This window comes from Archangium violaceum, assembly GCF_016887565.1.
Classification (GTDB): domain Bacteria; phylum Myxococcota; class Myxococcia; order Myxococcales; family Myxococcaceae; genus Archangium; species Archangium violaceum_B.
Window position 1 is genome coordinate 10,970,190 of sequence record NZ_CP069396.1, and the last position, 57,671, is coordinate 11,027,860.

A 57,671-nucleotide genomic window follows, 5' to 3' on the forward strand; every position below is an offset into this window, starting at 1 on the left:
CAGCGCCGTCGTCGGAGAACGGGAATGCGCGCCAGCTCCGGCTCGCCGTCAACCCGCGGGCCACGCACGTCAGCGTGCGCTACCGCGTGCTCGAGAGGGGCGTTCCAGGCCACGCCCGGGAGGCGTCGCTCACGGACACCGGTACCCGCGACCCGGAGGGTTGTCGGATCTGGCTCCTTCCCAACTCCGCGCTCCCGAGTGGAGCGCCCGTGGTCTTCGACCTGGCCTACCAGCTGAACGGCCACACCTACGTCGACGACAACAGCGGCAAGCACTTCCATCAGGAGTAACCCGGAAGGAGTCACCGCGGATTCCGTGCCGCCGTGCCCGCCTCCACGGGCACGGCGGCACACCGCCCCGGTATTGTCATGCATTCGAGCAACCAGAGACTCATTGAGATGCATCTGCAGCACGGCGAATGCCTGGTCGCCAGATCCCATGGTGGAGCGTCGGCCAGGTGCGAGCCCCATCCCTACCTGCCGCACGTCTACACCGTCGATGCGGGCAAGCTGACCCCCGGCGAGCCATTCCGGTACGTGGTGCGCCGCGCCGACGGCACCGAGAGAACGGAGCGGTTCTTCGCCCACTCGCTCGATCAGGACGGGCCCGTGGACGTGTGGGAGGGAATCCGCGCCATCGACAACGCCTTCTATGCGAACGAGGTCAAGGAGCACTTCGAGCGCCGCGGGTTCGCCGTGGTTCGACGCGTCCTGTCCGCGGAGCTGGTGAGCACGTTGCGCGCTGTCGTGAATCCTCACATGGCCGACGTATGGGGAGCGGACAGGGCTGCGTACCGGGACAAGATCAACCTGGAGAAGGTGCTGCTCCATGTCCCCTACCTCCTCCAGGCGCTGGCCGAGAAGCTGGGGCCGCTCCTCGGGCGCATCCTGGGAAGCGAGGTGTTCCTCGAGTATGAGCAGGTCATGGTGGTGCGCGCGGGGTCTTCGTACGCCACCCGGCGCCACCGGGATGTCGACGGCGGCAAGGCCGGCTTCTCCGAGGCCTCGAGGCGCCACAAGGGCTCCGTGCACCTCTGGATCCCACTCGTCGACATCGACGAGACACGGGCGTGCATGTACGTCGATCCGTTCGACGCGCCCGAACAGTCCCTCGACATGACGATGCGGGCCGGCGACGCGCTGTTTCTCCACAACTACGTATGGCACGGGAGCCGCGCCAACTCATCCGGGGTTGATCGCATCTCCTGGCTGATGAACCTCGCGCCCGCGCCGAGCCACGATGAGACCAACCCGAGCGCCGATCTCAACCTCCAGCTCTTGCGTGGCGGGGTGCCCATGGACCTGGGCCCTGACGTATGCAGCCGGCTGGCCCGGGAGAAGCACTCGTACCTGAATCTCTTCGACGCATTCTTCACGTACGATCCATCCCTCCTGCGGATGGTCCACCCGGACAACCGCCGGAGGGAGTAGCGCGGATTCCGCGCCGCCGTGCCCGCTTCCACGAGCACGGCGGCAGGACTCCCTACTTTGCGGTCTTCATGACCATGCCGCCATCGGTATCCGTCCAGTAGACGCTCGTCGCGTCCACCATGATGCCGAGTGGGGTGCCCCGGCTGGAGAGGGTGGTGATCGTCGTGGGCGTGCCGCCGTTGAGCCCCACCTTCATCACCGTGCCGCCGCCGTGCCCGTTCGTCCAGTAGACGCTCGTCGCGTCCACCGCGATCCACATCGGAGACGTCTGCCCGGAGGCGAGCGGGGTGGGCGTACCGCCGTTGAGCCCCACCTTCATGACCGTGCCGTCGCCGCTGTTCGTCCAGTAGACGCTCGCCGCGTCCGCCACGATGCCGTTCGGTTGGTTCTGCCCGGAGGCGAGCGGGGTGGGCGTGCCGCCGTTGAGTCCCACCTTCATGACCGTGCCGTCGCCGCTGTTCGTCCAGTAGACGCTCGTCGCGTCCACCGCGATGCCGGTCGGTTGGTTCTGCCCGGAGGCGAGCGGGGTGGGCGTGCCGCCGTTGAGCCCCACCTTCATGACCGTGCCGTCGCCGCTGTTCGTCCAATAGACGCTCGTCGCGTCCGCCACGAGGCCGGTCGGTTGGTTCTGCCCGGAGGCGAGCTGCATGGGATTGTGGCCAAAAGGATTCGCCTTCATCACCGTGCCGTCGCCGCGATTCGTCCAGTAGATGCTGCTCGTCGCGTCCACCGCGATACCGGTCGGTTGAGCCAGTCCGGAGATGAGCGAGACGACCATGCCTGTATCAGAATACGACTTCATCACCGTACCGCCGGTGGTGTTCGTCCAGTAGACGCCCGTCGCGTCCACCGCGAAATGGGCCGGCCCCTGCTGGCCGGAGGCGAGCAGAGTGAATCCCTTCATCAGCTTCATCACCGTGCCGGCTTTGCGGTTCGTCCAGTAGACGCTCGTCGCGTCCACCGCGACGCAGCCCGGCGTGTCCTGCCCGAAGGCAATCGGGGTGACAGTGCCACCGTCGAGCCCGGCCTTCATCACCTGGCCGCCGTTGACATTGTCCGTCCAGTAGATGCCCGTCGCGTCCACCGCGATCCCCCACGGCTCTGTCGGCTGGGGCTGGACCTGGATGGGGGAGATGCGGCCGGCCACCTGCCCGTACAGCCCGTCAGGGTCGCCCGTCAAGTAGAGGCCCGTCGCGGCCATCGTGAGCGAGTGACAGTCCATTTCATATCCGCTGGTGAGGTTGGTGGGGGTGCCGCCACTGAAATCCGACTTCATCACCATGCCGTTCATGTCCGTCCAGTAGACGCTCGTCGCGTCCACCGCGATGTCCAGGCGGGCATCGATACCGAGCGGGGCGGCGTTGCTGCCGTCGAGCCCCATCTTCCACAGTCCCGAGCTGCCAGCGAAGTTCGTCCAGTAGACGCTCGTCGCGTCCACCGCGAGGCCCTGCGGAGTGCCCTGTCCGGAGGCGAGCGGGATGGGAGTGCTGCCGTCGAGCCCCATCTTCATGACCGTGCCGCCCTCGGTGTTCGTCCAGTAGACGCTCGTCGCGTCCACCGTGATCCCGTACGGATCCTGCTGCCCGGAAGCAAGCGTCACCGCCACGCCGTCCGTCCACGTCTGGGTCGCCTGGCTCGCATCGGCGACGATGATCATGGGCGTCGAGCCCATGGCGCCGACGGTCTGGGACAACTGCGGGCCGGAGTCCGTGATGAGACCGATGGGCGAGAGCTGGTCGAAGTAGAGGACGGAGACCCCTTGCATGAGCGGATGGTCATTGGGCACGAGATTCGCGAGCCCCGTGAATGGCTCGAGCCCTTCTTTCAAGACAATGTCGAAGTGATTCAGGAAGGTGTTCCAGGCCGAGCTCTCGCCAGACCTCCCTCCTCCGGCGATGTAGACGCAGCCTCCTGCATTGACGTAGTCGATGAGCGCGTCGTTATCCACCTGGGTTTGGGACAAGAAGACGCCGTCGTACTCCGCCAGGAAGCCCGGCAGATCTTCGGGAGGGGACGACACCCTCTCGAGCGTGCCGCCATTGCGTGTGACCGTGTCCCCGAAGGCCTCCGGCAGGAGCGCGTCAACCTCATCGATGTTGACGAACCTGCCCCCCCGCCCTCCCTTGAACCAGGTCACGATATTGGTCACGAAGGTGTCTGTGTCGGCGCCCACCTGCGCATAGGCCATCACGCTCGTGGTCTGAGCGTCACTGATGAGGATGACCTTGCCCCCCTCCTGCTGTGCCTGCGTCTGTATCATTTCGGTCCCCGTACATGGATTGTGTATCGAGCGCGCTCATACGAACCGCGATGAGCCGCCGACGAGTCGTCGCCAAGCAACAACCATGCCTGCCCCAATCGCCATTCGTCATTGGGACAAGCCCATGGCCGACATGTCAGTGCTCCGAACTGACATGTCGGCGGACATGTCAACCCCTGCCCTCTCCCATTCGCATCCATCCCGGTGAAGGCTTCTCAAAATGAGCCTGGCATCCTTGAAGAGTTCCGCGGCGGCTCCCATGCGCTCCCCACAGCGGCGGCGCCGGGCGAGGACGAAGCAGCAGCAAACCGCGGGAGAGCCACGGAATCGGAGCAAGCTCAGGCGAAGTACGGAGAGCCCGTGAAGCCCTGAGAGTCCGCTGCGGAGTCTTGGCGCCCGGCGAGCGCTCCTTTTTCCCCCGCGCTACGCCGCCGTCCGGAAGAGGGCCTCTCTCCTTGCTTTTCCGCGACCCGGGCGGAGGTTTTCATCTCTTCTTTCCGCGTCGGGCACCCATACGCGCGGACCCTTCTCACGAGTGCGCTGTCCCAGGCTTCCGTACCTGCGGCAGGCAGGGGGCCGCCTGTACCAGCAGGCGGCGTGCACGCGCGTTGCCCGGAACAGGTGCTCAACGTCACGAATCCCGCGAGCCCACTCCATTCCTCTTGGGACATTGCATGGAGGAATCCATGAGGAAGGAACGGAGTGTTGGGCCCGGGAGGGAACCGGAGTTCCGCACAAGTCTCTCCACCGAAGGACGAGCCGGGTTGCCCGGGCACGCGGATGAAGTGTCTGACACCCCTGTCTTGGTGAAGGAGCGAAAACATGGCTGACGCCAACACCCGACCGCAGTTCGCTTTGCCTGCTCTGGCAGGTACGAGAGTCGTAATCAAGACGTACGTGGGCCACAAGCCCGACGACAAAAAGATGGACATGTACTTCGATGGGTGGCCCAACAGCAGTGCGGTACTGGCTTCGGCTCCTGGCATTGTGCATGAGAGCTTCTGGCCCGGCGGCATCGAGATCAGGCACTTCATTCCCGGCACCAGGACGCTCGGCAACTGGTTCACGACCTACATGCACATGGATCAGGTGGCACGGATCGGTACCGTCTGCGAGCAGGGTACCTGGATTGGTCGGGCCGGCACTGTGGGGACGGGGGTCAAGCATCTGCACCATGAGCAGCTCAGAACCTCCAGTGGCAACGCCGACACATCTGACATGCAGTACCCGCTGTTCATCGAGCAGGGCGCTGGGGCCAGCCCCCTACATCTGGTGCCGGGTGGGCCTGGGCTCAGTTTCGTTTCACAGAACGGTCGCCAGGGTACGGGCACCATCTCGCCCAAGACACCGAACGCGCCGCTGGGATGGGTTCTGCCTCGGGGTCACTACTACGGTCTGATTTCAGGCCCGAATGAGTCTCACGGTGGGTTCTACGCCAGTGAGCGTCCGTACATCAAAGCAATCCAGGAGCGCCTGCAAGCTCTTGGGTTCGCGCCAAAAACCGCGGGGTGGGCTGACGGCATCTTCGAGCAACCCACGAAGGACGCGGTTGCTAGCTGGCAGCGCAAGCTGTATTCCCGCTTCACTACTCGCTACGGCGAGGTCTGGTCTGACGACTGGCGACGACTGTTTGGATGAACGACACGGCCCCTATCACGACCACCGTCGAGCTCGTGATGGAGCCCCTCGAGGCGGTTTGAAGCCCGCGTCCCCGCCGGTCAAGGGTCACGGTGTCCACGCCGCCGGAGATCAAGGGAGCACTGATGGGCCTCGGCGTCCCCTCACTTCGCCGAGGCGCAACCGCTGGCCGCGTAGCTCCCGGTGAAGGCGCCGAGCACGGGCTTCTTGTGCGAGAGGTCCCACAGCACCTTGCCGAAGTCCGTCAGCGTGGTGGGCTGGGTCCAGTTGTCGATGGAGTAGAACTGGCCGCTCGAGTCCGCCTTGGTCAGGGCGAACGTGTCACCCCAGTTCGGGTTGCCGTGCCACGCGATGATGCCCACGCCGTAGGCCGGCGCGTTGGTGAAGGCGATCATGCTTCCAGCCTTCAGCCGGGGCACGTCACTGTCGTTCGAGTTCCAGCCCGTCTCTCCCACGATCAGCGCCAGGTTCTTGCTCTGCACCGAATTCAGGTACGCGATGAACTGGCTCGTGTGGGGGCTGCTCCCGCCCGCCTCGGCCCAGGCGTTGTACACGTGGATGGAGAAGAGGATGTTGCACTGGTTCTGCGACAGCTGCGGCCCGTACGTCGGGATGAGATTCCCCGGGATGCCCCAGCCCGGCCACTCCTGACCGGCGACACCGCCGTCCATGACGATGATGTTCTCCGCGCCGGTGGAGCGGATGGCGTCGCGCAGGTCCGTGTGCACGCTCAAATACTCGCTCACCGGCTGGCTCCAGACGGGCTCGTTGAGCAGGTTGAACCAGACGAAGGTGTTCGTCTTGTACTTGTTGGCCAGGGCGATCCAGGCGCTCCGGGTCTGGGCCAGCCGGGTCGCGTCGACGCCGCCGTTCGCCCACACACCGTCGTGGAACTCGATGAGGACCACGATCTTCCGCGATGTGTAGGCCTGGACGATGCGGTCGATCTTGTCGAAGTTGGGCTTCGACAGGTCACCCGACACGAGCCCGTACGTCTTCCAATCCGGATGCGCCAGCTGGGCCCCGTTGATGCGGATGATGTTCCAACCCCAGTTGGCGGCCGCCGCGGCGCGGTTCTCCGTGTCCCGCTGGAAGAAATCCCAGCCGTCCAGGTTGGCCCCCACGGGATAGAACTTGTTCCCGCTCGGGTCCACGATGTCCTTGCCCACGATGTAGAAGCGCCCGGTGGGGTTGGCCACCGTGGGGCTCTCCGAGCCACCATCGCGCGCGTCGGCCGCGGGCTCCTCCTGAACCACCTGGACCTCCGGCTCGGACCCTCCGCAGGCACAGAGGATCCACGGCAGGAGGCTCATCATCTTCAGGTGCTTGAACATACGGAGTCAGCCTTTCCCTTCGATGTCTGGCTTGGACGCAGCCCGGAGTTGAACGCTAGTCGGTTTTTACCCGTATATATATCGTTCAAGGGAAAGACAATCCGCTGGAGGGCTTTTCCCTCCATGCCAATACCCACCTGCATGAGAACGACCGGGAAGGCTTGGGTGCGCTATGCATAATGCCCCTCTTCTCGGAGACGGCTCTGGGAATGACTACGCCCGCCTGGCCCGTACCCTCGGGACCTGGCATCAGTCAGGCGCTTGATTGTCTGGCTATCCAGCTTGAACCACCAGCAGCGCCCCATCCCACCGCCCTCGACACCCTTGAGCCAGCCCTCTTTTATCCAGTAGTACACTATCCACCTGGTGACGTTGAAGTACTCAGCCACCCCGCGCACGGAGTAGAGGCCATCAGCTCGGCGAGTGGGTTGCGGCCCCGCCTGCGGTGGCACGGGCAAGTGATGGAGACCGTGGCGCCAGCGGACCCAACTCACTGCCTTCGCATCCCAAGGGCGTTTGCCACCGGAGCGCAAGCCGCGCCGATTGAGTTCGACCGCTATCTCGTCATCGCTCCTCTTTTCTTCGAACAGCGTGCGAATGCACTCGACAGCTTCGGCGGAGGTCTTCCTTGCCTCGAATCGAGTACGACGTGGGATGCTGAGGTCACTGCTCGCCCCCGTCTGCCAGACCACCTGAATACGCGTCATCCGCTCGGGCACTTCGAGCGGCCTCAGCGTTACCTCTCGCACAAGGATACGGAGGAGATTTTTGCGCTCTGCATGGGTCGTGCTCTTCGCATTCCAGACGCGAGACAGGTCTTTTGAGAGAGCAAGGATTCTTGCCCGGTCCTTGTCCGTCAGTTCGAGCTTCTCGCGCTTGAGGACCTCCTGGTACTCGTGCTCAGCCTCTTCGAGTTCGCGAAGACGGTCGTCCCACTCGCGCTCAAGAGTCCGGGCCACGACACGGTTATCTGGGTCAATGGCCTTATAGCGGCGCTCCGCCAGTTGAGCCTCATAGCGGACACGCTCCAAGCGCAACTTCCATTGATGCTGGACCTCGCCCACCTGGCGTTCCACCTCTCGGGCCACGGCGAGCCCGAGTTCGATTTCTGGGGGCTGAGTTACCTCGAGAAAGAGCCTGGCAACGGCCTCATCAATCGCTGCTGCCGCGACCATCCAGCACATGCTCTTGTCGCCACCTTCTGGTGTGGGACTACGGCACTCGTAGTACGCATGGCGTCGTAGGCCGTGATAGCGCGTCTGCATGCGGTGGCCACACCGCCCACACAGCACGAGGCCTTGCAGCAGCGCATTCCCTTCGCGAGCAGCACCACGTTGGTCCGGCAACCTGGAGTTGGAGCGGTTTTCATGGAGCTTCTTCTGGTTGGCCAGGTATTCCTCCCAGGAAATATATGCCGGGTGGTGGTCTCGCAGACATACCTTCCATTCTTCCTGTGGCATTTTGATGATGCGCCGTCGCTTCAACTGACCATTCACCAGCGCCAGATGCTCCTCGCGGCGGCCGAAGACGTAGGCACCCGCGTATGCGGGATTGTGAAGTATCTGGAGGATGGTTCCGTGACGTGCGGGACCCCAGCGCACCTGGTGCATGCTTTGAGAGCGAACAGGCATCTTCAGCCCATTCCTTTCGAAGTAGCGCATGACCGCGAAGGCACTGCCCTCCATACGAAAGCGCTCGAAGACCAGGCGCACCATGCGTTGGACCTGCTCGTCAGGGTCGAGGCGCAAGCGCTGAGCCGCTTCATCCCATTCGTAGCCGACCGGTGGCGGGAGAAAGAGCTCGCCCCGCCTGGCCTTGGAGAGTCTGCCCCCTTGCAGGCGCAGGCGCATCCAGTACTGCTCGGCCTCACTCATGGTGCCTTTGAGACCGAGCAACAACCGGTCATTGTAATCCCGAGGGCTGAAGACGGAGTCCTCGTCTGCGATGAGGACATCGGCCAGGGCACACAGTTCGAGCAGGCGGTGCCAGTCCGCTGAAGAGCGGGCCAGGCGCGAAACTTCCAGGGAGAAGATGGCTCCTACTCGTCCGCGTGCAACGTCCTCGGCCAGCCGTTGGAAGCCTGCACGCCAGCTCGCGCTTGCACCGCTCTGGCCCATGTCCTCATCCAAGGTCTCTATCCGCTCGGTCGGCCAACCCAGCTCCAAGGCCCGCTGTTGCAGGGCATACTGGCGAGCGGTGGATTCATGGTGTTCGTGGACCTGCTTGAGTGTGGACTGTCGCAGGTAGACAATCGCGCGCCGCTCCAGATGGGTTGCTCGAATCTTCTCGTTCATCGCTTTCCTCCGCGCTTGCGGCCTCGGCGCGAAGCATTTTGTGCAGGAGGGTCGTCCACGCTCTGAGGAGGTCTTGTCGGATTGCGGCGGGCAGTGTTGACCAGGGCAGTGCGGGTTGAGGGACTGGAGGAGGCAACATGGATAAAGCTATGCGCAGCCGCTGAGTCATAATCAGGCGGCGGGGCAGGCTCTTGGCGAAGTGCCACCTCAACAGCATCAGCGAGCTTGAGCAGGTCGGAAATGCCGAGGCGAGCCTCACGACCGCCGATGCTGGGTGGAAGCTGAGGCGGGGAGCGGTCTGTCCACTCGATGGGAAGCCTCATGCACCAGCCAGGTGGGTGCTCCACATCGATGTACCGCCTGCCGTCCTGGCTGCGGACGGTGCGGATGAACGGCAACTGCACGCCTTGGAGCGGATGAGTCGGCAGGGTGATGGTCACGCAGCCCGAAACCGGCCCTGCATGTATCGTAGTCTGCGAATGGGATGTGGAGCGACTGTGCCGGTCGCAGTTGGTGGACTGATGACCCATGGAGCAGTCATCGCACGTGAGTATGGGTTGCCAGCAGTTGTCGGAGTGGAAAATGCCACCAAGCTGATAGCTGGGGGCCCCCAAACCCTCCAGGACTCCTGGGGCCCGAAGGCCTGATTCGCTGGAAGAGCCCAGCACTCCCGAGGAGATTGCTGGGCTCTTCATGGCCGGGAGCCGTTATTTGACCTCGCCGACGTTCACCAGGCTGCCGCCCAGCGCGCTCAGGTTGCGGTTGCGGTCGGAGCGATCCTGGCTGACCTCGCCGATGGCTCGCACGGTGATCGCCTTGCCGCGCACCGAGGCCGTCCGCTTCTTGTAGATGATGATGTTGAACGCGTCGGTGTCGTGGGCCACCACGTAGATGCCGTCCGTCTTCGGGGCGTTCTTCACCGCGTTCGCCGCCGCCGCGCGCACGAGCGGGTCGGTCACCGCGCCGCCCCTGCCCAGGATGGAACCGACGAACGAGCCCACGCTGTCCAGCGCGCCGCCGTCCTCAGCACCCCAGCAGATGAGGAGCAACACGCACTGATAGCTCGCCTGACCGGTGATCTCCGGTCCCCAGTCGAAGCCCACCTCCTGCGGACGGTTCCACACGGAGGCGGGCTCCGCGCGGTTGGCGAGACCCGAGTCCATGTATGCCCGGCTACCGGTGGCACAGCCCGTGGTGATCGCAACGATGAATGCCGCAAGCACGCCCATTCGGAACATGATTCACTCCTAGTCTAGGTGGGGAATTGCGGACGCGCTCCTAGTGCGTTCCGGACTCGGAGTGGAGAGAAAAATGAGCGCGTCGGGGAGGACCGAGGACCACCTCCCATCCCGGCTCGGGCGCACCGGGCTCCGGGAGCCCCGCCCTCCCAAGCCGGACATGAGCCAGGGGCACGGAAGTGGATTTTCCACACCTGACCGATGCGAACGGCGTCTTGCACGTCGTCGCCGTGCACAAGGTCGACAAAACGATCCGTTACGCGACGTGTAGCGCCAACTGCCACGTGGACGCCAATTGGATTCGCGAGACCATCGATGACACCACCGCCGTGGGTGATCAGGTCGCGCATCCCCAGGTCGCGGTCGATGCCGATGGCCATGTCTTCGTCGCCTTGCAACACATTCCCGCCGGACAGGGGGTGGTCGCGCAGCGGGTGAAAGTCACGGCCAGGTGTGCCACCGATGGCTGGGACAATGACGGGGGCGATCCGATCGACGACACCCAGGGGCGCGAGCAGATTGGCGGTCACCTGGTATCCAAGGCCCTGCCCGCCTTCGTTCTGGACGACACCAACAACCAGCGCTCCACCGTCTACGTCCAGGCCGTGGGCGCAGCGGATCGCATCGGCCGTTGGGCTCAGGAGGATGCCACCGTCGCGTTCAACGACATCTGCGCCGGCCAGTGAGCCGGCTCCCCCCTACAAGTCGGGACAGGGAAGACAGGTTCAAAAATCCGTCCGCCCTCGTAAACGATTGAAAAGCGCAAAGAGAGTGTGTTACCCACCGGCCTGCTGAACGAACGTTCGTTCAGCAGGCCGATCATGCGCTCCCTTCCTCGATCACATCTGCAGGTTCAGAAGGCGACCCTTCCGGCAACGGTGCCCAACGGCACACGGCGGCGGATACTGGAGACGGCCCTGCGGCTCTTCGCGAGCGAGGGGTTTCATGGCACGTCGATCCGGGATGTCGCGAAGGAGCTGGAGCTCCAACCGAGCGCGCTCTACTCGCACTTCCCCTCCAAGGAGCACATCCTCGCGGAGCTCGTCCAGATTGGCCACGAGGCGCACCACGAAGCACTCCGTGGGGCGCTGCTGAACGCGGGCACCGAACCGGCGGAGCAGGTGCGAGCGCTCGTCCGGGCCCACACCCTCCTGCATGCGGCCCACCCGCAGTTGGCGGTCGTGGTGAATGAGGAGATCCACACCCTGCCACCCGAGCTCTCCGCACCGGCGATGGCACTGCGAAACCAATCCGCCGCCTTCTTGCGCGAGGTCATCGAGCGCGGCGTGGCGATGGGGCGGTTCTCTCCTCCCCACGCGGTTGCCACCGCGGCGGCGATCTCCGCGATGGGCGTGCGTCTCCCGTATTGGTACGAGCCGGCGGGCACGCTCGATATCGAGACCCTCGCTGATATTCACACCGAGCTGGCGCTCCGCATGTTGGGAAGGCGCTGAGTGCGCATCGGGGCGTTGCTGCTCTTGCCGCCGCTGGCGGACGTCTAACAGTACACGCGCTGAAACGGGTCCTCGAGACCTCGCGGCCCTGGAAAGCGCATGGGCCGCAACCGCCATCCATGAACGACCACGCCATCCAACGCAAAGTCCTCGCTTTCTTGCTGCTGCTCCCTCTTGGCTTGATGCCCTACTCCGCGCTGCAGTGGTTCCGGGTGATGGAGAGCGAGCAGGACCTGGTGAGGCTGCCACTGCGGCTGGCGCAGCTGCGCAACCCGCCCGATACCGGCGAGAGCGGCCGTGCGGCGGAGATGAAGCGGATGAGGACGGAGTCGCGTGCCAGCCAGCTCGAGGAGAAGCTGCGCTTTCTCGAGGCTCAGCCGGGCAGCTTGATGCTGCGCCGCGTATTGTCGACCGCCGCGCTGCTCGGTGAGTTCGGCGCCTTCGTGATGGGCCTGGTCCTCGTGCTGAAGATCCGCGTCGACAGCCGCCGCGCGCATCGCTCGTTCGATTACCTGCTGGGTCATCTGGGAGCGAGCTTCGATGCGGTGTCGCGGATGCTGCTGTGGCACATCGGTCTGATGTTGACGGCGCTGGCCGCCACCGCGCTGTACGAGGCGGTATGGTCATACACCCACTGGTCCACCCACGGTTTCGTGGCGGTGGTGTTCACCTTACCGTGGTGGGGCGCGAGCTGGGCCACCGCCTGGCTGTTCTTCCGCGCCCGCCGCGAGCTGGCGCCCCTGGAATCCTTGGGCGTGGACGTGCTCGGCCGGGTGCAGGCGCGCGACGACGCGCCGGGGCTGTGGAAGTGGGTCGACGGCATCGCCAGCAAGCTCGACGTGCCGCGGCCGGACCATATCGTGGTCGGCCTGGTCAATGGCTTCTTCGTCACCAGCACGCCGGTGCGGGTCGATCCGCAGCAGCTCATGCTGAGTGGCCGCACGCTGTATATCCCACTGACCTTCGCCAGTGTGCTGAGCCAGGCCGAGACGGCCGCGATCATCGGCCACGAGCTCGGGCATTTCTCGCACAAAGACACCGACCATGGCGCACAGCTGTCGCCGCTGTACCGGCGCATGCGGCAGAAGATCGCCGTGCTGCTGCAGCAGGACGAGGACCATCCGAGCTGGTTCAACCGTCCGGCCATCTGGGCCTCGGTGTATTACCTCGACCAGTTCGACCGCGCCTATCACCACTGGAGCCGCCAGCAGGAACTGGCCGCGGATCAGGTCGGCGCGCGCGTCGGGGGCCCCGCCGTATGTGCCTCGGCGCTGATCCGGGTGACCGCGGTGTCCGAGGTGATTGATCAACTGTTGGCCGATCCGCGGCTGCGGGGGAGCAACCTGATCCAGGCCCTGCTGGAACGGCTTCGGCGGACCGAGCTGACGCTGACCCAGGAGACGCTGGAACACACCATCGCCCACCCGGTCGATACCCATCCCCCAACCCGTACGCGGCTCGAGGCCCTCGTCGTATCGCTCGACCCGGACCTGCTGCGGCAAGCCACTCGCAAGCTCGGTGAGGCGGAGACCTCATGGTTCACGCGAATGCTGGCCAGCCGCCCACAGGCCGCCTGAAACCCTCTCATTTTTCCCCAAGGAAGCTTCCCATGTCCAAATCCCGATCCCCCGACGCCATTCAGAACCTGGCGCAGTCGCTCAGCGAAGACTTCGCCCACCGCAGCAAGGCCGAGCAGGCCGAGGCGATCCGTGAGCTCAAGCAGATCATCGCCAACGCGCCCGAGCGCAGCGAGTTCCGCGATACCAAGAAGTTCTTCTACCGCGGCCCGGTGTTCTGCGTGGCGCCGCTGGCGCTGGCGATCTACATGATGAAGACGCAGGCGTCGCCGAGTTGGGGCATGATCGCCTTCCTGCTGGCGCTGGCGCTGTTCGGTGTGGTGCTCGCCTACCAGCATCGCAATGACGGCGCCACGCCACACATGGTGCTGACCCGCACCGAGCTGCAGGTGACCAATCTGTCCGCGCCGCTGCCGCTGGTCGAGGTCAACGACCTGGAGATCGCCGAGCTGTCGCAGACCTGGATCAACTTCCATGTCGGCGAGAACACTTCCCTGCCCACCGCGACCCGATTGCGCGGCATGCTGGTGTCGCAGGCGGTGGTGTTCCCCAAGGGCAAGAAGCGCCGCATCGCGGTGAGCATGGCCGGCATCAAGGTCAACGGCGAGAAGCTCGACTGGGATGAGACCCTGGAGCTGATCGAGCGTCATCTGCAGGCCGCCCACGCGACCGCTGAGCTTCAGGCGCTCCAGGCTCGCTGAGCCCGTCGCGCTCCCTCAGGGCAGTTCGCGCCGCGGATCCGCGCTGCGGCTCCCGGCCCGGAGTGTAAGCCGGAGGGGTGCGAGCGATTTTGGAGCGAGAACAACGGCTCGAGCCCTGACACCATCCGCGGTGCGGTACGCACGAGCCTGCTCGCCGCCCGCGTCAGCGTCGCCTCGCCGGACGGACTGGTCCACGGTCAGCCCCGCCGGAGACAAGAAGGGCGCGGAGCCGTTCAACAATCCGTTCCGCAATCTCAAACACTGAGACCGCTGCGCGCGGAGCTTTGCTCCTGCACTGTCCAGGGCGGGTCGCGCGGCCCTCCTGGCCTACCACCTACCCCGGCCCTCTCCCGCAACAGAGCCCCCATCCCGCCTATACGCCACGGCAGGGGGCGTGGGCCTGTGGGCACCTGCTGCTTGGGGTTCAACACCAGCCGATGCGGACCCACAAAGATCGCTTGAGTCCAACCCCGAAGACCGGGAAGGAGGCGGCACGCAAAGGAGCGTCTCAATGAACGTTCGTCACCTGCCCGTCGTCGTTCGCCGCACCGGACTGGCCGTATTCTTCGCCGCCGTCGTTGCCTGTGCAGTGGAGCCGGAGAGCGACCCCGAACTCCAACCGCAAACCGCCGCGCTTACCGCGGGCACCCGGCTCATCGGCGTGCAGTCCGGCCGCTGCCTCGACGTGGCCCAGAACAGCCAGACGCCGGGGACCGGGCTCAACATTTATGACTGCCACGGAGAGGGGAACCAGCGGTTCCTGTTCACGCCCGAGGGCGAGCTGCGCGTGTTCGACGGCGCCCAGTGCGTCCAGCCCGCGACCGCCAGCGCCGGGGCAAGGGCGGTCATCGGCGCCTGCACCGGGGCGGCGAATCAGCGGTGGGTCCGCAACGCCAACGGCACGGTGGTCCATACGCCGTCCTCGCTGTGCCTCGACGTGTCCGGCGGGGCCACCACCAACAGCTCGCCGGTGATCCTCTGGAATTGCAACGGCCAGACGAACCAGCAGTGGTCGCTGCCGCCCGACTCCCAGCCCCCCACCGTGCCCACCGGGCTCACCCTGTCCAACGTGACGTGCAACTCGGCCACGCTCTCGTGGTCCCCGTCCACGGACAACCAGGGGGTCGCCTTCTACGACGTCTACCACGACGGCCAGCTCATGAAGACCGTCTCCGGCGCCACGGTGTCGACCGTTCTGACCGTGGTCCCCGGCGCGACCTGGGGCCTGTACGTGAACGCGCGGGATGCGGCGGGCAACGTCTCTCAAGGCAGCGCCACGCTCTCCATCACCCCGCCGCCGTGCCAGGTGGACACCCAGCCCCCCAGCGTCCCGACCGGTGTCTCCGCCACCGCCTCGGGCACCAGCGTGACCGTGAGCTGGAGCGCGTCGACCGACAACCAGGGCGTGAGGGCGTACGACGTGTTCCGAGGGGGCGTGAAGATCGGGACGGTGTCCGGCTCGCCGCCCGGGACGTCTTTCGTCGACAGCGGCCTCTCCCCGAACACGGCCTATGCCTACGCCGTGCTCGCCCGCGACGCCCAGGACAATGCGTCGGCCCAGAGTTCGGCCGTGACGGTCACCACCGGCCAGGCCTGCGCGAACGCCGTCTGCTCCGTCACCCAGGTCGCCACCGACACGGACATCCCCTGGGGCCTGGTGAACCTGCCGGACGGCTCGGTGCTCTACGGCCGCAGAGACGCGCAGAACATCGTTCGCCTGGACCCGGCGACGGGCCAGAAGACGTCGGTGGGAACCGTCCCCAACGTGCAGAGCACCGACGGCGAGGGCGGGCTGATGGGGCTGGCCCTCTCCCCCACCTTCTCCAGCGACCGCTGGCTGTACGTGATGCACACCTCCCCGACCGACAACCGCATCGTGCGCCTGCGGTACGAGAACGGCGCCCTCAACACCGCCTCGCTCCAGGTGCTGGTCCAGGGCATCGGCCGCAACAAGTTCCACAACGGCGGGCGCCTGCGCTTTGGACCGGACGGGAAGCTCTACGCGTCGACCGGGGATGCCCAGAACGGCGCCTACGCGCAGGACATCAACAACCTGGCCGGCAAGGTGTTGCGGCTCAATGCCGACGGCAGCGTCCCGTCCGACAACCCCTTCGGCAATTACGTGTGGAGCTACGGCCACCGCAACCCGCAGGGACTGGCCTTCGATTCTCAGGGCCGCCTTTGGGAACAGGAGTTCGGCAACTCCGTGATGGACGAGACCAACCTCATCCAGAAGGGCGGGAACTACGGCTGGCCGAACTGTGAAGGGACGGTGTCCCAGGGCGGTTCGGGCTGCGCGACGGCCGGGTACATCGCCCCGAAGCAGACCTACCCCACGTCGGAAGGCTCCTGCTCCGGCATCGCGGTGGTCCGCGACGTCCTCTACGTGGCCTGCGCCCGCGGCTCACGCCTCTACCGCGAGGTCATCAGCGGCTCCGGCGTGACCAACGTGCAGCAGTTCTTCGTCGGCACCTACGGCCGGCTGCGCACCGTCGAGCCGACCCCCGACGGCAACCTGTGGCTGACCACCACCAACGAGGGCGACAAGGACAGCATCGCCGACAACAGCAACGAGAAGATTTTCCGCGTCCTTCTCGGGCAGTAGGCAGCTGTGGAGGCTGACACCTGCTGGTCCCCACGGCGGCGGCGCCGGGCGAGGACGAAGCAGCAGCTCCCGCCTCCCGCTACTTCGAGTTGACCGCGACGGCCCTTCACCGGTCCGTCGCGTCGTCGCTCTTCAATGGAGCTCGGAACCGGTGATGGGGGTTACTTGCCGCAGGCGCACCAGGGCGAAGCGGTCGTCCGGGCGGCATGCTCGGCCCAGTACGCCGCGCTGTAGCGTGCGACGGAGTAACCGCTCAGCAGGGTGGTGCGGTCCTGTTCATCCAGCGTCTTGTCCGCCAGCGTCTCCATCTCGAAGGACTTCGTGGTCTCGATCAGCGTGTCCGTGTCGAGGGGCGCGACGGCGGTGAAGTAGCGGATGAGCCGCTGGCTCACGGCCGCCGTCATCTTTCCGCTCTTCACGCGATTCTGGAGGGCAACGCCGATGTCCTCATCAGCGGCCGAAGCGACGAAGTCGAGCGAGTCGTGCCAGGCCGCCTCGAACTCGGGCATCTTCAGGAGCTCCGGCGGGGCGTTCAGCGCCTTGCTGGCGTACTCCCAGATGGGGCCCTGGGTCCGATCGCGCGGGAACGGGAAGGGAAAGGGGTTGGGAATGCAGCCTCCCGGCCCAATGATGGACACGGTGTCGTCCAGTGCCGCGTTGTGGTGCTTGCCGATATGGTCGAACGGGTTGAGGGGATTGGACGGATCGCCCGACGCCCGGCGGCCCGCGCTCACTCCCTGGGTGGTGGTCTCCCTGGTGGCGGCCTCGGAGGAGGCCCCGACTCCAGTGGTGAACGCGCCCGAGACGGCTCCGGTGACCCGGCCAACTCCGCCGGATTCACCATTCTGAGCGCCCAGGTACGCCCCTGTGACGGCACCCAAGACGTCCGAGCCGATGACCCGGAGCCACCTCGGCCAGCGCAGGGGCTGGGCGAGGGTTCCCTCGGGCGTGGGCATGGGCTCGGACTCCTGGACGGGGCCACAGCCCGAGGCGAGCACGCAGGCGAGAAGCAGGGAGGAACGAAGCAGGGGGCGAATCATGGGGGTCATCTTCTTCGAGGTGGGGGGACCGCGAGCCGATGCGTCACGGTAGCTCGGCCGGTTCGCCGAGCGTGCCCTGGCCTGGAGCAGGAAACGGGCCAGGGCGTGCCTCCTCCTCTGAAGAAGGTGAAGATTGTTCTTCCCGTGTTGCTTTGAGCGCCACGGATTCCAGGCGCGCTGTTGCCTTCCGATGCACGACCCGGCTTCCGTCCTGGGAACCCAGTCACTCGCCCGCCACATCCGGAGCCCTCACCGGGCCGCGTGTTGCCTCGGAGGCACGGCACCTCGACAGCATCCTGTTGGCTGTGGTGGCTGCCATGGGCTATAGCAAAGAGCGAATGGCGGTGGTTGTGGACAAGGCGGCTCCATTGCCCAGCTGGCCATCGGAGTTATAACCCCAGGCCCACACGGTGCCGTCGGAGCGCACCGCCAGCGAATGGTGAGAGCCCGCGGCCACGGCCACCACCCCGCTCAATCCCTGCACCTGCACCGGCACCGAGCGGTTGCTCGTGGTGCCATCCCCCAACTGGCCGTGGGAGTTGTCGCCCCAAGCCCATACGGTGCTGTCGGAGCGCACCTCGAACGAATGGGAGGAGCCCGCGGCCACGGCCACCACTCCACTCAACCCCTGCACCTGAACGGGCGCCGAGTGGTTGCTCGTGGTGCCATCCCCCAGTTGGCCCAAGCCGTTGGCGCCGACGGCCCAGACGGTGCCATCCGGGCGCAGTGACAGAGAATGTGATCCTCCTGCCGCGAGGCGTACTCGCGACTGTGCGGCCCACAGAGGCGCCCCCATCAACGCCTGCTCTCCGGACTCGTCCGTGGGCTGACCACAACCCACCACCATCAGCACTCCAATCCAGACTCCCAGCAGTCCGGTCATCCATCGTCCTGTATTGCTTTTCATTGCGTTGCTCCTGGTCAGAAGGGAGCGTTACAACTTTCGCGGGCGGCATCTGCCTTCCTCTGGCACTGCGTTTCGCAAGAGCGTGTGGTCCCTGAAGAGTCACTCACGCAATCCTGACGATTCTGCGTTCCACATTATTCAAGCCGACAATCGCCGCAGGTGCTCGCACAGGCGGTCTTGCATTCATCGCCGTGACCCATCTCCGCCGCCGTGCACGCAATTGATTCAGTGGAACAGCCCCCGAGGTCAGGTCGGGTCACCCGGCTTCTGGCTGACCAGAAGAGGAGTTCGGCCAGCGAGTAGCGATCCGTCTCGGTCGAGGGCGCGGCCTCACCCCGCACCACTTCCGGCGCCATGAACCTCGGGGTGCCGAGCACCCCCCCCAGCCCGCCCCGGTGACCTCGACATCGAGAAGCGCTGCAAGCGAGGTTGCCTCACAGCGGAGGGACGCACCCTCTCGAGCAGCCCGAGGCGACCGCTCGCCCGCGCAGGGCAGAGGTGCGCCTGGAGCGCGACGTGATCGGCGCTGAAGTCCCGCCTGCTCCTGCGCACGCGCATCGTCACCTGCGCATCACCGGCATATCTCGCGCGCCATGGGGTGCCACGCCATCCGAGCGACCTCGAGAAGCACCCGCTACCAGGTCTTCGCCGCGGCAAGCGCCTCGTCGAAATCCAGGCCGTTGACCGGCATCACCGCGAGCCAGTTGATGGGCCCCACGACGTCGAAGACGAGGCCCTTGCCTCCGGTGGCTTCGACGATGCCGGCTCCCGCCGTGTTGCCCGCGCCGACGCCGTAGACGATGCCCGCGCCCGCGAGCTCCACGCTCGAGAGGCCCGCGCCGAAGGTGTTGTCTCCCACGGACGCCGCCACGTGGTACCGGCCATCGGGAACCTGGAGCCGGAACTTTCCTCCGGTCGTCAGCACGAAGCTGGCGAGGCGCGGATCCTTGGTGCCGTTGCGGTCGCCCCGGGTCAGAAGACCGGCCGCGCCCTGCCAGCCCCAACCACGGGCCGCGTCGAAGGCGGAGTCGTCGGCCACCGCCCAGCCCTCCACCGCCGGCGGTCCCGGAGGCTGGAAGTTCAGGGCGAAGAGCTCCCGGGTCGCGCTCGAAGTGACCTCGAGGGCTGCCTGGGCGTCGACCTGCCCGACCTTCGCGTGGAGCGTCGTGCTTCCCTCCGAGAGTCCCTGCACCGTGCCGCTGGTCACCGTGGCAATGGACGGATTGTCGGAGCTCCAGGTGGCATCGCAGGTGACGTCGCGGGTGAAGACGTCGGCGCCGCGGTGGAAGGAGCCGACGGCCGTGTAGCGTGACGGCATTCCGCGGAGTGCCTTGAGCGCCGATGCTGGCTGAATCTTCAGCGCGTCGAGTACGACATCACCGGCCATCGGCACCACTTCGAGCTCCAGGGCTCCGACCAGCCCGCGCCGGGTGAGCGGGTCGGTGTAGCTCGCCTGCAGCCGGGCCCGGCCCGGCTGGATGGCCCGGAAGGTGCCACCCTCGTCCACGGTCGCCACCTCCGGGTCGAGCGAGCTGAACGTGACCCCCGACGTGGCGACGAACGAGCTTCCGTCCTGGAACACCGCCGTCACCTGCAGCTTGCCGGTCGTGTTCGTCTCGACCGAGGCCTTGGGCGCCTTCACGTCGATGCGACGCAACAGGCGTGGGGGTCTCGAATCGAGCCGGTAGACGAAGACATTCGTGTCGACGGTATTGACCACCACGAAGACGTTCAGGCCTGGCACGTAGCGGAACCGCCCGAAGGTCCCGTTCATGTTGGCCGGTCCGGGCACCACCGTGCCCAGTGCCGGATGCTTCGTCCAGACGCGGGTGTCGATGTCCAGCGTGTAGACGTCCCCGCCTCCCTTCCACGCCACGATGCGATCGCTCACCGGGTCGTAGTCGACGCCGGGATTGCCACCGGCTTCAATCTCCCTGTCGCCCGTCGTCGCGAGCCGCACGTGCTTCGGAACGAACTTCCCCAGCGCGTCGATGGCCCAGGTCTCGGTGAAGCCCTGACCCACCGCGACGTACAGCTTGCGCCGGGGGTCGACGACCGCGTTCCGATAATAGCCAAGGTCATCCGTCTCACCGCGGATGGTCCACTTGCCGGTGGCCGGGTCCCAGAACGACATCGCCCCTCCACCGGCGTGGTACCAGAGGACGCGGGTGCCGGGGTCGTAGGCACAGTTGGCGCCGGTGCGCATTCCGAGCTGGGGAAGGTCGGGGTGACTCTCCCAGCGGTTCGTGTCGAGGTTGAGCGCCGTCTGCGGCCAGCCATCCCAGCCGATCGCGAGAAACCGGTCGAAGGGCGGAGGCAGGTACTCGAGCCCATCGTAGGTGTGGACGGCGCAGTTGACCCCCAACGACCGGGAGGGACACTCATCTCCCTGTTTGACGGGGTCCGGGTCGGTCAGGCGCAGCCACGCGCCCTTGCGCAGATCAAAACCGTAGATTTCGTTGCCGAAGTAGCCGTTGTGGCCGCCGCCGGTGATGTAGAGCCGGTCGCGCTGGGTGTCCAAGGCACCGCTCGACCAGTCGTTCATGATTCCGCTGATGCCCTCGCCCCAGGCGAGCCACTGATAGTTATCGGGCGTCGGCATCAGGGCCGCGGCCCGCAGGTTCGAAGCCGGGAACTCGTACCAGCGTCCCGCCGCCAGCCCGGAGAGCGCATCCGGCTGGGGATTCGGGATGGTCACCGTCACCGGGTTCGACGGGACACTCTCTCCCCCGTCGTCGGTGAGCGCGGTGACGGTGTATGTGTACGTCTCGCCCGGGACGGCCGGGCGGTGGGTGAAGGACGGCCGATTGACCTGTCCGACCTGCGCCGCGCCCAGCAGCACGCGGTAGCGCTTGACCGAGGCATCTGGCGACGGCTCCCACGCCAGTGAGACTTCGAAGGAGGAGACGCTTGCCGCGGCGAGCTTCGTCGGCGAGGCGGGGCGCTCCGGCCTCGGACCGCACGCGCTGACACCGGCGTCGACCCCCGCATCAGCCCCTGCGTCAGCTCGCCCGACAACTCCGCCGTCACCTGTTGCATTGTCAGAGCCGGTGCAGCCGGCTGAGGCCAGAACCAACACACTGACGACAAGGGTTCGAACGAGAGGTCGAAGGAGCATGCGCGTGATCGGTATCAGGGGATCCGCGCCCGGGGCAACGTCGTTGCCTTCGTCACCCGGGTGCGCGAGGCAGGCACTGTGGGGCGCGCGGTCCACAGAGTGTGGGGGAGGCCCCCCATCACTTCAGGGCTCAGGACCCGTGCCATGGACCCCTGCTCCCAGGAGAGCCCGCGCGAGCGCCCCATGGCATGTGACTTGCCTGGGGGCCGCTCATGCCCCCCTGTCTTTCAACTTCTTCCGGCTCCAACCGAAAGCTCCCCCCTCCATGGCTGGCCGCCGCGCGATGCGCGCACTCCCTGCTATGGGTCCTTCCACTGCTGTTCTGGCTGGGATGCTCCACCGGCAGCACGACGGCCCCCATTGACAATCCCGGTGGCGAGGACGCCGGCTGCGTCGAGCCCCCGCCCCAGGGCGGCTCCAACGCGGGTGTGCCGGCCGACGTGCTCGTCCCCAGCCGCCTGTTGCGGCGCGCCTCGCTGGCGCTGAGGGGAAATCCTCCGACGGACGAGGAGTACGCCGCGCTGGAGTCCGCCGGGGACGAGGCCGCGCAGCGCGCCTACGTCTCGGCCTTCGTGGACAAGACGCTCCAGCAGCCCGCCTTCTACCGGACGCTGTTCGAGACGGCGCGCGACTGGTTCAACATCCCGCCCGTGGGGCCGTCGGCGGATCCGCCGGAGTATGGCTTGCAGCAGCAGCGCTCCATCGTCCGGTGCGCGGCCGGCACCCCGAAGGCCGGGGCCTGGAAGTACTTCCGCGGCGACGACAAGGCCTGTCAGGGCCAGAAGCCGGATGGAACCCCCGCGGAGGAGCGCTCCATCGAGCCCTGGTGGGCGCCGGGCACGACGGCGGTGCTGGTCGGTTACGCGGCGAGCGTGGCGGCCACTGGGCAGGACCGCGACGCGAGCGGCTTCCCTGTGACGGTGACCTGCGCCACCGCGGGCCCGGTCGCGAACTGTGGCTGCGGGCCCGCTGCCGTGCGCTGCCACGCCGACACGGGAAGCTATGCGGGCTGGGAGGACTACGGGCTCCACAACCCGCAGGGGCAGCGGCGGCTCGTCGCCGAGGAACCCGCCCGGCTGTTCGCGCACCTCGGCTGGCACGACCGGCCGATGACGGACCTCATCCTCGGCAACTACTCCGTGGGGCCCACGCGCCTGCAGGCCGCCTACGTGATGCAGGGGCTCGCCGGCGAGTTGACGTACCTGCTCGACGACGACTCCTGGTGGAGGCCGTCGCGCTTCGCCAGCGCGCCGGTCGACCCCGAGCACTCCCAGGGAGATCCGACCGCCTGGCGCGAGTACTCCGTCCCGGCCCGCAACCCCTTCTTCCTGGAGGAGCGAGACTACCGGTACGACCCGCGCACGCAGTCCACGGCCATGAAGGGCATCCCCGCCGCGGGCATGCTCACCAGCCTCGGCTTCCTCAGCGCCTTCACCCGCGAGCGCGTGCGCGGCGCGCGGGCGCTGGAGATGCTGGCGTGCGAGGAGCTCTCCCCGCCGCAGGGACAGGAGTTCAACGAGTACCGGAGGGACCCGGGGACGGAGGGGCCCTGCCAGCACTGCCACCGCCGGGTGGATCCGGCGGCCATCCACTTCAAGCGCTACGCGAAGACAGGGCACGGGTTCGAGGGCCATGGCGCGACCTACCCGATGCCGGGCGTGGGCAAGGTGTGGCACTGGCCCGCGCGGTGGCGCACCGGCGAGTACCCCTATCACTCCGACCCGTTCAGCCATTGGAACCGCTGGTACATGCCCGACACGCTCCTGACGCCCGTCACGCAGGCCCAGGCCGAGGCGAACCCGGAGGCCGTCTTCATCGACTTCCTCCCGCCGGAGCAGAACCTGCTGGGCCAGGTGAGTGACGGGACGGTGGGGCCGCTGGGCTTCGCCAAGCTCATCGTCGCCTCGGGCTCGTTCGACCGGTGTGTCGTGCGCCACCTGCACGCGCAGGTGATGGGGCGGGACATCGACCCGGCGAAGGAGGCGGGCTACCTGGAGGACCAGGTGGCGCGCTTCATCTCCGGGGGCCGCAAGGTCCGTCCGTACGTCAAGGCACTCACGCAGTCGGACCTCTTCAAGAGGGGGCGCTGACATGAACCGCTACGCTTTGCTCCTCGTGCTCCCCTGGATTGTCGCCTGTAGCTCGGAGGTGACTCCGGCCACCATCCTCGACCAGTGCGGCACGCCGGCGACCTCGGAAACCCTGCGCGTCATGGAGGGCCTCAAGCCGCACTGCGAGGGATGTCACGCGCAGGGCACGCGCGGCTACTTCGCCTCGGTGGCGGCCTTCCAGAACCTGCTCGTCTCGGACTCCCGGCTGGTGAAGGCGGGCAGCCCCAATGACAGCGAGCTGGTGAGGCTCCTGGAGGGCCGGGGCACCGGCGCCTTCAAGCAGATGCCCATCGGCCAGAAATCCTACGCGCAGCTCGTCTCGGAGGGCACCGCGACGCTCCCCGTGGAGGCGGTGCGCGCATGGATTCAGGGGCTCGGCGCGCAGCAGCGCGATTCCCGGCCGAACCCCGACGCCCCGCGCATCACCCGCATGAGCGCCGACCAGGTTCAGCGCGCGCTCTACCAGCAGCTCGGGCTGGGGTACGACGACTTCTTCGTCAATGCCAAGGAGTTCGGCTTCGACATGGCGGAGTCCCGGGGCGAGGACCACCTCCCGCTCCAGTCGCCCGACGCCATCCCCTCACCCCGGCAGTACATCTCCGGCGAGCGCTACCACGGGCTGGGCGGCGGCTCGGTGATGAACCAGGTCTCCGCGGACCGGACCCCCGCGCCCACCTTCGCCCTGACGCTGACGCAGGTCTCCCAGCGCTGGTGCCGGCGGGCCCTCGCCAAGCCGGACAACACGGCGCTGTTCCCGAAGGGCGCAACGCGCACGGCGAACCCGGCCGACGTCAAGGCCACGCTGAAGCGCTGGTCCCTCCACTTCCTGGGGGAGCGCTTCACCGACACGCAGGTGGACGAGCTGTACACGGACGTCTTCGTGCCGCTCGTGACTCCGACCGACACCGAGCCCGCCTACGTAGGGGTCTGCTCGTACTTCATCCGCCACCCGCACTGGATCTTCTACTGAGGCCCCCATGAAACTCTCTCGTCGCAATCTCTTTCAAGCGGCCTTCGGGGCCGCGCAGGTCGGGCTGCTGGCGCGGTATGGACTGCCGACGGCGATGGCGCAGTCGGCGTCGGGCCGGCCCACGAAGATGCTGGCCATCTGGCTGGTGGGCGGACTGCATTGGGAGTCCTTCTTCGCGCCGATGACTCGCGCGGGCATCCAGAAGTTCATTCCTCCCGCGCAGGGAGGCAACTACGCCTACGGGTACAACCCCGAGCAGGTGCAGCACCTGGACCGCTCTCCGGTGGACCTGCTGGCCCCCGGGCCCGTGCGCAAGCTGCGCGTGCCCGTCTACTGGAACTGGGCCAACCCGGCGGACAGGAACGGGAGCAATCCCGTCGTCGGCAACGCCCAGATCTACCGCCCGGAGGGGTACGTGTGGGCCGACCCGAAGTACAAGCTCTACGAGAAGGCGGTGCTGTTGGTGGGGGCGGACCAGGGGACGGCCGCGCACGCCAGCGGCCTCATCGCGAGCATGTCCGGTGTCGCCGGCTCCACCTTCCGGGCCCCGGCGGTGCAGGCCGTCGTCGCCAACGCCATGGCGTCACGCTTCCCGGACCGGGCCCTGCCCAATGTCGCCCTGGGTGGGCCACTGCCGATGGCGCTCGGGCTGCCCGCGCTGGCGAACCCGACGCTGCTCTCCTCCAGCGCGACGGTGGAGCCCACGCTCTCCGACCGGCGTGACGGCACGTGGAACGGCCTGCGAGCGCGGAAGGATGAGCCGAATCTCGCCTTCGATGGCACGCCGATGTCCGGCACGGTGCCCGCGACGGCGGTGGACTCGGCCCTGCTCAAGGCGGTGCGCCGCGAGCGTGGCACCTCCTCCACCGGCACGGATGCGTACCTGGAGCAGCTCTATGACACGTACAAGGGCGCCAGCCGCACGATTCGCCGGGACATGCTGTCGGTGCTCGAGAAGACGCCCGCCTGGGAGAAGCTCAAGGCCGACCCCGCCTATCCCGAGGACTGGATGGCCTGCACCGGCTATGCGGATGCCTGCGGCACGATGCAGTCGATGGGGGACTATGCGTTCGCGCTCCAGTTGCTGAAGTCCGACCTGGTGTCGACCGTCACCTTGCGGGGGACGAGCATCGAAGGCTTCACCTTCGACTCCCACTTCGTCAACGGGCAGATCGTGCATGCCCAGTACCTGCGCATCGCGTTCGAGATGGTGGGGCGCATGTGCCTGGAGATGAGCCTCACTCCCAGCCGCTCGGACCCGTCCCGTTCGCTGCTGGATGAGACGCTCGTCTACGTCTACAGCGACTTCGGGCGGACGTTCCCCAAGGTGGGCAGCGACCACCACCCCGCGACGTGTGCCCTCCTGGTGGGGGGCGGCATCCAGGGGAACCAGATGATCGGCGGCTACGACGAGACGATGGAGGGCTCGCCCATGGGCATTCCGGTGAGGCTCGTCGAGGAGTCCGGGGACATCGTGACGCGGTCGCCGAGCTCGCAGGACATCGCGGCGACGGTGCTCCGCGCCTACGGGTTGCTGCCCGGGAAGGACTTCTTCATCCCGGGGGGCTACGGCGTCTTCGACGGCGTCGTGAGGACCTGACCTGCCCCTCATGCCCCGCCTCCGGTCTCCCCGGAGGCGGGCGCCGTTCGAAGCCGCGAGGAAACGTCATGCTGAAGATGGCCACTGTCGCCTGCGCCGCCGCGCTCGTCACCCTCCCCGTCCTGGCCGCGGAGCCAACACCCGCGCCCGCCGCGTCTCCGCCGCTTGCCGCCACGGGCGCCTTCAACGCGCTCTACGTCGCCGATGCGCCCAGGCTCGCGGACTGGTACGTCAAGACCCTGGGGTTCACGGTGGTGAAACAGGGCACGATTTCCGCGCCCAGGGTCTCCGCCTTCGCGCTCCTGCGGAAGGAAGACACGATCCTCGAAATCCTGCAGGTCCGCACCCCGCCCACGCCGGGTCCTCATGACCAGCTGAAGCTGCAGGACTTCCAGCTCGGCGTCGCCAAGATAGGTTTCTACGTGGCCGACGTCGCAGGGTGGGAGAAGACGCTCGCCGACCGCGGCGCCGTCTTCAACCACAAACTCGTCACCTCTCCGGACCTCGGCCTGAAGACCTTCGCGGTCCGCGATCCGGAGGGCAACACGATCCAGTTCTTCGGGAAATAGGCATCAGTCGGCGACAAGAGCCAACGCTACCGCGCGGGCATACCCTGGCGCATGAGCCGTGTAGAGTGACAGCAGACCGCTCCCAGGACAGCGATGCGTGCCATGCCGGGTATCCTGCCCTACCCGGCCGCCTCCCGGGAGGGGGTCAAGTCTTGACCCGGGATGCGCACCTCGCGTACTGCGCGACACATGAAAACGCTGCCCCCTGCCAATGAGAACGCGGAAGCCAAGGCGTTGGTGGATCGCCTCATCTCCAACCTTGAGCCAGCTGCCGAGGCGTTCTGCTACCTCGAGAAGTACCTCGTGCTCCCGACGTTCGTGTACGAGCCGGGCGAGCGACCGGACTTCGGGCGTGAGGGCGTGCACCTGGTGATGGGCGATCTCGAAGTCCCCGAGGCGGTGCTCAATGATCTCGAGAATCATCAGTTCATCTTCGTGGCGGGAAACCTGCGCTGCCGCGAGCTGTGGACCTCGGGCTGGATCTTCGTCTCGGGAGCACTCCGTGCCAACCGCGTCGTCGGCCAGTCGGGCTGCAACAACATGCTGGTCTGCGACACCCTGGAAGTCAGGGAACTGGTCGAGCGAGGCCACTCGATGGCCGTCATCGGCAAGCTGAAGGCGGAGGTCTTCTACAGCTCGCACGGCATGGTGACGTCCCAGAACGAGAAGACGCAACACCCGGAAACCAGAGACAGCGACGTCTTCCTTCAGGAGTTGCTCGACGAGGAGGGCCAGGTCGATTGGGATAAGTGGTACGAATTCGCCAACAACGAGCGCCGCTGGCATCGGTAGCAGCGCTCCCAGCCACGCCGGGCTGACCTCGAGACCCTGAGCATTCACATTGTTCATGCTCATGAAACACCGCCAGCGAGAGTGCGTGTCCCCGGCTCAACGTTGAGACATGAAATTTCCGGGAGGAGCTCCTGCCGGAGACCTGTCCAGCGCATACGCCCCGCTGCCAATCAGCGCCTGCGTCACCAGCGCGAGGATGAGGAAGGCGACGTACTCCCAGCCGCCCCCGGCGTTGGTGAACATCCACCCGTTGGCAAGGTGCGGCTTGAGCGCGCCAAGCATCACCGGCACCAGCCCCAGCGCCACCAGGCGCGTCCTGAACCCGGCCACCAGCGCCAGCCCACCAAGCAACTCCGCCAGGAACACGGGCCACGCGCTCCACCCAGGGAAGCCGTGCGCCTCGAAGAACTGCTCCGTGCCCGCGAAGGTGAAGATGAACGCCTTGGCCCCCGCGTGCGCGAGGAACACCGCGCCCAGGGCGACGCGAAGCACGGTGGCTCCCAACTCTCGAGAAGCGAAATCATCGAAGCGGCTCATGACAGCGACTCCAGGAAGCGCGAGGGGAACGATTGCCCCTCGGACACCCCAAGGAATGCCGGCCTCACCTCCCGTCCGGAAGGTGCCGCTCCCGAACGAATCGTTCTCCCAGGAGAACAATCACTCCCACTTCGAGGAACGGAACTCCGCCGCCAGCACATCGAGCAGGGCCCGCAGCCGTGGAGCAGGAGTGCGCCCGGACGCATGAACCGCATAGATGCCCAGCGGCCTGGGAGCGAAGTCATCCAGCACGGTGACGAGCCGCCCCGAGCGCAGGTCCGCATCCACCATGAAGCGCGGCAGCATGGCCAGGCCAATGCCCTGCGCCGCGGCCTCACGGAGCATGGTCCCATTCCCCGTGGCCAGCGACCCGGACACCGGCACGCGGATGCGGCCCTCCGGGCCATAGAAGCGCCACTCGTCCTCGGTGCGCAGGTGCGTGTAGCGCAGGCAGTCGTGATGAATCAGGTCCTCCGGCCGCTCGGGAGTCCCCCGCCGCGCCAGGTACGCGGGCGCCGCGCACACATGCAGCGACGTGGTGGCCAGCTTGCGAGCAATGAGGCTGGAGTCCCGCAGCCGCGTAATCCGCAGCGCCACGTCCACCCGCTCCTCCACCAGGTCCACCAGCCTGTCACTCAGCACCACCTCCACCGTGGTGTCCGGATGCAACGCCAGGAACCGGGCCAGCGGAGCGGCGAGGTACAACTGCGCGAAGCTGACGGGCACGTTGAGGCGCAGCGTCCCGCGGCCCGCGTCGGAAGCCCCGCGAGTCGCCGCGCCCGCCTCCTGGAGCATCCGCGCGCAGTGGCCATATACCCCCATGCCCGCATCCGTCACGGTGAGCTTGCGCGTGGTGCGGATGAGCAACCGCTCGCCCACACGGGACTCCAGCCGGGCCACGCGCCCGCTGACCACGGACTTGGACACGCCCAGCGCCGTCGCGGCCTGGGTGAACGAGCGGAGCTCCACCACGCGCGCGAAGCACGCGAGGCCGAGCAGGTCATCGAACAGGGGTTCACTCACGCGGTGCAGACTGCCACGGAGGCGCGAAGCCGATGAAGGCCGACGCTCGGTCGGTGCGACCCGGAGAGGAACCCTCCTCGGTAAGCGCTCCCGCGAGTCGCTCCGCGTCTTCAGAGGATCTGGTACTGCACGACGATGTTGCCGAGACCGACATCGGCGATCTTTCGGGTCCCCCCGCTTCGATGCGAGGACCGCGGACACGACCTGGCTCACCCGTCGTGCCGCCGGAGGCGTTCCAACCCGGCCTGAGACTCCGCGAGGCGTCGCTCCAACTCATGGCGCAGCCGCTCCGCTTCCTCCAGCTGCCGGGCATCCTCGTCCACGCGCCGCTGCAGCCCCGCCACCAACGTCTCCATCCGGTCGATGAGCTCCTCGTACTCCAGCAGCATCGCGTGCCCCGCCCAGAAACGGAGCCGCCCCTCCTCCACCTGCAACTCCAGTCCCAGCACCTCCGAGGTGTACCGCCCCTGCGCGGTCGGGCATCGCCATCTCGTCCCCCGTCACCTCCCCGGGCAGTGCCTCCACCACCCGGGCCCGCTCCTCCTGACTCATCCTCGCCCACTCTTCCCCAGAGGGTGCCCGGGGGAAGGGTGGACCATGAGACACAGGCGCGCCGCTCCGAGTGAGCGAGCCGCGGCCTCCACATCCTCCACGGCCAGATTCACGTGCGTCACGCGCTCGAGCATCCCAAACGCGTACCACAGCCCGATACAACATCGACCCGGTGCATTTATCCCTCCCCAGGGCCCCAGAAGGTGTCAGAAGATTCGGACAACTCTTCCAGGCGGGCACCTCCGGATGAGAACCCAACGTCGCTGGCAAATCGCGCTGCTGTGCACGGTCCTCCTGTCGCTGGGACTGGGGCTGGTGACTGCCCGGGGCCTCAACGGCTTTCTGGGCATTTCCTTCATACCCAAGCAACTGCCCGCGCTGGACCGGGCCGCTCCCGAGCGGCCCCTGCCGGCCCTGGACTGGCGCCTGACGGACATGGGCGCGGTGGGCATCCTGCCGGATCCGGAGCACTGGGGCCGGGGTGACTACAAGCACCACGAGCGGCGCTTCGAGGACGTCTTCCTGGAACACCCGCCGTACGTGGCGCCGGAGCCCTTCGCGCGCGTGGAGCGTGAGTTCCGTGCCTTCGTGGACCGGATGGCCGGCTACGGCTTCAATGCCATCGCCGTCCCGGGCTTCCTGGAGTTCACCAACTTCGACAAGGTGGAGGGCGGCCGCGTCATCTACCCGGACGGCAGCGTGCACCGCGAGCGCCACAAGGCCTTCCGCGAGGGGTTCCGTCGGCTGTTGGCCTATGCGAAGTCGCGCGGCATGCGGGTGGTGCTGCGCACGGACATGGTGGCGCTCACCACACCCCTGGAGAAGTACCTGACGGCACGCTTCGGCGAAGACTTCGACACGGAGGCTCCAGAGCCCTGGAAGGTGTACGCCCTGGGCTTCGAGGAGCTGCTGGAGGAGATGCCGGAGGTGGACGCGCTGCTGCTCCGCATTGGCGAGGCGGGCGCCGTCTACAACCAGCCGGGCTTCGACTACCGCAGCGAGCTGCGCGTGCGCACCGACGGTGCCGTCCGGCAAATGCTCCGCTCCTTCCTGGGCGTGGCCGAGCGGCGCGGCAAGACCGTCTTCTTCCGCACCTGGTCCGTAGGCGTGGGACAGGTGGGGGACATGCACACCAACCCGGCCACCTACGAGCGGGTGCTGGGCTCCATCGACTCGCCCAACCTCATCGTCTCCACGAAGTACAGCAAGGGCGACTTCGATAGCTGGCTGCCACTCAACCCCACGCTGATGCAGGGCCGGCACGCGCGCATCATCGAGTTCCAGGCCCGGCGTGAGTTCGAGTCCTTCAACGCCTATCCCAACTACCTGGGGCCCCTCTACCGCAGCGCGCTGCTCACCTTCCTGGAGAAGAATCCCCACGTGCGGGGCGTGTGGGCGTGGACGCAGGATGGCGGGCCGCTGCGCTCCGGGCCGCTCATGCTCTACCCCTTCCACGGGCACTGGCTGTACGTGGACGCCAACGTGCACGCGATCTCACGGCTGGCGCAGGACCCCCGGCAGGAGGCGCGCGCCATGGCCGAGGACTGGGCGGCCCGCACCTTCGGCGACTCCCCCCAGGTCCGCGAGCTGTGGGCGGACGTGCTGCTCGCCTCACACCCGGCAGTGATGAATGGCCTGTACATCAGCGACTTCGCGCGCTGGGAAGTGCGGGCGCTGGGACTGGAGCCGCCCCCGCTGCTCTACATCTTCAAGTGGGACATCGTCGGAGGCGCCACCTCCGTCATGAGCAACATCTACCAGGTCTCCCGCGAGCGGGCGGAGGCGTCCACCGAGGAGGCCTTCGCGGCGGTGCGCACGGTGAGCGAGCTGCGCGAGAAGGCCGCGCGGGCCTTCGCCCTGAGCACCGAGGGAAGGGAGCTGGAGGCGCGCACGCTCGGCTCGCTGGACTACATGGAGGATCTCTTCCACACCCTGGCCTGGTATCGCCGCTTCCTCTTCCAGTTCTACCGCTGGCAGGACGAAGGAGGAGACAGCGCCTCGTGGCAGGCGTCGTTGGGCACGGTGCGCGAGCGCATGGCCGCGCACGAGGGCCGCTACCGCAGCAACCTGGATTTTCCCGCATACAACTTCCGAGAGGCCCGGACCGGACTGGTGCTGGCGGAGCGCAGCGAAGCCACGCGGACGGCGGCGCGCGTGACGCTGGGACTGCTGGTGCTGGCGCTGGGGGTGACCGTGGCCCGGGGCGGGGCGGGACGGTTGCCGCGCCCCTGGGAGGAGGGCCCGGTGGGTGGAGGGGTGGCTCTGCTGGTGCTGGGGGCCGGGGGGCTGGTGTGGACGACGGCGGTGCTGACGTCCTGGGCGGCGCCCCTGTTCCTGGGGTGCGTGACGGTGGCGGTGGCGGTGTACGTGGTGGCCGTGGCATTGCTGGCCGGCGAGGGCTCGGTGGCCGTGCGCGCCGCGCGGGTGGGGCGCACGTTCGGCCCGGCGCTGGCGGTGTGCCTGGGGCTGCTGGGGGTGGCGGCGGTGCGGGGAGCGGTGTACCTGCCATTCGCTTTCTGGACGGATGAGACGTTCCGTACGGGCTTCGCGCTGGCCGCCTCGGGCTTCGTCCTCCTGGGCTCGCTGGGCGTGGTGGCCATCGGCCGGGCGGGAGGGCTGTCGCCGCCGGCCGCGTTCGGTACCCTCTTCGTGGTGCAGGGCGTGCTGCTGCTGCTGGTGGGCGCGGGGTTGGCCGCGGTGGGGCTGGAGCACTCCCTCACCCTGCTCAACGACGAGCTGCTCGTGCTGCCCACGGGCCTGTCCCGCATCCTGGGCATCACCACCCATCTGGACATCCCGCTGGCGCTGCCACGCTGGGTCATGTGGACGGGCGGGGCGCTGCTGCTGGTGGGCCTGCCGCTGCGCACCCCGCGGCGGCGAGCTTAGACGGCCAACCCTGAATTCTCGTTTCGGAACGCAGTGCTGCTACTCCTCGTCTCCGTCGTAGTACGCCGCCTGGGACTCCGCATATTGGTCGACGGAGAAGCCATCGAGCTCCCCGGACACCTCATTCGTGAGGAGACGCCTCAACGCGGCTTCCGCCTCGTCGGAACCGAGCTCCCGTAAATACCTTTTCGTCCTCTCCAATCCCGCACCACACAGGAGTTGGAGGTCGATCGAGGCGTCCGCATCCATGCTGGAGGTCTTCGCCCGCCAGATTCTCGGCACGTCCTCGAGCAGCCCGGCCCGAAACAGCAGAAAGCAGCACAGCCGCATGACTTGCGTGTCTCCACTGCCCTGCCCCTGGCGCTCCCGCTGCGTCTCGGCATCCAGGACAGCGCGAACATCCTCGAGCTGTTCGGGAGCGGGACTCGAGCCGAACCGGCGGAGACATTCCTCTTCTGTCAGGCGCATTCTTCTCCCTCTACCTCACCGCCTGGAGCTCCGCACCCCCTGTGTCCCGGGGCCGTTACGGGCGGACCATGCGTGGGAGGGCTGTCGCGGAAGCCTGGAGGGTGGGCGCATCCGAAGGCATGCGGATGGGCTCCGGAGCGGACGGCGGCACCGCCGTGGAGCTCTTCACTGCGCCCACTGGCTCCGCGGGCTGCTGGGGTGGGGCCGGCGCGCGCTGCTCGCATCGGCGTCTGCGCTCGGTATTGGTGGTGTTGAGCCCATGTGCCGCGGCACGCACATCGTCCTCCTGGGGGAGGAGCAGCTTCCGCCGCGCGCCCGCCTCCAAGACATCATGGACCGAGGGCCCAGAGACCAACGCACCAATGAGACCGGCCACGCCCAGGGCGAGGCCACCCACACCAAGAACCGCGGCAGCCGTCCGGTCCTGTTTCTGGATCGCGGCGGCGCCGCCGATTCCCCCGAACATCCCCACCAGACCTCCCGCGCTCCAAAGCAAGACACGGGTGTTCGCTTCATCCACCGGCGCGATGCGCGCTTCATGCCGGCGTTGAAGTTCGTTGTCGCGCAAGATGGGCCATACGTCGGACAGGGACTCGGGATCATCGTCGCCCGCCTTGAAGACGCCGAACCCTATGTACTCCTTGTAGTAGGTGTACGTGATGGTCCCCCCGCCCTGCGACGCCGTTGAGAGGACCCGTGCCGGCGCGAGCTCGTACCACTCCTCGCGCTCGCATTCGGTGCGGGGCACGCCGCTCGGCAGCGTCACGGGAGCACCGATACGGCCGTATCTCGATGGGCCACAGCCCACGGATCCAACACACAAGAAGCAGCAGACCACTCCAGCAATGCGTCTCACGTCCACAGGTGCTCCTGGGTAGGATGAACGGGAGGGGCTGCCTCCGTGGAACCGAGCGCCTCGCCCTTCAATCAACTGAGCCCACGAGGCGGAAAATGATGCACGAAATCCGACCTCCGTCTCAGTTGCCCCCGGAGGTTCAGCGGGGCCGCCGCCCAGGTCCTCGAGACCGCTATGACATGCGTGTCCCCAGGGGCGGCGCGTGCGCGTGCCAATCCAGGCACGTTCCCCTCCGCGCCCGAGGGCCTTCCCGGAGGTCCCCGCGCGCAACCCTCTGGAATCAGGGCACTCGCTCCCTATTGGAGTTCCTGGCACCGCGCTTGCCTTGGGGTGTTCCCGTCCGCAACGGCGAGAGCCGATGCGTGGCAACCCTCACACCCCATGCTGTCTCCAGAGGAGCCATGAACAACCTCGACGCTACTGCTTTGTCCAACGATGTCTCGAACACGCTCCAGCCCGTCCGCCCCATGGGCGCTTCCCGTGCTTCCCTGGGAGTGCTCCTGCTGGGCGCCGCGCTCTCGACGGGCTGCGGTGAGCCCGGCACCTCGCTCCAGACCCGTCCCGCGGACGCAAAGGAGCAGGGGCTCTCCTCGCTCCCGGCCACTTGCCAGGAGATTCGCACCGCCGACCCCACCGCCATCGATGGCGAGTACACGCTCTACATCGGGGGCGATGCGAAGAAGCCCTGGACGGCCTGGTGCTACGACATGGCCGACACGCCCCGGGAGTACCTCTCGGTTCCGAGCGGGACCAACTACTCGCAATACACCGTGGGCGGCTACACCTCGGGCTCGAGCGTGCGCACGTACTACGCGAAGGTGCGCATCGATCCCGTCACCCTGCGGGTCTCCGTCGCCGACCAGACCTTCGCCCAGTCCACCGGCTCGCTGAATCACGGCGGAACGCTCGTCACCTCCATGCCCTACGGCGTGGCCATGTCCTGCGACAGCACGGCCTCGGGCGTGGCCAGCATCGACCTGACTGGCACGCCCTTCGCGGTCGTACCCGATGATTTCTCGCTCGGAGGCAACAGCCCGGACGGCACCACCACCTACGGCGCCGACGGGCGCATGGTGAACCTGACGGGCGGCGGCTACTGCGGCTGGAACAGTTGGGCTCCCGCCTACAACCCCTTCAACCAGACGGGGGGAGACCCGCTCCACCTCGAGTACCGCGACGCTCCCGTCTGCAAGGGCCAGACGGCCCCGGGCGCCTACTGGCAGCAGTACACCTTCGATAGCCTCTCCCTCGACGTGGACACGTCGAGCTGCGGTTTCTCGGAGGCCCCGCTGTATTTCGCGTCCATCGGTGGCACCGGCTACCACTGGCAGACCACCGGTGCGACCTCCATCATCTCGCCGACGGCCACGGGATTCCGCGTCATCGTCCGCTCCCCGAGCAGCGTGACGCCCGCGTTCGCGAGCCAGTACGGCTGGCACCTCAACTGGCAGGCCACGCCGAACAACGTCCGGCAGCCCTCGCTCTGCACCGGGCAGACGGCGCCGGGGGCCACCAACTGGCAGCCGTACGGCTCGGAAGGCCTCTACCTCGACGTGGACACGACGGCCTGTGACTTCTCCACCGCGCCCCTGTACTTCACGTCCCTGGGCGGGTTGGACGGGCACTGGAAGACCACGGGCGCGACCTCCATCTACGAGCCGACCGCGACCGGCTTCCGCGTCTACGTCTGGTACAGGGGCAACTCCATCACCCCCGCGGCCGCGAACCAGCTCGGCTGGCACCTCAACTGGCGGGCCCAGCCGGACGGCCTCCGGCAGTCCTGGAACTGCACCGGGCGGACCACGCAGGGGTCCACCAGCTGGCAGCAGTACACCTCGGATAGTCTCTACGTCGACGTGAGCACCTCGGGCTGTGCGGCCTCGGGGGAGCCGGTCACCTCCATCGGGGGCACGAGCGAGCAATGGGGGCTGACCGGCGCGACCTCCATCTACTCGCCGACGCCGACGGGCTTCCGCATCTACGTCCGCTACCCGGGCAGCACCCTCACGCCTTCCCTGGCGAACCAGCGCGGCTGGCACCTCAACTGGAACCGGCGGTAACTCGCTAGATCTCCGGCCGCTCTCTCAAGCACTACGAGGTGTTTGACACCTTCCCGGTTCGCGAGCGGAGCCTCGGAGGCAGGCCTCCGCTTCGCGGAGCCCGTGGAGGGCCGTGGCGACATTCTCGGCTCCATCCACCAGGCCGAGCGCCTCGTTGAAGGTCCGGCCCGCACGCGTCTGACCCACGAGGCCCTCGAGGAAGCGGGGAACGCCGACCACCACCTGGAACGTCGGCTCCGGATTGGCTAGCGGCATCTCCACCGGCACGAGCCTGACCGTCCCCGTGTGCCGGGGCTCCAGGTTCAGCATCACGCGGCACTGCGCATCCACCAGCGCGCTCAGCTCCGCAGTGGCCTTCCGCGGCAGCGCGAGCGTCGCGGTGAGAGCCACGGTCAGCTTCTCTCCGAGCGCCCCCACGTCATGGAGCCAGTGCGCGGGCGGAAACCGCGCGCGCAGGGCCTCGGCCGTGTCCCAGAGGAAGCGACGTTCCAGCTCGCCCCCGTTCCAGTCCTTCCGGCCCAGCCACTCCAGGCGGTCAATCAGGAAGGCGAGGAACGTGCGGAGCTGTCGCAGGCACTCCAGCACCTCGCACCCGACGAAGGTCCGGGAACCCGCCAGGTCCACCGACTCGGGCAGCTTGCCCCGAGCGGCGACGATGCCGATGAAGGGCCCTCCAAAGACGATGGGCGTCTCCAGGTCGAGGAAGCGGCCGTCCGCGGTGAAGTTGTTGTGGAAGGAGCCCCAGTAGACGCCGGCCTGGAAGTACCGCTCGAAGTGGTGGACCAGCCGCTCGAGGGCGCCCTCCAGGCGTTCCGCGAGCGTCTCGGGGGTGACGTCGCCCGGGCGCACCTCGGGCTGGGAGGAGTCCCCGAGGTAGCGGGCCATTCGCAGGAACAACTGGACCACGAACGGAGCGCCGCCCCGCCACTGTGAGAAGGCCCAGGCGAAGTTGGACAGGCGCGCGAACCCCGCCGGCTTGACCGAGATGGCCTGGAGTCGCCGGTCCGCCAGGGCGAGCTGGCTGGGGTCGCGGCCTGAAAAGCTCGACTCGACGTAGCGCTCGGCCTCCGGTGGCAGTGGGGCCAGGAGCAGGCCCTCGCAAGGGACGAGGGCGTCACCCGCTCCCAGCTCCTCCAGGTAACGGCTCACCAGGTACTCCCTCGCGGCGGCGGAGGGAAGCAGGTGCCCGCTGCTGTGGTAGCGATCCGTCGGATGGTGCCAGTTCGCCGCGAGCAGGGTACGGCCCACGCCCTTCAGGTACTTGCCGGAGTAGAAGCCCGCTCGGCCCGACCCCAGCCGGTGGGAGATGTTGACGTCCGCGTTGGTCTGGAGGTCCGCGTACAAGAGCTCCGCTTCGTGCTCGGGCCTTGCCGAGAACCCGAAGGAGCCGATGCGCCCCAGGTCGACCTGGACGGCGCACCCGGCATGGCTCGCGTGCAACGCGGTGAACCCGGAGGGAGAAACCGGAACGGGGACCGCCCAGGGATCCGTCGGGTGGCTCGGTGGACGCTCGCGGGTCGGGGACATGATCGACTCCTTCGTGTGCTCCTGGTTCCTCGCTAGTTCAGGACGAACAGGTCTCGGGGCTCGGCTCCCACGGGGAGAACGCGCTCCGCCCGCTCGATGAGCCGCAACGCCTCCTCGTGCTCCTCGCGCCGGAGCGCACGCGCCAGGGCCCGCCGGACCTCCCCGCTCACGCTGTCGAAGACCGTCGCCGAGATGCGCTGCAGGACGTAGTAGCGCAGGCTCTGGGGGGCGGCGGCGGCCTCCGGTGTGAGCGGGACGACGTTCGCGTTCACGAAGCGGAAGTCAGGCCGGCGCTCCCTCGGGCTCTCGGGAGGCTCGTTCCGGTTGCGGAGCACGAGTCCGCTGTCAGAGTCCTCCTTGATCTTCGCGAACAGCACGAGCCCCAGCTCGTGCATCAGACGCTGCTTCCAGGGCTCCTCGAGGGAGACGGGCGCGGTCAGCTCGCGGGGGTCGTATGAAATCTCCTCGGCGGCAAGGAAGGACAGCCACAGCCGGGTGTACTCGCGCTGCGTGGCGCCGTAGGTCAGCTCGTGCGAGAGCCACTTGAGGAGCCGAGGGCTCCTACGCAGAGCCCTCACATCGAAGCCCTCGAAGACGCCCGAGCAGTAGAAGCGGGCGAGGTCGGTGAAGAACTCGGGTCGCTGCGCCTCCCATCGCGGGCAGAACCGGCGGTACTCGGAGACGTATCGCTCGTGATAGCTGACCGTGAGGTTCACGACCGTCGTTCCGATCGGTATCCACTCGGAGAGGTTGAAGGTGGAGAGGTACCAGTAATCCAGTCCCACCGTCGCGGCCGCCTCCGTCAGGAGCTGGCAGAAGACGAAGTCCTCGAGGTTGTCGCGGAGGATGGGGCCGGTCTCGAACCGGAGCCAGGGAGCCAGCTCGGCGATGACCGCCGCGGACCAGCAGTGCAGGTAGTCGTGTTTCGCGAACAGCACTTCCCGGACCAGATGGTCCCCCTCGTTGTAGTCCCGGGCGGAGCCGTACGGATCCGCGAGCCAGCGTGAGAGGGCCGAGTTGTTCGCGAAGAAGAGGGTCCGATGGAAGGGATTGAAACCCGCCAGGGTCACCGGAACGATGCGCTCGTAGTACCAACGTTGATCGATGGCGCGTGGCACGAAGCGCACCAGGGGATCCGAGAGCATCCGGCGCACCAGGGGGAGCCGCAGGAGCGACTCCGGATGGGGCTCGGAAGGAAGGGAGAGGGGGGCGGCGCTGAGCATGACAGTGGACCAGCGGGTGCGAGAAGGCGGCGCGGTGAGGCGCCGCCTTCGTCGGTGCGGGGGTGAAGGTGACAGCTCCTTCCAAGACCTGCGCGATGCGTTACTCGGCCTCGGCCTTGTTGCCGGAGCGGTCCTCCGCCTTGGCCGAGAAACCCACCTCGGCTTGGGCGATGAACCCACCCGTCACCGAGGCCAGGTCCTCGAGGGTGAGTTGTTTCTCCTTTCGAGCCCGAGGCTGCTGCTCCTTCGACTGCTGGGGGGGTCGCGACTGCTGCTTCTTGATGCGCTTCATGGTCTGTCTCCTCGGTCTGGGGCCGTGAGCACCACGGCCTCTCACCAGGAGCTACGCGGAGGTGATTTGAGTGGATTTTCGATGCGCCTCACCCCCGGTGACGCCCGGGGCTCGACTGCCTGGTGGCCACGCGTGGATGTTCGCGCGGCTCGAGTGACCTGAGGGCGCCAGTCGCCGTCGGGCTCGATTCATTACGCGCATGGGGGCCTGCCAGGACGGTGTCGGCAAGCGGCATGTTGAGCGGGCCTTCGATACCAAGACAGGACACACGGGCCATGGCGATGTCGCGGCCGAGCGTATCGAGGCCACAACAGTTCGCCGGCTCGCACCTGGCCCGGGTCTTCGATTGGAAGACTCGCACCTGGCGGACGGCGCGCGGAGGGACGATCGAGCCGAGGCAACGCATCGACTTCGACTACGAGCAGGACACCGGGGGAGCCCGCTGCCCATTCCACGCCCACATCCTCGAGTTCATCCAATCCGCCTGGGCCAACTCGATCCACTTCGTCAAGATGAACGGTGGATTGGATGGGGTGATTGGCCAGGGGACGCAGGTGCCAGACGGTCCGCTGTGGTGCAAGACATACGGAAACCTGGACGAAACCATTGGCTTCGATTTCAGCGACGTCATCAAGCTCAGGGGGGGAGACTACTTCTTCGCCCCCAGCGTCGCCTTCCTCCAGGGCCTGGGCTGAAACACGAGGGAGGTGGCACGATGAGTGAGAACGATCCGACGTCCAGGGTTTCGGCGCACCCATGTGTGCTGGCACCGCGCGAGCGCGTGTACCAACGGGGCTGCACCGCCTCTCCACCGGCCCGGCCCACAGCCCGCGTGGCACCCCGTCAGCAGCCCTTCTCGACCCCTCGGCTCCAGCCCTCTCCCTCAACAGCGCCCCCATCCCGCCTAGACGCGACGCTCAGGCCCCAGGTCTCCCGGTTCGCACAGGCTCCTGCGTTCATTCCGCGTGAGCGAGGATGTTCACCAACTTGCCGAACGGATCGCGCACGAAGAACCGGCGCACGCCCCAGGGCTCGTCGACCGGGCCATACTCGACAGGGATGTTTGCCTTCTTCACTCGGCCGAGGACCGCTTCCAGGTCGTCGACCTCGATCGACAGGTCTGGCGCCGGCGCACCCGAACCACCCTCGGACAAGAAGCTGATCTGCACCGGCATCTTCTCTCGCGAGCCGTAGGTCGCGATCCATCCCATGTCCATGAGGACATCGAGGCCGAGGATGTCCTTGTTTTCGAGGCGAGCAAGCGAGCAGGCGAGGAGCAGCCCGAGCAAAGGAGGAGGGGGGGCCAACGGGACTGGTTGCGAAGATTTCTCCCGTCCAGTGCACCGATGACAGTCCCCTCCTTGAACACTCCTCCTCCCATCAGCCTGGACGGCCATGGGTGTGCCCTCGCTTGGCCAATCACCCTCCCTGGCGCAAGTTAAGAGGAGGGAGGAGAGGGGATGTGGGGAGCCCAACCGCACACCGGACCCCAAAGCATGACAAGGTCCCTGCTTGAGGACAGAAGAACCCGTCCAGAGGAGGCACGGGTCCCACTCCTGCTCGTGGGGTTGTCCCTGGCGGAGACGGCTGACCTGGAGGCCATGCTGGCCCCCCTGGACCAACCGGTGCTCAAGGTCGTCCCCTGGAGCGAAGCGCTCCTGGGCCTGCTCGACCAGGAGCCCGCCTGCCTCCTCGTCGATGCGCGCCGCGACCGGGCCGCGGGATTCAAGGTGGCCCATCGCCTGCGTGGTCACGAACGCGCCCGGCACATCCCCCTCCTCCTCCTCCTCGGAGCGAGCGCCTATGGCCAATCGGACCCGAGCTGGGACCGGGGGCTGGAGCTGGTGGACTGCCTGTTCGAGCCCATTCCCCCGGACCTCCTCCGCGCCAAGGTGGGAATGTGCATCGGGCTCCACCGGCGCGAGCAGGCAGCGCGGTCGGCACTCGCCCGGGTCGACTGTATCGAGGCGGCCGCGCATGAGCGGGAGCGCGTGCTGAATACCCTGCTGGGAAACCTGCCAGTGATGGTCTACCGCTGTCTCAACGAGTCCGATTACCCCCTGGTCTACGTCAGTGAGGGAGCCCTCCCGCTCACCGGCTACAACTCCGAGGACTTCCTCGCGCGGCGCGTGCTCTGGGAGGACATCGTCCACCCCGACGACATCCCTCGGGTGTGGGAAGACGTCCAGACAGCTGTCAGTGCCCGAAAGCCCTTTACCCTCACCTACCGGCTGCGAACACGTACCGGAGAGGAGCGGTGGGTGTGGGGGCGCGGGGTGGAAATCCAGGTGCCAGGGAGCACGCACCCCATCTTGGAGGGATTCATCACCGACATCACCACGCTCAAGCACGCCGAGCAGGAGCGGGAGCGGCTGCTGGCAGAGGTGGAGGCGGAGCGCTGCCGTCTGGAGGCCATCCTTCAGCAGTTGCCGTGCGGATTATATGTCGCCGAAGCACCCTCGGGACGGACGCTGCTCGCCAATGCCGAGGCCGAGCAGCTCCTCGGATACCCCTTGCTCAAGGTCCAGAGCTCGAGGGAGTTCGCCCACTACCACGCCATCCACCCGGACGGGCGCCCCTATACCGCGGAGGAGTATCCGATTACCCACGTCCTGGCCACCGGGAAGGCCCAGACGGGGGTGGAGCTGCTCTACCGCCAGCCCGACGGCTCCTGTCGGACCCTGCACCTCAACGCCGGGCCCGTCCGGGACAGCCAGGGAGTGCTGCGGGCGGTGGTGGCGAGCTTCATGGACATCACCGAGCGCAAGCGCACCGAGCTGCATCAGGCCTTCCTGGCCTCGGTGGGCGAGCTCTCCGGCAGCACGCTCGACTACGAGGTCACGCTCACCCAGGTGGTGCGCAAAGCCGTGCCCGAGCTCGGGGATGCCTGCATGCTGGATGTCGTCGAGCCGGACGGCACCCTTCGCCGCATGGCGGCGCACCACGTGGACCCGGCGCAGGTGGAGCTCCTCCACGAGGTGGGCCGGAGCGGGGTGTTGCGGCTCGATTCGCCCAGCGGACCGGGGTCCGTCATCCGGACCGGGAAGACAGCGCTGCTGCCCCACGTCACCGACGACATGATCGTCCGCTACGCCCCCAATGCCACGGCCCTGGCGCTCCTGCGCAGGGTCCACATCACCTCCGTGCTGACCGTGCCGCTGCATGCCCGGGGCCGCACCTTCGGGGCGCTCACCTTCATGTATTGCCGCTCGGGCCGCCATTTCGGCCCGGAGACCCTACCGCTGGCCGAGGAGTTGGCGCGCCGGGCCGCGCTCGCGTTGGACAACGCGTGCCTGTACCGCGAGGCCCGGCACGCGGTGAAGCTGCGCGACGAGTTCCTCTCGGTGGCCTCCCATGAGCTGAAGACACCGCTCACTCCCCTGAGCCTCAAGCTCACCGCCCTGTCTCGCGAGTTCCCGCAGTGGGCGGGAGATGCCTGGGCGGCCCGGTTCCAACACCACCTGGACATGGCCCAGCGACAGGTGCACAAGCTGACCACGCTCATCAACATGCTGCTCGACATCACCCGCATCTCCCAGGGGGAGCTGGCCCTGCGGCTGGAGGAGACGGATCTGGGTGAGGTGCTGCGCGAGGTGGCGGACTGGTTCGTCCCCGAGGCGGCGCGGGCGGGCTCGGAGCTGCGGGTGGAGCGGGAGGCGCCAGTGCCCGGAAGGTGGGATCGGCTGCGGCTGGAGCAGGTCGTCACCAACCTGCTCTCCAACGCCATCCGCTACGGCGCCGGCCGTCCCATTCTCGTCCGCGCAGCGCTGGAGGGAGACCTCGCGCGCCTGGTGGTGCGCGACGAGGGCATCGGCATCCCGCCAGAGGCCCAGGCGCATCTCTTCGACAAGTTCGGCAAGTTCGAGCGGGCTACCTCGGAACGGCACGCCGGAGGCCTGGGACTGGGGCTCTACATCACCCGCTGCATCGTGGAGTCCCTGGGTGGGAGCATCCGGGTGGAGAGCCGCCCGGGAGCCGGCTCCACCTTCACGGTCGAGCTGCCTTGCTCGGGTCCGCCCCATGGGCGCGGCGCGCTCTACTCGATGGAGCGGTAGACGCCGCCGGTGGCCTTGGCCAGCTGGAGCATCAGCTCGCGCGACTTGGGCTTGTTGTCACCGCTGGTCTTGCCCATCAGGAAGGCGATGGTGTTCACCACCGCCTTGCGCTGGGCGTTCCAGGCGGCCACGTCCTGGAGGATGGCCGCGTTGGCCGTCTTCTTGCCCTCCGACGGCATGCCATCGGTGAGGAAGTAGATGGAGTCCGCTTCGGGGTCGGCGAACGCCTTCTCCAGCGCGCCGTGGATGTTGGTGCCGCCGTTCTGGCGCAGCCCGCTCACGTACTGCACCGCCTCCTGCACCGACTGCGGAGTGGCCGCGATGAGCCCGGGCTTCCACGTCTGCACGCCCGAGGAGAAGATGACGAGGTTGAACTTCGCGTCCGCCGGGAGCTGCTCCTTCAGCACGGACTGCAGCTCGCGCTGCACGAACTGGAGCCGGTTGAGCGTCTCGCCACGGTTGGTGGTGAAGCGCGCCTCCATGCTGCCGGAGACGTCCACCACGAAGATGACGCGCTTGCTGCGGATGGTGCCGTACACCGGGCTGCGCGGCTTGATGGTCTCGAGAATCCTGCGCGCCTCCTCCTTGTCGTTACCGAAGGTGAAGCCGTCGAGGATGATGAACTTGTTCTCCGCATCGGTGATGGCGTCCTTGAGCACGCGCAGCACCTTCAGCTTGTCATCGCTGAAGGAGTACTTGCCCAGCACCCCGAGCACCTCGCGTGACGTCATGCCGAGCATGTGCTCGTCCATCAGCGTCACCGCCTTCACCATGTCGTCGCTGAAGGTGAAGATCGGGACGAGCTGCTGAATCTGCGCGGAGGTGAAGCCCTCGGGACGGCTGGCGATGGCCGTCTTGAGCACGTTCATCTTGTCATCGGTGAAGCGCTCCTTCTTGAGCGCCGCGACGAGCGCGCGGGCGTCCGCATCCGGCCAGGCACCCACCTGGTTCACCAGCAGCGGCGTCGTCTCGCCGGTGCCGCCGAGGGCGGACGCGCTGCCGGGGGCCGGCGCGGCGCTGGAGGGGGCGGGCGTGGCCCTCTGGAGGTCGGCCAGGAGCTGCTCGGCCTTCGCCTTCTCGTCGTCGAAGCTGAAGAGGTTGACGAGCCTGGCCTTGTTCTCTGGATCCTCGATGCGCCCCTTGAGCGCCGAGAGCGCCTCGAGCTTGTCATCGCCGAAGGAGAACTGGCTGGCCAGACGCGCTACCTGCTCGCAGGTGAAGGTGTTGGTGGAGGCCGCGGTCTTCAGGACGGTGATCTTCGCATCGGAGAGGCCCTCCTTCTTCACGCGCGCGTGGAGCTGCTCGAAGGCCGCGCCGTCCATCGCCAGGGCGGACGCGGGCAGCAGCACGGCGAGCGTGAGGCACACCGTCAGGCAGCAGGAAAGGATTCTCGAAACACAAGATTGCAAGGGTGCCCCCCTCGGAGCGGATGTCCGCCGTGCATCGGCGGAGGTGTTGAGTGCGGCCGCAAGAGACGGGCGTGGAGGTGATGAATTCAACCCATTTCGAGATTCGCGAGCGACGCTCAGTGACAAGGCCTTCCACGAGTACCAGGGCGAGCCACCCGTGGGCCTGAAGCCCTCGGCTTCCGGGCGGTCGTCCCCTTGTGGTTGGGGCCCATCCCCTTCGCCTTCACCTATGCGGTGATGGCGCGCAATGGCCGGAGGTGGCGAGGTGGTGTCCGAGGTGGTGTCAAAGAACTCCGAGGTGGTGTCAAAGAACTCGATAAGCGGGACGCGAACGCGAACGAGACTCGGCGTGGACGGGTGAATCTCGCGGCCTCCAAGTCTTTCCAAGGACTTGCGGATGGCCTGCGGAGTGCATTGACCTCGCGGCCGGTACGGTATGGAGGGAGAGGGATGGGCTGGCCGCTGAGGATGTTCCAGGAGGAGGGCTACTACTTCGTCACGTCCAGGTGCTTCCAGGGAAGGCTGCTGCTACGACCTGGCGCGGAGATGAACGAGGTGGTGGGGGGAGTGCTGGCGAGAGCCGTGCAGCAGAGCGCCGGCTGCGTGAGGCTGCATGCCTTCACCTTCGCCTCCAACCACTTCCACCTGTTGGTGTGGGCTCGGGGAGCGGCGCTTGCCAGCTTCATGCAGTACCTGCGCGCCAACCTCTCCAGGAAGGTGGGGCAGTTGGTGGACTGGAGTGGAGGCTTCTGGGAGAGGCGCTACTCGGCGGAGCCGGTGCTGGACGACGAGGCATTGGTGGGACGGCTGCGCTACGTGTTGGCCCATGGGGTGAAGGAGGGGTTGGTGGAGAAGTGCACCGAGTGGCCGGGCCTCACGTGTCTGCCGCAGTTGTTGGGACCGGCGCGGCGGCTGTTCCGGTGGTTCAACTGGACGAAGCGCTGGAGCAAACGGGGCAGCGAGGACATGACCGCGGGGGAGGGGCGCTTCGCCGAGGAGTGGGCCGAGCCAGTGGAGTTGGAGGTGGCGCCCCTGCCGTGTTGGAAAGGACTGGGAGAGGAGGAGAGGCAGCGGGCGGTGCGAAACCTTCTGGAGGAGGTGGAAGCCGAAGCCCGAGGACGGGGTACGCCTGCGTTGGGGGAACGGGCTGTGCGAGCACAGCACCCTCATACCCGGCCCGAGCACCTCAAGCGCAGCCCGCGGCCAGTGGGGCATGCCTCCACGCGCCAGGCATTGAAGGAGCTACGCGAGCAGTACCGGGCCTTTGTCGCGGTGTTCCGAGAGGCGGCGGAGCGGTGGAGACGGGGGGATTTCTCGGCGCGCTTTCCTCTCTTCTCCTTCCCACCGCGTGTCGTGCCGGGTCGTGCGGCTCAAGTTCTTTGACACCCTCTCGGGCTCAAGTTCTTTGACACCCTCTCGAGCGGCGGGTTGCGTGGATGGATGGGTGCGGTGTTGTCAGCAGCCCTGTTGCTCACAGGCGCCTCTCAGGCCCAACCACGGTCCGGCCCGGGCGAGCCGGTGGACGCGGCAATGCGCGCGAAGATCGTGGATCGCGTCTCGGCGGCGCTGAATGAGCACTACGTCTTCCCGGATGTGGCCAAGAAGATGGAAGCAGGCATCCGCCAGAAGCTGAAGGCGGGCGCTTACGACAAGATCGCCAACTCAGCCGAGCTGGCGGAGGTGCTGACCCGCGACCTTCGGGAGGTGAGCAAGGACAAGCACCTGGGCGTCCGCTACGCGCCCTCACAGCCCCCGGAGCTGGACTCCAGCGGACCGCCCAGTCCCGCCACCCGCGAGAAGCTCCGCCGCGAGCTGGCCTCCGTGAACTTCGGCTTCGAGAAGGTCGAGCGGCTGGCAGGCAACGTGGGCTACCTCGACCTGCGCGGCTTCGTTGGCGCGGAGCTCGCCGGAGAGACGGCCATCTCCGCCATGAACTTCCTGAGCAACTCCGATGCGGTGATCATCGACCTGCGCAAGAACGGTGGTGGCGATCCGTCGATGGTGCAGCTCATCACCAGCTACTTCTTCGACCAGCCGACGCACCTCAACAACTTCTACATCCGCAAGGGGAACGTCACGCAGCAGTTCTGGACCTCGGCCCACGTGGCCGGCAAGCGGATGACCGATGTCCCCGTCTACGTGCTCACCAGCCAGCGCACGTTCTCAGCGGCCGAGGAGTTCACTTACGACCTGAAGAACCTCAAGCGTGCCACCATCGTGGGCGAGACGACGGGTGGCGGCGCCCATCCGGTCAATGCCCACTTCCTGGCGGACGTGCACCTGCTGGCCTTCGTTCCCTTTGGCCGCGCGGTGAATCCCATCACCGGCACCAACTGGGAGGGCACGGGCATCGCTCCGGACATCCAGGTCCCAGCGGACAAGGCGCTCGAAGCGGCCCACCTGGATGCGCTGAAGAAGCTGCAGAACCAGGCCAAGGACGACGCGCGGAAGCAGCGGCTGTCGTGGTCCCTTCAGAAGGTGGAGGCGATGGCTCGCCCAGTGACGCTGACCGCCGAGGTGCTGAAGAGCTTCGCGGGGGGGGGCTATGGGCCGCGCACGCTGCGCTATGAGAACGGCTCGCTCTGGTACGAGCGGAAGCAAACCGGGATGAAGGTCCGGGTGGTTCCAATGACTGCGGACACCCTCATGCTCGATGACGGCATGGACATCCTCCGCCTCCGCATCGAAAAGGATGCCTCCGGCAAGGTGACCGGGCTGACCGTGCTGTATGACGACGGCCGCGCGGACAAATTTCCACGCACCGAAGGCTGAACGCTGGGGGAGCCCCCGACGACGGGCGCGCGCCATCACCCCGGCGCGCGGCCGATTCGTTACCGCCTCCGCGCCGGACGTGGGCCTGACGCGGGCTGAACCCCCGGGGCCACGCGGGCCCCGGGGACGCCCGTCTCCGGGCCTCAGTGACCGTTACTGCGTGGCGAAGACGAGGTCATCCACGTCGGTGAAGCTCCCGACGGGGCAGGAGCTCGCGCTGCCTCCGTAGCGGAAGACGCCACGCACCGCCTGCATCGTGCCCGCCGGGAGCGTGTACGTCGCCGAGAGCACCCGGCTCCCGCTCGCCGTGGGGGTGATCGTCCCGATGTACACCCAGCTCGGGTTGCTCGCGTCGGCGGCGTAGTACAGGTCCAGCTTGTCCGAGTTGTAGCTCGAGTACACCCAGGCGGTGGCCTCGATCTTCACCGTCTTGCCCGGCGCCATGGCCGAGCCATCCTCCGTGCCCACCCGCAGCCGGTCCAACGACTCGTCGCTGTGGTAGCTGCCGCCGGTGCCATCGGCGCACGTGCCGCCGAGGGTGTTGGGCTGGTTGGGCTCGGGGCCGAGCTGGGCCCGGCCGTTGATCAACGTGCCCGAGTCGCACGAGGGCCCGGGCGTGGCGCACTGGGGCGCCTTCAACGTGGCGTTGTAGGTGGCCGTGGGGCCCGGGGGAATGACGGCGTTGTTCACCGTGACCGTGACGTTCGAGCTGTAGCCGATGTTGCCAGCCGAGTCATAGGCCCGGGCGGAGAGGGTGTAGCTCCCGTTGGCCACGGCCGTGGTGTCCCAGCTCACCTGGTACGGCGCATAGTAGACGGTGCCGAGCAGCGTGGAGCCGGCGTAGAACGCCACCCGGTTGACCCCCACGTTGTCCGAAGCGCTGGCCGTCACGTTGACGCTCCCGCTCAGCGTCGTGCCCGCGCCCGGCGCCGTGAGGGACACCGTGGGCGGCATGACGTCCGCGGTGCTGGTGGTGACGGGGAAGACCAGGTCGTCATAGTCGTTGTAGTTGCTCGTGACGCACGTCGACGGGGAGCCTCCGTAGCGGAAGACGCCGCGCACCGCCTGCTGCGAGCCGGATGGGAGCGTGTACGTCAGCGAGAGCACCTGCGCGTCCCGCGCCGTCGGTGACACCGTGCCGATGTAGATCCAGCTCGGGCTGGTGGTGCTGGCGCTGTAGTACAGGTCCAGCTTCTCGTTGCCCAGGCTGACGGACCAGACCGTGGCCTCGATCTTCGCCGTCTTGCCCGGTGCGAGCGCCGAGCCGTCCAGCGTCGACACCTTCAGCCGGTCCAGCGACGCGACGTAATAGTGGTAGGTGCCGGTGATGACACCATCGGTGCACGGGCTGCCGGCGAGGGTGTTGGGCCGGTTCGGCTCGGGGCCGACGTTGCCGATGCCGTTGAGCAGCGTTCCCGAATCGCAAGCCCCCGCCGGGCTGGAGCACCGGGGGGCCTTGAGCGTGGTGTCGTAGCTCGCGCTGGCCACGCTGGAGATGTAGAGGGTCACCGTGGCCACTCCGGACTCGAGCGTCCCATCACTCGCCTTGTACGTGAAAGTGTCGGAGCCGGTGTAACCGCTCGCCGGGTTGTACGTGAGGATGGAGCCGGAGCCGGAGAGCGTCCCGTGCGCCGGGTTGGACACCACCGTGTAGGTGAGCGTGTTGGAATCCCCATCCGAGGCCACCAGGCCCACCGGGGTGGCCGCGCTCGCTCCGGCCACGACGGTGACGTTCTGCGCCACCGGCGCATCGGGCACGGACGTCACCGTCAGGGCGACGGTGGCCACGTTGGAGACGTTGGTCCCATCACTGGCCTGGTACGTGAACGAGTCGCTGCCGTTGTAGTTGGCCGCCGGGGTGTACGTCAGGTCGGGCGCGGTCCCGGAGAGCGTTCCGTGCGCCGGGTTGGACACCACCGTGTAGGTGAGGGGGCTGCCATCATGACTCCTGGCCGACAGCGTCACCGCCCACGCCGTGTCCTCGGCCGTCGTGAACGCCAGATCCTTCGCCGACACGGGGCCCGGACCGACCCGGATCACCCGCCCGCCCGTGATGCCGTTCACGCTCACCGACAGCAGGTAGTGGTCCGACTTCAGCAGGGGCATGACGGCGCTCAGCGACGTGCTCGAGATGCTGGAGAGCCCCAGGCGCGTGATGGCACCACCGCCCACCGGGATGAGCCGCACGACCGGGGTGTTGGAGGGCGAGGAACCGCTGGTGCCCGAACAGGCCTCGGAGATGCCACGCAGGCCCGTGCCACTCACGGTGAAGGGCATTCCCTGGATGACGGTGTCGGGCAGGGAGACGGTGGGGCGCCAGGCGCCGTTCGTCACCACGCCGTCGAAGAGCTCGGCCGAGGCGAGGACGGAGCTTCCCACCGCGCCTCCCACGACGAGCACCTGGCCATCGGGCAGCAGCACAGCGGCATGAGAGGACCTGCCCGCCGCCAGCGAGGCCGGGCTCGTCCCCCAGGTGCCCGTCTTCGCGTCGTAGAGCTCCACGGACGTGAGCCCCGGGCCGGTCGCCTGCTGGTAGCCACCACTCACCATCACCCGGCCATCGAGGAGGCTCGTCGCCACCGCCTGGACACGTCCCGCCGCCAGGGTGCCCGCGGCGTACCACTTGTTGAACTGGGGATCGTACCGCTCCGCCGAGGCGAGCAGCCCTCCCGCCGAGTCCTGTCCCGAGGCCACCAGCACCATGCCATTGGGCAGCAGCGCCGCCGTGGCCCCCGTGCGTGCCGTGGTCAGGCCCGTCACGGTGCTCCAGGTCCCAGCGGCTGGATCATACAGCTCCGCCGAGGTCAGGGCGCCGGAGGCACCCGTGCCCGCGGCCACCAGCACCTTGCCCGTGGACAGCTTCACCGCGATGTGTCCCTCGCGGGCCACGGCCAGCGGGCCCGTGGGGCTCCAGGTTCCCGTTTCGGGGTCATACAGCTCCACCGAGGCCAGGGGCGTCCCCGTGCCGCTCCTGCCGCCGACCACCATCACCCGGCCGTCGTTCAGCAGCGTCGCCGTGTGCCGCGAGCGCGGCTCGGCCAGGGCGCCCGTCGAGGACCAGGTCACCGAGGTGGGATCGTACAGCTCCACCGAGGCGAGCGACGCCTGGGAGGCGCCGGAGCCGCCAGACACCAGCACCCGGCCATCGGGCAGGAGCGTCGTCGTATGGAACTGGCGCGGCTCGGACATCGTGCCAGCGGAGCTCCAGGTCCCGGATGCCGGATCCACGCGCTCGGCGGAGGCGAGGGCCCCGCTATCCCCCTGGCCTCCCACCACCAGCACCTGGCCATCCGGCAGCAGCGTCGCCGTGGACGAGGCACGAGCGGCCGTCATGCTCCCCGCGGGCTTCCGAGCGGCTCCCCCCTGCTCGTACAGCGCCCCGGCGAAGCCGTTGACCAGCATCACCTGCCCATCGGGCATCACCGTCGCGGTCGCGCCCACGCCTCCCGAGCGCGGGGGCCCCTGGGTCCACGTCCCGGTCTCGGGGTCGTACAGCTCCGTCTCATAGACGGAGGAGTTCATGGTGTTGTACCCGCCGACCAGCAGCACCTTGCCATTGGGCAGCAGCGCGGCCGTGTGGCCCGCGCGCACAACGGACATCGTGCCGGCCGGAGACCACGTCCCGGTGGCCGGGTCGTACAGTTCCGCGCTGGAGAGCGCGACGGTGGGATCGTAGCCGCCGGCCACGAGCACCTTGCCGTTGGGCAGCAGCGTCGCCGTGTGGTAGCGGCGGCCCACCCTCAGGCCGCCCGTGGTGGACCATGTGTTGGTGGCGGGGTCGTACAGCTCGGCCGCCCTGGAGTAGATGGAGGCCTGGCCATAACCCCCGACGATCAGCACCTTGCCGTCGGGCAGCAGCGTCGCCGTGTGCTGGCTGTGGATGCTGGGCATGGTGCCGGCCGAGGACCACGTCCCCGTGGCCGGGTCATACAGCTCGGCGATGGCGAGGCTGGTGGAGCTCAGGCCGCCGGCCACGAGCACCTTGCCGTTGGGCAGCAGCGTCGCCGTGTGCTGTTCACGGTTGATGGCCATGGCGCCGGTGGCCGAGAACATGTTGGTGGCGGGGTCGTACAGGTCCGCGGTGCGGCCCGGGCCGGCCCCATCGTAGCCCCCCGCGACCAGGACCTTGCCATTGGGCAGCAGCGTCGCCGTGTGCCACGCGCGGTAGATGCTCATGCCGTACGGGCAGATCAGCCACCGCTTCTCGGTCGGGTCATACACCTCCGCGTTGGCCATGTAGGACGAGGAGGTCGAGCCCACTCCTCCTCCATAACCTCCGGAGACCAGGAGTCTGCCATTGGGTAGCAGCGTCGCCGTGTGATAGCTGCGGGTGTACGTCATGGCCTCTGTCTGCGAGGTCCAGGCACCCTGCGGGCTGTCAACGAATGCCGTGATCTGAGAGGAGTCCACGGCGGGAGGAGGAGTCGCTGATTCCTGGCAGGCCGCCAGCATCAGTACTCCCAGGAGTAAAGACTTCCATTTCATGAAGTGAGCTCTCATTGGTGAGGGATGAAGCCCCACCAATGACGGTTCTATATTTTTCGGCTGACATGCCGGGTAGGGGCCGTGGAAGTGGATGGCGGCGTTTCCATGCAGCGGGCTCTGGCGCCTGTCCGTCAGGGGGCCCACGGCCTGCTGTGGCGGAACGCCAGGGCTGACGGCGTGGAGCCCTTCAGGTACCCGGATTCACAGGGCTTTGCCTCGAACCGGAGGGAGTGTGGCAGGACGCCACGGGACACCGCGCCTCCCCGCCGACGAGCAGGCAGCTGGAGCACGCGGAGCGTTGGCGCTGGAGCGTTTGTCACGAGCGGAGGACCGCCGCATCGCCTACTGAATGAAGAGCCCTCTCCCTCAAGAGGGCCCCCATCCCGCCTACGCGTACGAGGTGACTCAGCCCCAGTTCGTGCAATTGGCCTGGTTGGCCCACTCAATCCAGCCGCAGCCGCGCATGTCGACCTGGCCGTCCCACATCCCGGTCCAGATGTAGTAGGGGATGGGGGCATTGCTGGGAACCGTGAACCACTGCAACACGCGTCCCCCGTAGTTGTACTCCTGGAGGACCACCTCGACGTTCTTGCCGCGCATGGCGGAGTTCGTCACCACGACGCGGGCCCAGTTGGCCTGACACCAGGCGGACCAGCGCAGCTCGACATAGCCGAGGTAGGCGCCGTTGCCCCCGGCGGAGCCGACGGCCCCGTAGATGGGGGCCTGCTGGTTGTAGACCGCCACGGAGTCGTTGTCGCAGCCGGTGGTGATGGGGCTCTTGTTGACACAGCTGCCGTTGCAGCCGCCAGCGCCCTGCTCCACGGCGCCCGTTGTGTCATCCGTCCCTTCAGTGGGTGCACCGCACGCCGCGAGGGTCAGCATCGTGATTGGCATCAGGAGCTTCTTCATGGACTTCCTTTCGTTCAGAGAAGTGGCGGCGACCCGCGGGCGTGAGAATCGCGCCCCCAGGCGCGCCAGACAAGGGTTCCAACTGAACTTCGTGTCACGAGCCGATAGAGCTCAGGGCTCCTGGCGCCCGGACTCGGGCTTGAGCGCCCCCGCGAGCGCCAACATCTGAGCCACCAGCGTGCTCAGCGCCTGACCCTCCTGGGCGCCCGCGGCCCCGCCAATGGTCACCGAGCGCAGCTCCTGGGGCTGCGGCAGCTTCTCGGCGATGGCGGGCAGCAGCTCCACCAGCCTCGCCTGGAGGTTCGCCGGGGTCAGTCCGTTGAGGATGCGCTGGCGGTCGTCCTGCAACTCCAGCTCCGCGCGCGCCTGCCGGTTGGCCGCCGCCCGCTCCGTGTCCAGCACGTCGATGGCCGCCAGGGCCTGGCGCTTGCGCTGCGCGGCCTCCACCTCCTGCTTCAGCTTCGCCAGCTCCGCCTCCACCGCCAGCCGCGCCTTCTCCAGCTCGGCGTTCTGCAGGGCGGTCTGCTGATGATCCAGGGCCAGCTTCCGGGCGTCGTCCTCCTCGCGCTGCTGTCGCCGCATGCGCTCGGCCTGCTCCCGATCGTAGGCCTCCGCCTCCTTGCGCGCGCGCAGCATCGCCAGCTCGCCCTCGCTCTCCAGCCGCATCCGCTCGCGCGCCTGCTCCACCTCCTGCTCGCGGTGGGCGATGGCCTCCTCCGTCTCGAGCGTGGCCAGCCGCGCCACGCGCTCGCGCTCGGCCCGGAAGGGCTTCTGGAGGCTCTCCCACAGCCGTCCCGAGCTCACCACCGCCTCCTTCACCTGCACCGTGACGATGCGCAGACCCAGGCCCTTGTCGCCGCCGCCCAGGCCCTCGGCCACGTGGCGCAGCCGCGCCGTCAGCTCCTCGATGATGGGCTGCTTGTCCGAGAGCACCGCGTCGATGCTCATGGTGGCCACCTTGTCCTTGATGGCCGCCTCGGCCTGCTCGCGCAGCTGCACGTTCACCACCCGCATGGGCTCCTCTGCGTCCGTGAAGTCGAGCTTCTTGTAGGCCGTGGCGAAGTCCTCGATGATCCACTGCACGTAGCCCTGCACCAGCAGCCCCTGCAGCTCGCGACAGATGCAGTGCGCGTTGATGAGGATGGTCTGCATGGCGCCCGGAACGACCAGGAACGAGTCCGTCGCCGGGTCGAAGCGGAAGGACACCCCCAGGCCGATGTGCAGGGGCTGGGTGTGGCCGCGCCGGGTGTGCACGACATAGGCGTTGGGGGGGACCACCACCGTCTTCCACCGCCAGAAGCCGGTGATGCGCACGTCCACGGCGTTGCCGGGAATCTCGCGAGGGGCCGCGATGGCGAGTGCCCGGGCGCGCTGCCCCATCGGCATCTGCGCCGGCGCCACCATCTTGCGCGCCTTCAGGTCCACCTCCACGCGCTGCTGCTGCTCGCGCACCTGGTCCAGATACTCGTTCCTCACCGGCTCGTGGCTGTTGTTGTTCGACGACATCATCGCGCGCCCCCAGGGCTCCGGAGGGTCGCCGACCATCGGCGCGCCATGAACCGGATGCTCTCCCGCGCATCTCATCACACTCCAGGCCGTGCTAACCTCCCTCCCTCTGCTAGGATTGGCTACAGCGGGCACCGCGGCCCTCTCCACCTGCCCGGGAGCTCTCAAATCTGGGGGGCTCCCATGCGGATGGACGTGAGGGTTCTGGGCGTCCTGGTGGGAATGGTCCTGGCGGGGTGGGTGACCTGGCGGTCTCCCGCCGACTCCCCGGTGGTCCCCCAGACTCCGTCCACCTCGGATGGACCCGATAGCCGTGTGGCCTCCCCCACCGCGTGGGGTGCGCCGACCGCGTCCGCGAGCCTCGATGCGCGGGAGCTCGAGCTGCGGGTGCTGGTGGCGAAGGTCCGGGCCTCGCTGGGCCGAAGCTATGAGCGTGTCTCCTCGCGGGGAGACTTCGCCCTGGCGCCGGGCCGCCTCCTCCAGGGTCTCCTCGAGCGGCGCTGTGGGCTCGTGCGGCGTCATGTGGAGGAGCTCTCCGCCCACCGGGAGCGGCTCGGTCTCACGGGTCCCGACGCCGAGGCGTTCTGCCGGGACCTGCTCTTCTCGCTGCTCCAGGAGCGGCTCTCGCTCCCCGAGGGGACGTCCCAGGCGCGCTTCTGGGAGTCCCTGGAGCGGGTGGACGAGGCCGCCACGCGGCATGTCCTCGGGAATCCGTCCGCTTCGAGTCGCGAGGCGTTCCACGCGGCCTACGAGCGCTTCCGGCAGGAGCGCCGGGAGCTGGTGGGCCCGGACGTCGAGCGGCGGCTCTTCGGACTCTCGGACGAGCTGGTGCGGCTGCCACTCCAGGTGGACGCGCTCGTCAACGACCCCGGTCTGACCCCCGCCCAGCGGATCGCCACCTACGAGGGCGCGCTCCAGCACGTCGAGCAGGAGTACGGCGTCGCGCTGGCCTCGGTGGTGGAGCCGCTCGACCTGGCGAAGAACGCCTTGCGGCTCCACGAGACGGCGGGCGCTCTCGGGCCCGCACAACGACAGGCCATCCTGGAGCAGTACGCGGGCCCCGAGACCACGCGGCGCTACCTCGAGCACCAGCTGGAGCAGCAGGACCGGGACGAGCGCCTGCGGGCCTTCAATCAGGAGCGAGATCGACTCCTGGAACAACTGACCCGCGTGGGCCTCACGCCGGAGCAGCTGCGCGAGCGCATGCCGGGGATCGACCAGCAGCTTTTCGAGAAATACCACCTGCAGTAGGACCGACCGCGGGCGCGCGGGGGAGCCAGCCCATGAAGTCGCACAAGAACCACGGAAATCACCGCCTGCTGCCCGCGGTGGTGGCGTTGCTGCTCGGGGGCCCGGTGTGGGCCGGGTATGATGCCTATTACTCGAACAACCCCAAGGCCTGGTACGACGAGATGGAGGAGGACGAGTACTTCAATCCGTCCCTCACACCCGGCTGGCAGCTCAACGAGACGTGCAGTGACTCGGGCTTCTTCTCGGTGGCGTCCTACAACATCTTCCACAACGTGCCCTTCGTCTACGACTTCGGGGACGAGATGGAGCAGAGCCTGGGGAAGGTGACGAAGTGCGCGGACGTCGTCCTGTACCAGGAGGCCTGGGATTATGACGACATCATCGAGGACGGTCCCAAGCAGAACATGGCCTCGCGCGGCTTCACCCTGCTCACCCCCAGTGGCTATTACTGTGATGACACCTGGGATATCGAGAACGACTGCAGCGGCCTGGTGATGTTCTACAAGAGCGGCACCACGCTGGTGAAGCAGTTCACCCTCCAGCCCTTCACCGATGTGAACGGGGTCGACGTGCACAAGGAGAAGGGGGTCTGGGGCGCCCTCTTCGCCAAGGAGGGGAAGTATTACTATGTCTTCGACACGCACTTCACCTACGGGAACAAGGGGCACCTGGAGGGAGACGCCGCCTCGGACGCCTCGCGCATCTCCAACATGAAGCAGTCGTTGGCCTACATTCGCAACCAGGTGAACGCCAACACGACGAGCTATCCACCCTCGGCCATCCTCTTCGGGGGCGACTTCAACTCGGACTTCGCCAGCAACACCAGCGCCTCGCGAGGCTATCAGCTGCTGGTGCAGGCCTCCGCCCAGACGTCTTTCCATGAGCCCTATGACTATGCCGTGATGAGCGCCGTGATGGGTGGCTACGAGACCGCTGGTTTCCAGTCCAACTGGGTGGGCGGCACCGTGGACGCGGGTCCCAATGGCATGGCCACGGGAGTGAAGGCGGACTACGACACCGTGCTCCTGGGGAAGCCCGGGGCCTTTGGGGGTTGTGCGCCCGCCCAGCTCTCCTACAGCGGCTGGGCTCCCGCGTGGAAGACGACGACCGGCGTGCGCAAGTGGCCCTTCTATACCCACTCCGATCACTACGGCCGGTGGATCCGGGTGAAACCCGGCTGTTAGGGCTGCGCAGGAAGTCCTGCTGCTCCACGTTGAACTGTAGCCCTCAGCAGCCCTCCTCGACCCCTCGGCTCCAGCCCTCTCCCTCAACACGGCTCCCATCCCGCCTATACGCGTCGAGGGGCTGGAGATGCGAGACACTCCGGGGGGAGGTGTCCGATAAGAGGCGCCCCTCGCGGGACTGTTCGTTGTCCGCGTCCCGGCCCGATGAGAAAGCAGGGTCCTCACTCCGCTGACGAATGGCGCGGGCCCTCCCCGCTGACGCCACGCGCTTCTTCGCCAGCCACCGCTTCGAGAGACAGCCTTGCAATCTCATCGAGAGTTCCTCCTCAATCCCTATCCCTGGTATGCGGAGATGCGCCGCGACAAGCCCGTGTGGGAGGATCCGGAGACCGGTGTCTGGTATGTCTTCCGCTACAACGACGTCCAGCGCGTCTTCTCGGATCCCGCCTCCTTCTCCTCCCGGATGCCTTTTCCGCCGGAGCGGCCGTACTTCACGGACACGATGAACTTCTCGGACGCGCCGCGGCACACCGAGCTGCGCTCGCTCATCCAGAAGGTCTTCACGCCGCGCTATGTCCAGGGGCTGGAGCCCCGCGTGCGCGAGATCGTCACCGGGGTCCTCGATCGGGCCGAGGCCGGCCATGAGGGGGAAATGGACCTGATCGAGACCTTCTCGGGTCCCATCCCCGCCACGGTCATCGCGGAGATCCTCGGCGTTCCCGTGGAGGACCAGGACGACTTCCGCCATTGGTCGGACCAGATCCTCGAGGAGACCCGGGCGGAGCGCGACAACAAGACCCTCTCGAAGTACGAGGGCATGAGGGCCATGGCCGCCTACGTGGAGAAACTGCTGGAGCGCAAGCGCGCCTCGCCCGGTCAGGACGTGATGAGTGGTCTCGTCCAGGCCCACGACCAGGGCGCGCAGCTCTCCACCCGGGAGCTCGTGGACTTCGGCATCCTGCTGCTGCTCGGCGGCCATGAGACCACGACGAACCTGCTGACCAACATCGTCCGCACCTTGAGCGAGCACCCCCAGGT

General features: G+C 67.4%; 42 protein-coding genes and 2 pseudogenes (2 of these 44 cut by a window edge). 23 read left to right on the forward strand and 21 right to left on the reverse strand.

Annotated features, from left to right (window positions below; genetic code table 11):
- A protein-coding gene (locus JRI60_RS43625; RefSeq protein ID WP_204221979.1) for a DUF6209 family protein crosses the window boundary here: on the forward strand, nucleotides 1-290 show its 3' portion. Its footprint begins 430 nt before the window's first position; 290 of the gene's 720 nt are visible here — the last part of the coding sequence; the start codon falls outside the window, past its left edge; it ends in the stop codon at nucleotides 288-290.
- Between the two features lie 108 nt (nucleotides 291-398).
- Nucleotides 399-1,430: a phytanoyl-CoA dioxygenase family protein gene (locus JRI60_RS43630; protein WP_204221980.1), complete on the forward strand. Its 1,032-nt coding sequence runs from the start codon at nucleotides 399-401 to the stop codon at nucleotides 1,428-1,430.
- Between the two features lie 52 nt (nucleotides 1,431-1,482).
- On the opposite strand, the gene JRI60_RS43635 is transcribed toward JRI60_RS43630, so the two are convergent.
- Nucleotides 1,483-3,690: a hypothetical protein gene (locus JRI60_RS43635; protein WP_204221981.1), complete on the reverse strand. Its 2,208-nt coding sequence runs from the start codon at nucleotides 3,688-3,690 to the stop codon at nucleotides 1,483-1,485.
- Between the two features lie 822 nt (nucleotides 3,691-4,512).
- Between JRI60_RS43635 and JRI60_RS43640 the strand changes: the two genes are divergently transcribed.
- Nucleotides 4,513-5,328, forward strand: a complete 816-nt coding sequence (locus JRI60_RS43640; protein ID WP_204221982.1) for a peptidoglycan-binding protein — start codon at nucleotides 4,513-4,515, stop codon at nucleotides 5,326-5,328.
- Nucleotides 5,329-5,471: 143 nt separating this feature from the next.
- Here JRI60_RS43640 and JRI60_RS43645 read toward each other — a convergent pair whose 3' ends face one another.
- Nucleotides 5,472-6,662: a glycoside hydrolase family 5 protein gene (locus JRI60_RS43645; RefSeq protein ID WP_204221983.1), complete on the reverse strand. Its 1,191-nt coding sequence runs from the start codon at nucleotides 6,660-6,662 to the stop codon at nucleotides 5,472-5,474.
- 170 nt (nucleotides 6,663-6,832) lie between these two features.
- Nucleotides 6,833-8,956, reverse strand: coding sequence for a recombinase family protein (locus tag JRI60_RS43650; RefSeq protein ID WP_204221984.1), 2,124 nt, complete (start codon nucleotides 8,954-8,956; stop codon nucleotides 6,833-6,835).
- Nucleotides 8,957-9,477: 521 nt separating this feature from the next.
- On the opposite strand from JRI60_RS43650, the gene JRI60_RS55220 reads away from it, so the two are divergent.
- On the forward strand, nucleotides 9,478-9,603 hold the full coding sequence (locus JRI60_RS55220) for a PEP-utilizing enzyme (RefSeq protein ID WP_204221985.1): 126 nt from the start codon (nucleotides 9,478-9,480) through the stop codon (nucleotides 9,601-9,603).
- A 60-nt stretch (nucleotides 9,604-9,663) separates the two neighbouring features.
- On the opposite strand, the gene JRI60_RS43660 is transcribed toward JRI60_RS55220, so the two are convergent.
- Nucleotides 9,664-10,194 (reverse strand): hypothetical protein, encoded by a 531-nt coding sequence (locus tag JRI60_RS43660; RefSeq protein ID WP_204221986.1) that lies wholly within the window; start codon nucleotides 10,192-10,194, stop codon nucleotides 9,664-9,666.
- 179 nt (nucleotides 10,195-10,373) lie between these two features.
- Between JRI60_RS43660 and JRI60_RS43665 the strand changes: the two genes are divergently transcribed.
- The 5 genes from JRI60_RS43665 to JRI60_RS43685 all read left to right on the forward strand — a co-directional run bounded on the left by JRI60_RS43665 (nucleotide 10,374) and on the right by JRI60_RS43685 (nucleotide 16,531).
- Nucleotides 10,374-10,880, forward strand: a complete 507-nt coding sequence (locus tag JRI60_RS43665) for a hypothetical protein (protein WP_204221987.1) — start codon at nucleotides 10,374-10,376, stop codon at nucleotides 10,878-10,880.
- Nucleotides 10,881-11,072: 192 nt separating this feature from the next.
- Nucleotides 11,073-11,648 (forward strand): TetR/AcrR family transcriptional regulator, encoded by a 576-nt coding sequence (locus tag JRI60_RS43670; protein WP_343213365.1) that lies wholly within the window; start codon nucleotides 11,073-11,075, stop codon nucleotides 11,646-11,648.
- Between the two features lie 119 nt (nucleotides 11,649-11,767).
- Nucleotides 11,768-13,225, forward strand: coding sequence for a M48 family metallopeptidase (locus tag JRI60_RS43675; RefSeq protein ID WP_204221989.1), 1,458 nt, complete (start codon nucleotides 11,768-11,770; stop codon nucleotides 13,223-13,225).
- 32 nt (nucleotides 13,226-13,257) lie between these two features.
- Nucleotides 13,258-13,926, forward strand: a complete 669-nt coding sequence (locus JRI60_RS43680; RefSeq protein WP_204221990.1) for a hypothetical protein — start codon at nucleotides 13,258-13,260, stop codon at nucleotides 13,924-13,926.
- A gap of 511 nt (nucleotides 13,927-14,437) precedes the next feature.
- Nucleotides 14,438-16,531, forward strand: a complete 2,094-nt coding sequence (locus JRI60_RS43685) for a lectin (RefSeq protein WP_204221991.1) — start codon at nucleotides 14,438-14,440, stop codon at nucleotides 16,529-16,531.
- A gap of 161 nt (nucleotides 16,532-16,692) precedes the next feature.
- Here the strand turns inward: JRI60_RS43685 and JRI60_RS43690 are convergent, their stop codons facing one another.
- The 4 genes and pseudogenes from JRI60_RS43690 to JRI60_RS55225 form a co-directional block, all read right to left on the reverse strand.
- Nucleotides 16,693-17,571: a hypothetical protein gene (locus JRI60_RS43690; RefSeq protein WP_204221992.1), complete on the reverse strand. Its 879-nt coding sequence runs from the start codon at nucleotides 17,569-17,571 to the stop codon at nucleotides 16,693-16,695.
- Nucleotides 17,572-17,932: 361 nt separating this feature from the next.
- Nucleotides 17,933-18,478 (reverse strand): annotated as a pseudogene (locus JRI60_RS43695) (RCC1 domain-containing protein); the annotation flags it as partial.
- 634 nt (nucleotides 18,479-19,112) lie between these two features.
- Nucleotides 19,113-20,612 (reverse strand): Ig-like domain-containing protein, encoded by a 1,500-nt coding sequence (locus tag JRI60_RS43700; protein ID WP_430384423.1) that lies wholly within the window; start codon nucleotides 20,610-20,612, stop codon nucleotides 19,113-19,115.
- Nucleotides 20,613-21,233: 621 nt separating this feature from the next.
- Nucleotides 21,234-21,596: pseudogene (locus JRI60_RS55225) on the reverse strand (hypothetical protein); the annotation flags it as partial.
- Nucleotides 21,597-21,808: 212 nt separating this feature from the next.
- Between JRI60_RS55225 and JRI60_RS43705 the strand changes: the two are divergent.
- From JRI60_RS43705 to JRI60_RS43725, 5 genes are all read left to right on the forward strand, one after another.
- A complete protein-coding gene (locus JRI60_RS43705) occupies nucleotides 21,809-23,686 on the forward strand; it encodes a hypothetical protein (protein WP_204221995.1) in 1,878 nt (625 codons plus the stop codon).
- 1 nt (nucleotide 23,687) lies between these two features.
- The gene (locus tag JRI60_RS43710) at nucleotides 23,688-24,677 is read left to right on the forward strand and encodes a hypothetical protein (RefSeq protein WP_204221996.1); all 990 of its coding nucleotides are present in this window, start codon (nucleotides 23,688-23,690) and stop codon (nucleotides 24,675-24,677) included.
- 7 nt (nucleotides 24,678-24,684) lie between these two features.
- Entirely contained in the window at nucleotides 24,685-26,277 is a 1,593-nt protein-coding gene (locus JRI60_RS43715) for a DUF1501 domain-containing protein (protein WP_204221997.1), read from the forward strand.
- A 68-nt stretch (nucleotides 26,278-26,345) separates the two neighbouring features.
- Nucleotides 26,346-26,846 carry a VOC family protein gene (locus JRI60_RS43720; RefSeq protein ID WP_204221998.1) on the forward strand — a complete coding sequence of 167 codons (501 nt, stop codon included), beginning with the start codon at nucleotides 26,346-26,348 and terminating at the stop codon, nucleotides 26,844-26,846.
- Between the two features lie 189 nt (nucleotides 26,847-27,035).
- Entirely contained in the window at nucleotides 27,036-27,638 is a 603-nt protein-coding gene (locus JRI60_RS43725; protein ID WP_204221999.1) for a hypothetical protein, read from the forward strand.
- A 96-nt stretch (nucleotides 27,639-27,734) separates the two neighbouring features.
- Here JRI60_RS43725 and JRI60_RS43730 read toward each other — a convergent pair whose 3' ends face one another.
- From JRI60_RS43730 to JRI60_RS53915, 3 genes are all read right to left on the reverse strand, one after another.
- On the reverse strand, nucleotides 27,735-28,175 hold the full coding sequence (locus JRI60_RS43730) for a DoxX family protein (protein ID WP_204222000.1): 441 nt from the start codon (nucleotides 28,173-28,175) through the stop codon (nucleotides 27,735-27,737).
- 120 nt (nucleotides 28,176-28,295) lie between these two features.
- Nucleotides 28,296-29,198 carry a LysR family transcriptional regulator gene (locus JRI60_RS43735; protein WP_204222001.1) on the reverse strand — a complete coding sequence of 301 codons (903 nt, stop codon included), beginning with the start codon at nucleotides 29,196-29,198 and terminating at the stop codon, nucleotides 28,296-28,298.
- Between the two features lie 209 nt (nucleotides 29,199-29,407).
- Complete coding sequence (locus JRI60_RS53915) at nucleotides 29,408-29,647, reverse strand: hypothetical protein (RefSeq protein ID WP_239470069.1); 240 nt, start codon at nucleotides 29,645-29,647, stop codon at nucleotides 29,408-29,410.
- Nucleotides 29,648-29,996: 349 nt separating this feature from the next.
- On the opposite strand from JRI60_RS53915, the gene JRI60_RS43745 reads away from it, so the two are divergent.
- Nucleotides 29,997-32,636 (forward strand): hypothetical protein, encoded by a 2,640-nt coding sequence (locus tag JRI60_RS43745; RefSeq protein ID WP_204222002.1) that lies wholly within the window; start codon nucleotides 29,997-29,999, stop codon nucleotides 32,634-32,636.
- Nucleotides 32,637-32,675: 39 nt separating this feature from the next.
- Here the strand turns inward: JRI60_RS43745 and JRI60_RS43750 are convergent, their stop codons facing one another.
- Together JRI60_RS43750 and JRI60_RS43755 are read right to left on the reverse strand one after the other, a co-directional pair.
- A complete protein-coding gene (locus JRI60_RS43750) occupies nucleotides 32,676-33,104 on the reverse strand; it encodes a hypothetical protein (RefSeq protein ID WP_204222003.1) in 429 nt (142 codons plus the stop codon).
- A 55-nt stretch (nucleotides 33,105-33,159) separates the two neighbouring features.
- Nucleotides 33,160-33,870: a hypothetical protein gene (locus tag JRI60_RS43755; RefSeq protein ID WP_204222004.1), complete on the reverse strand. Its 711-nt coding sequence runs from the start codon at nucleotides 33,868-33,870 to the stop codon at nucleotides 33,160-33,162.
- A 491-nt stretch (nucleotides 33,871-34,361) separates the two neighbouring features.
- Here JRI60_RS43755 and JRI60_RS43760 point away from each other — a divergent pair, with 491 nt between their 5' ends.
- Nucleotides 34,362-36,020, forward strand: coding sequence for a GON domain-containing protein (locus JRI60_RS43760; RefSeq protein ID WP_204222005.1), 1,659 nt, complete (start codon nucleotides 34,362-34,364; stop codon nucleotides 36,018-36,020).
- Nucleotides 36,021-36,044: 24 nt separating this feature from the next.
- Here JRI60_RS43760 and JRI60_RS43765 read toward each other — a convergent pair whose 3' ends face one another.
- The 3 genes from JRI60_RS43765 to JRI60_RS43775 form a co-directional block, all read right to left on the reverse strand.
- Entirely contained in the window at nucleotides 36,045-37,547 is a 1,503-nt protein-coding gene (locus JRI60_RS43765) for a hypothetical protein (RefSeq protein WP_204222006.1), read from the reverse strand.
- Between the two features lie 32 nt (nucleotides 37,548-37,579).
- Nucleotides 37,580-38,770, reverse strand: a complete 1,191-nt coding sequence (locus JRI60_RS43770; protein WP_204222007.1) for a hypothetical protein — start codon at nucleotides 38,768-38,770, stop codon at nucleotides 37,580-37,582.
- A 100-nt stretch (nucleotides 38,771-38,870) separates the two neighbouring features.
- Entirely contained in the window at nucleotides 38,871-39,062 is a 192-nt protein-coding gene (locus JRI60_RS43775) for a hypothetical protein (RefSeq protein ID WP_204222008.1), read from the reverse strand.
- Between the two features lie 275 nt (nucleotides 39,063-39,337).
- Here JRI60_RS43775 and JRI60_RS43780 point away from each other — a divergent pair, with 275 nt between their 5' ends.
- Nucleotides 39,338-39,757 carry a hypothetical protein gene (locus tag JRI60_RS43780; protein ID WP_204222009.1) on the forward strand — a complete coding sequence of 140 codons (420 nt, stop codon included), beginning with the start codon at nucleotides 39,338-39,340 and terminating at the stop codon, nucleotides 39,755-39,757.
- A 261-nt stretch (nucleotides 39,758-40,018) separates the two neighbouring features.
- On the opposite strand, the gene JRI60_RS43785 is transcribed toward JRI60_RS43780, so the two are convergent.
- A complete protein-coding gene (locus tag JRI60_RS43785) occupies nucleotides 40,019-40,351 on the reverse strand; it encodes a VOC family protein (protein ID WP_239470070.1) in 333 nt (110 codons plus the stop codon).
- A gap of 609 nt (nucleotides 40,352-40,960) precedes the next feature.
- Here JRI60_RS43785 and JRI60_RS43790 point away from each other — a divergent pair.
- Nucleotides 40,961-43,117 (forward strand): ATP-binding protein, encoded by a 2,157-nt coding sequence (locus tag JRI60_RS43790; protein WP_430384424.1) that lies wholly within the window; start codon nucleotides 40,961-40,963, stop codon nucleotides 43,115-43,117.
- Here JRI60_RS43790 and JRI60_RS43795 read toward each other — a convergent pair.
- Nucleotides 43,099-44,484 (reverse strand): DUF4476 domain-containing protein, encoded by a 1,386-nt coding sequence (locus tag JRI60_RS43795; RefSeq protein WP_204222011.1) that lies wholly within the window; start codon nucleotides 44,482-44,484, stop codon nucleotides 43,099-43,101. The two genes, JRI60_RS43790 and JRI60_RS43795, sit on opposite strands and share 19 nt — an antisense overlap.
- A gap of 492 nt (nucleotides 44,485-44,976) precedes the next feature.
- Here JRI60_RS43795 and JRI60_RS43800 point away from each other — a divergent pair, with 492 nt between their 5' ends.
- Both JRI60_RS43800 and JRI60_RS43805 read left to right on the forward strand, forming a co-directional pair.
- Nucleotides 44,977-45,909, forward strand: coding sequence for a transposase (locus tag JRI60_RS43800; protein WP_204222012.1), 933 nt, complete (start codon nucleotides 44,977-44,979; stop codon nucleotides 45,907-45,909).
- A 147-nt stretch (nucleotides 45,910-46,056) separates the two neighbouring features.
- Complete coding sequence (locus JRI60_RS43805; RefSeq protein ID WP_204222013.1) at nucleotides 46,057-47,298, forward strand: S41 family peptidase; 1,242 nt, start codon at nucleotides 46,057-46,059, stop codon at nucleotides 47,296-47,298.
- 153 nt (nucleotides 47,299-47,451) lie between these two features.
- Here the strand turns inward: JRI60_RS43805 and JRI60_RS43810 are convergent, their stop codons facing one another.
- The 3 genes from JRI60_RS43810 to JRI60_RS43820 form a co-directional block, all read right to left on the reverse strand.
- Nucleotides 47,452-51,639, reverse strand: coding sequence for a kelch repeat-containing protein (locus JRI60_RS43810; protein ID WP_204222014.1), 4,188 nt, complete (start codon nucleotides 51,637-51,639; stop codon nucleotides 47,452-47,454).
- Between the two features lie 549 nt (nucleotides 51,640-52,188).
- Complete coding sequence (locus JRI60_RS43815) at nucleotides 52,189-52,692, reverse strand: DUF2690 domain-containing protein (protein ID WP_204222015.1); 504 nt, start codon at nucleotides 52,690-52,692, stop codon at nucleotides 52,189-52,191.
- Between the two features lie 111 nt (nucleotides 52,693-52,803).
- Nucleotides 52,804-54,201 (reverse strand): SPFH domain-containing protein, encoded by a 1,398-nt coding sequence (locus tag JRI60_RS43820; protein WP_204222016.1) that lies wholly within the window; start codon nucleotides 54,199-54,201, stop codon nucleotides 52,804-52,806.
- 180 nt (nucleotides 54,202-54,381) lie between these two features.
- Here JRI60_RS43820 and JRI60_RS43825 point away from each other — a divergent pair, with 180 nt between their 5' ends.
- The 3 genes from JRI60_RS43825 to JRI60_RS43835 all read left to right on the forward strand — a co-directional run.
- Entirely contained in the window at nucleotides 54,382-55,449 is a 1,068-nt protein-coding gene (locus JRI60_RS43825; protein ID WP_204222017.1) for a lipase secretion chaperone, read from the forward strand.
- A 32-nt stretch (nucleotides 55,450-55,481) separates the two neighbouring features.
- Complete coding sequence (locus JRI60_RS43830) at nucleotides 55,482-56,633, forward strand: endonuclease (protein WP_204222018.1); 1,152 nt, start codon at nucleotides 55,482-55,484, stop codon at nucleotides 56,631-56,633.
- Nucleotides 56,634-56,934: 301 nt separating this feature from the next.
- A protein-coding gene (locus JRI60_RS43835) for a cytochrome P450 (RefSeq protein WP_204222019.1) crosses the window boundary here: on the forward strand, nucleotides 56,935-57,671 show its 5' end (the start). The gene runs 1,498 nt beyond the window's last position; only the first 737 of its 2,235 coding nucleotides appear in the window; the start codon lies at nucleotides 56,935-56,937; its stop codon lies off the right edge, out of view.

What these genes read in the sequence shown, in the direction of transcription:
- JRI60_RS43660 (WP_204221986.1), bottom strand. Translation starts at nt 10,194, where the DNA reads ATGTTCCGAATGGGCGTGCTTGCGGCATTCATCGTTGCGATCACCACG.
- JRI60_RS43765 (WP_204222006.1), bottom strand. Translation starts at nt 37,547, where the DNA reads ATGTCCCCGACCCGCGAGCGTCCACCGAGCCACCCGACGGATCCCTGG.
- JRI60_RS43710 (WP_204221996.1), top strand. Translation starts at nt 23,688, where the DNA reads ATGAACCGCTACGCTTTGCTCCTCGTGCTCCCCTGGATTGTCGCCTGT.
- JRI60_RS43805 (WP_204222013.1), top strand. Translation starts at nt 46,057, where the DNA reads ATGCGCGCGAAGATCGTGGATCGCGTCTCGGCGGCGCTGAATGAGCAC.
- JRI60_RS43715 (WP_204221997.1), top strand. Translation starts at nt 24,685, where the DNA reads ATGAAACTCTCTCGTCGCAATCTCTTTCAAGCGGCCTTCGGGGCCGCG.
- JRI60_RS43815 (WP_204222015.1), bottom strand. Translation starts at nt 52,692, where the DNA reads ATGAAGAAGCTCCTGATGCCAATCACGATGCTGACCCTCGCGGCGTGC.
- JRI60_RS43730 (WP_204222000.1), bottom strand. Translation starts at nt 28,175, where the DNA reads ATGAGCCGCTTCGATGATTTCGCTTCTCGAGAGTTGGGAGCCACCGTG.
- JRI60_RS43650 (WP_204221984.1), bottom strand. Translation starts at nt 8,956, where the DNA reads ATGAACGAGAAGATTCGAGCAACCCATCTGGAGCGGCGCGCGATTGTC.
- JRI60_RS43820 (WP_204222016.1), bottom strand. Translation starts at nt 54,201, where the DNA reads ATGATGTCGTCGAACAACAACAGCCACGAGCCGGTGAGGAACGAGTAT.
- JRI60_RS43750 (WP_204222003.1), bottom strand. Translation starts at nt 33,104, where the DNA reads ATGCGCCTGACAGAAGAGGAATGTCTCCGCCGGTTCGGCTCGAGTCCC.
- JRI60_RS43680 (WP_204221990.1), top strand. Translation starts at nt 13,258, where the DNA reads ATGTCCAAATCCCGATCCCCCGACGCCATTCAGAACCTGGCGCAGTCG.
- JRI60_RS43775 (WP_204222008.1), bottom strand. Translation starts at nt 39,062, where the DNA reads ATGAAGCGCATCAAGAAGCAGCAGTCGCGACCCCCCCAGCAGTCGAAG.
- JRI60_RS43825 (WP_204222017.1), top strand. Translation starts at nt 54,382, where the DNA reads ATGCGGATGGACGTGAGGGTTCTGGGCGTCCTGGTGGGAATGGTCCTG.
- JRI60_RS43635 (WP_204221981.1), bottom strand. Translation starts at nt 3,690, where the DNA reads ATGATACAGACGCAGGCACAGCAGGAGGGGGGCAAGGTCATCCTCATC.
- JRI60_RS43800 (WP_204222012.1), top strand. Translation starts at nt 44,977, where the DNA reads ATGGGCTGGCCGCTGAGGATGTTCCAGGAGGAGGGCTACTACTTCGTC.
- JRI60_RS43700 (WP_430384423.1), bottom strand. Translation starts at nt 20,612, where the DNA reads ATGTCGTTCTGGGACCCGGCCACCGGCAAGTGGACCATCCGCGGTGAG.
- JRI60_RS43770 (WP_204222007.1), bottom strand. Translation starts at nt 38,770, where the DNA reads ATGCTCAGCGCCGCCCCCCTCTCCCTTCCTTCCGAGCCCCATCCGGAG.
- JRI60_RS43725 (WP_204221999.1), top strand. Translation starts at nt 27,036, where the DNA reads ATGAAAACGCTGCCCCCTGCCAATGAGAACGCGGAAGCCAAGGCGTTG.
- JRI60_RS43645 (WP_204221983.1), bottom strand. Translation starts at nt 6,662, where the DNA reads ATGTTCAAGCACCTGAAGATGATGAGCCTCCTGCCGTGGATCCTCTGT.
- JRI60_RS43705 (WP_204221995.1), top strand. Translation starts at nt 21,809, where the DNA reads ATGCCCCCCTGTCTTTCAACTTCTTCCGGCTCCAACCGAAAGCTCCCC.
- JRI60_RS43690 (WP_204221992.1), bottom strand. Translation starts at nt 17,571, where the DNA reads ATGATTCGCCCCCTGCTTCGTTCCTCCCTGCTTCTCGCCTGCGTGCTC.
- JRI60_RS43630 (WP_204221980.1), top strand. Translation starts at nt 399, where the DNA reads ATGCATCTGCAGCACGGCGAATGCCTGGTCGCCAGATCCCATGGTGGA.
- JRI60_RS43685 (WP_204221991.1), top strand. Translation starts at nt 14,438, where the DNA reads ATGAACGTTCGTCACCTGCCCGTCGTCGTTCGCCGCACCGGACTGGCC.
- JRI60_RS43745 (WP_204222002.1), top strand. Translation starts at nt 29,997, where the DNA reads ATGAGAACCCAACGTCGCTGGCAAATCGCGCTGCTGTGCACGGTCCTC.
- JRI60_RS43760 (WP_204222005.1), top strand. Translation starts at nt 34,362, where the DNA reads ATGAACAACCTCGACGCTACTGCTTTGTCCAACGATGTCTCGAACACG.
- JRI60_RS43640 (WP_204221982.1), top strand. Translation starts at nt 4,513, where the DNA reads ATGGCTGACGCCAACACCCGACCGCAGTTCGCTTTGCCTGCTCTGGCA.
- JRI60_RS43780 (WP_204222009.1), top strand. Translation starts at nt 39,338, where the DNA reads ATGGCGATGTCGCGGCCGAGCGTATCGAGGCCACAACAGTTCGCCGGC.
- JRI60_RS55220 (WP_204221985.1), top strand. Translation starts at nt 9,478, where the DNA reads ATGACCCATGGAGCAGTCATCGCACGTGAGTATGGGTTGCCAGCAGTT.
- JRI60_RS43810 (WP_204222014.1), bottom strand. Translation starts at nt 51,639, where the DNA reads ATGACGTACACCCGCAGCTATCACACGGCGACGCTGCTACCCAATGGC.
- JRI60_RS43830 (WP_204222018.1), top strand. Translation starts at nt 55,482, where the DNA reads ATGAAGTCGCACAAGAACCACGGAAATCACCGCCTGCTGCCCGCGGTG.
- JRI60_RS43720 (WP_204221998.1), top strand. Translation starts at nt 26,346, where the DNA reads ATGCTGAAGATGGCCACTGTCGCCTGCGCCGCCGCGCTCGTCACCCTC.
- JRI60_RS43675 (WP_204221989.1), top strand. Translation starts at nt 11,768, where the DNA reads ATGAACGACCACGCCATCCAACGCAAAGTCCTCGCTTTCTTGCTGCTG.
- JRI60_RS43790 (WP_430384424.1), top strand. Translation starts at nt 40,961, where the DNA reads ATGTGCATCGGGCTCCACCGGCGCGAGCAGGCAGCGCGGTCGGCACTC.